The sequence below is a fragment of the Amycolatopsis sp. ATCC 39116 genome, assembly GCF_000231075.2.
Taxonomy (GTDB): Bacteria; Actinomycetota; Actinomycetes; order Mycobacteriales; family Pseudonocardiaceae; genus Amycolatopsis_E; species Amycolatopsis_E tucumanensis.
This window is the reverse complement of record NZ_AFWY03000032.1, coordinates 1-55,730: the sequence shown is the minus strand read 5'-3', so window position 1 is coordinate 55,730 and position 55,730 is coordinate 1. Positions and strand designations below refer to the sequence as shown.

The window sequence follows — 55,730 nt, the reverse complement described above, 5'->3', positions numbered from 1 at the left end:
CCGCGGGCGGGCGGCACGATCGGGTTCGTCGGCCGGTTCACCGAGCCGCGCAAGGGCATGGACGTCCTGCTGGAGGCCGCCCGACGCCTGCTGCCGGAGTTCCCGGAGCTGCGGCTGCTCGTGGTCGGGCGCGGCGAGGCCGACGCGCTGCGCCGGATGGCGGGCCCGGAGCTGGCGCCGCACCTGGAGCTGCTCGGGCAGGTCGACGACGCCACCAAGGCGCGGGCGCTGCGCAGCGTGGACGTGTACTGCGCGCCCAACACCGGCGGCGAGAGCTTCGGGATGATCCTCACCGAGGCGATGGCGGCCGGGACGGCGGTGGCGGCGAGCAACCTCGACTCGTTCCGCCGCGTGCTCGACGACGGCCGCGCCGGGGCGCTGTTCACCACCGGCGACAGCGCCGCGCTGGCCGATTGCCTGCGTGAGCTGCTCGGCGACCCGGCGCGGCGGACGTCGCTGGCCGCGGCGGCGGGGGAGCGGGTCGCGATCTACGACTGGCCGGTCGTGGTGACGCAGGTGCTGCGGGTCTACGAAACGGCGATCGCCGCCGACCCGCGGCGGGTCAGTGCGGAGGACGCGCCGCTGTGAACTGGTTCGTGCTGGTCGTCTCGATCGTCGCGGCGATCGTCGTGCTCGGCGGGTTGTTCCTGGTCGCGACCGCCAACCGGCTGGACCGGCTGCACGTCCGGCTGGACGCCGGGTGGGCGGCGCTGGACGCGGCGCTGGCGCGGCGGGCGGTGGTCGCGCGGGCCGTGGCGGCCGTCGACGGCGCGGCGCCGGGCCTGCGCGAGGCGGCGGACATCGCGGAGAAGGCCCCGCGCGCCGAGCGCGAGGTCGCGGAGAACGAGCTGACGCGGCTGCTGGAGACGGTCGACCGGGCCCGGCTGCCCGCGTCGCTGGCCGAGGAGCTGGCCGACGCCGAGCACCGGGTGGTGATCGCGCGGCGCGTGCACAACGACGCGGTGCGCGACACGCTGGCGCTGCGACGGCGGCGGAAGGTGCGGTACTTCAAGCTGGCGGGCACCGCCCGGCAGCCGGAGTACTTCGAGATCGCGGAACCGCCGGTGCCGGGCGCTTAGGATCCGCGTATGGCTACGGAAGACTCGGCGTGCGCGGTGGCGCACGGCGCGGACGATTCAGCGGTGGACACGCGGACGCTGGTCGCGGTGTTCGCCTCACCGGTCGCGGAGTTCCTGCTGCGCTACGGCGAGGACCTGGGCTACCGGACGCTGCTGTTCGAACCGGACCCCGCGCGAGCGGTCCCGGGCGCGACGGCCGAGTTGCCGGACCTCGATGGCGACACGGATGTCGTGGTGACCGACCACCACCGGCCCGAGCTGGGCACCGCGCTGCGGGACGTGCTGGCGCGGCCGGTGCGCTGGGCCGGGGTGATGGGCAACCCGCGACACGAGGGCCCGCACGTGGCGGCGCTGCGGTCGCTGGGCGTGGCGGAGGCCGACATCGCCCGGGTGCACCGCCCGATCGGCCTGGACATCGGCTCGCGCCGCCCGGCGGAAATCGCGATCGCGACCTTGGCTGGGCTGATCGCGGACCGCAACGGCCGGCCGGGTGGCTTCTTCGGCCGCTGAGCCGCGGGCGCCTGACCGCCGCGCTGAGCGGCCCCGCGCGAGTCGCAACGGCCGGTCCGGCGGTTCTTCACCCGCTGATCGCGCCCGGCGAGGTGGACCTCGGCCGCGGCCGCGTTGCGTGCCGACCCACGAACGGGTTGTGGCGCGCGTTGTGCGCGAACCCCGTTCACGGACGCGAGTTCCGCGGCCGGTGCCGCCCGCACGGCGCCGAGCGGCCCTGCGCAGGTCGCAACGGCCGGTCCGGCGGTGATTCGCCCGTTGAGCGCGCCCCGGCGGGGCGGACCTCGCCCACCGCGGGATTGATGCCTGCCCACGAACGCGCCCGTCGAGCGGGTCGTGCGGGAATCCTGTTCACGGGCGCGAGTTCCGCGTCCGGGAGCGGCCGAGTGCCGCCCCCGCCGCGGCTTCGCCGCGCGAGTTCCTCATGTGCGGGCGCGAGTTCCGCTCCGCCATGCACGCCGCCCTGCGCGAGTTCCGCTCTGCCGCGCGCCGCGCCGCCCTGCGCCAGTTCCGCGCCGCGCCGGCCGCTGCGCGAGTGCCGCCTCCGGCTCACTCCCGGGCGGCTCGCACCGCGGCGCCCGCCGCGGCCACATCCAGGTCCACCACCACGAAGTCCCCCTCGGCCCGGCCCCGCTCGGACACCGCGAGCCCGATCAGCGCCAGTTCGGCCGCCCGGTCCCGCAGCACCCACTGCTCCGGGCTCTCCGGCTCCACCGGCCCGGTCTCGTCGCGCTGCCAGGCGGCCACGGCGGCCTCGGCGAGCGCACGCGGCAGCCGGACGGTGATCCGGTGCTCCCCGATCGCCGTCCCGATCGCCGCCAGCAGCTCGGCGTCCTCGTGGTAGCGCATGCGGCGAGAATAGGCACCCCACCGCGGCCCGCGCCCGTGAATTTCAGGCGTGCGCCGCCACCAGGTTCTCCGGCATCGGGTCGTAGCGCGTGTGCCTGCGGGTGAACGTCGCCGTCCCGGAGCTCAGCGACCGCAGCTCCGTGGTGTACCGCAGCAGCTCGGTCGCGGGCACCTCTGCGCGCACGATGCTCCGCCCGCCGCTCACCGACTCCGTCCCCAGCACCCGGCCGCGCCGCGCGGACAGGTCGCCGAGCACCGCGCCCAGGTACTCGTCCGGCACCCGGACGTCGACCTCGTCCAGCGGTTCGAGCAGCACCACCCGCCCGTTCGCGGCGGCCTCCTTCAGCGCCAGCGCGCCCGCGGTCTGGAACGCCGCGTCCGAGGAGTCCACGCTGTGCGCCTTGCCGTCGACGAGCGTCACCCGCACGTCGACCACCGGGTAGCCGGCCACCAGCCCGCGCTGCAGCTGCGCCCGCACCCCCTTCTCCACGCTCGGGATGAACTGGTGCGGTACGGCCCCGCCGACGATCCGGTCCACGAACTCGAACCCGGCGCCCCGCGGCAGCGGTTCGACCTCGATGTCGCACACCGCGTACTGGCCGTGCCCGCCGGACTGCTTCACGTGCCGCCCGTGCCCCTTCGCCGGCCCGGCGAACGTCTCGCGCAGGCTCGTCTTCACCGGCTCGGTGTCCACTTCGGCCCCGCCGGCCCGCAGCCGGGACAGCACGACGTCCGCGTGCGCCTCGCCCATGCACCACAGGACCAGTTGCGCCGTCTCGGCGTTGCGCTCCAGCCGCAGCGTCGGGTCGCCGGCCACCAGGCGGGACAGGTTGCGCGCCAAGGCGTCCTCGTCGCTGCGGTTGCGCGCCACGACGGCCACCGGCAGCAGCGGCTCGGGCATCGGCCACGGGCGCATCAGCAGCGGGTGGTCGGGGGAGGAGACGGTGTCGCCGGTCTCGGCCGACCCGACCTTCGTCAGCGCGCACAGGTCCCCGGCGACGCAGTAGGGCACCTCGCGCAGGTTCGCGCCCAGCGGCGAGTACAGGTGCGCCACCCGCTCGTCGGTGTCGTGGTCCTCGTGACCGCGTTCGGCCATGCCGTGCCCGGACACGTGCACCGGCCGCTCCGGCCGCAGCGTCCCGGAGAACACCCGGACGAGCGACACCCGCCCGACGTAGGAGTCGACGGCGGTGCGCACCACCTCGGCGGCCAGCGGCCCGTCCGGGTCGGTGCTCAGCTCGGGGTGCGGGGCGCCCTCGGGCGTGGTGACCGGCGGCAGCTTGTGCTCCAGCGGCGACGGGAACGCGCGGACGATGCCATCGAGCACCTCGGCCAGCCCCACGCCGGTGGCCGCGCACACCGGGATCACCGGGTGGAAGGACCCGCGCGCCACCGCCGTCTCCAGGTCCGCGATCAGCGTGTCCTCGCTGATCTCCTCGCCCGCGAGGTAGCGGTCCATCAGGGTCTCGTCCTCGCTCTCGGCGATGATGCCCTCGATGAGCTCGTTGCGCGCCTCGGTCAGCCGCTCGAGGTCCGCCGGCGACGGTTCGCCCAGGCGCGGCGGGAAGCCGTCCGAGTAGTCGTACAGCCGCCGTGTGATCAGCCCGACCAGGCCCGGCTCCGGGCCGCTCGCCGGCAAGTACAGCGGCAGCACGCCGGCGCCGAAGGCGTCCTGGCACGCGGCGATCTCGCCCTCGGGGTCGGCGCGGTGGTGGTCCAGCCGGGAGACGATCACGGCGCGCGGCATGCCCACCGCGGCGCACTCCTCCCAGATGGCCACCGTCGCCGGGTCGACGCCCTCGGCCGAGCACACCACGAACAACGCGGCGTCGGCGGCGCGCAGCCCGGCCCGCAGCTCGCCCACGAAGTCGGCGTAACCGGGGGTGTCGATCAGGTTGATCTTGTGCCCGTCGTGCATCACCGGCGCGACGGAGAGCCCGACCGAGCGCTGCTGGCGCACGGCCGCCGGGTCGTGGTCGCAGACCGTGGTGCCCTCCACAACGGAACCGGCCCTGGTCACGGTGCCGGACACCGCGAGCAGGGCCTCGGTGAGGGTGGTCTTGCCGGAGCCGGACGGCCCGACCAGGACCACGTTGCGGACCTTGACCGGGTCGTCCACAGCGACCGCGGCTCCGGCATCGACGGTGCGGGCTTGTTTGTCGGCCATGACGGGCTCCCCGGGGGACGACGCTGTCGAAAGGTGTGTCCTCGATCACACACCCGGCGAGCATGGTCCGGCAACCCCGCGCGGGCAGGTTGCGCCTGCGGAGCGAAAGTGGACTGCTGAGATCGCGGCGAACTGGCCTGGGGGAGCGGTCCACCGAAACCTAGACTGGACCCCGAACCCCCTCTGTGTTTCGTGAAAGGCGTTCTGTCGTGTCCGAAGTTCAGTCCAGCAGTTCCGCCACGCCCGAACGGGGCACCGCCCGCGTCAAGCGGGGCATGGCCGAGATGCTCAAGGGCGGCGTGATCATGGACGTCGTCACCCCCGAGCAGGCCAAGATCGCCGAGGACGCCGGCGCGGTGGCCGTCATGGCGCTCGAGCGCGTGCCCGCCGACATCCGCGCGCAGGGCGGGGTGGCGCGGATGAGCGACCCGGACCTCATCGAGGGCATCATCGACACCGTCTCCATCCCGGTCATGGCCAAGGCGCGGATCGGCCACTTCGTCGAGGCGCAGGTGCTGCAGTCGCTCGGTGTCGACTACATCGACGAGTCCGAGGTGCTCACCCCCGCCGATTACGCCAACCACATCGACAAGTGGGCCTTCACCGTGCCGTTCGTGTGCGGGGCGACGAACCTGGGCGAGGCGCTGCGCCGCATCAACGAGGGCGCGGCGATGATCCGCTCCAAGGGCGAGGCGGGCACCGGCGACGTGTCCAACGCGACCACCCACATGCGCAAGATCCGCGCCGAGATCCGGCGGCTCACGTCGCTGCCGGAGGACGAGCTGTACGTCGCCGCCAAGGAGCTGCAGGCGCCCTACGAGCTGGTGCGCGAGGTGGCGGAGAAGGGCAAGCTGCCGGTCGTGCTGTTCACCGCGGGCGGCATCGCGACCCCGGCCGACGCGGCGATGATGATGCAGCTCGGCGCCGAGGGCGTGTTCGTCGGCTCCGGCATCTTCAAGTCCGGCGACCCCGCGAAGCGCGCCGAGGCGATCGTCAAGGCCACCACGTTCCACGACGACCCGGACGTGATCGCGAAGGTGTCCCGCGGCCTCGGCGAGGCGATGGTCGGCATCAACGTGGACGACGTGCCGGAGCCGCACCGGCTCGCCGAGCGCGGCTGGTAGTCCTCCGCCCGGGGGCCGGTCGCGGGCGCGGCCGGCCCCCGCCGCGTGGTCCCGCAGTGGTTTTCGACGTGTTCCAGGAGGTCAGGTGTCCGCGGTACCGGTGATCGGCGTTCTCGCGCTGCAGGGGGACGTGCGGGAGCACGCCGCCATGGTCGAGAGCGCGGGCGGGCGCGCCGTCGCCGTGCGGCGCGAGTCCGAGCTGGCCGCCGTCGACGGGCTCGTCCTGCCCGGCGGCGAGTCCACCACCATGTCGCGCCTGCTCGAAACCTTCGAGCTGCTCGGCCCGCTCCGCGAGCGGCTCGCGGCGGGGCTGCCCGCCTTCGGCTCGTGCGCGGGCATGATCCTGCTCGCGAAGCAGGCCCTGGACGGCCGCCCCGACCAGCACCAGCTCGGCGCGCTGGACGTGATCGTCCGGCGCAACGCCTTCGGCCGCCAGGTGGACTCCTTCGAGGAGGACCTGGCCTTCGCGGCGCTGCCCGGCGGTCCCCTGCACGCGGTCTTCATCCGCGCCCCGTGGGTGGAAAAAGCAGGCGACGGGGTCGAGGTGCTGGCCACGGTGCCCGGCGCCGAGGGCAGCGGCGCTAGGATCGTCGCGGTCCGGCAGGGGCCGGTGCTCGCCACGGCCTTCCACCCGGAGCTGACCGGTGACGATCGGGTCCATCGCCTGTTCGTGGAGATGGTGCGGGACGCGGCGACGACGAGCGAGACGGAGGAGAGATGAGCGGCCACTCCAAGTGGGCCACCACGAAGCACAAGAAGGCCGCCCTCGACGCCAAGCGTGGCAAGCTGTTCGCGAGACTCATCAAGAACATCGAGGTCGCCGCGCGGACCGGCGGGGGCGATCCCGAGGGCAACCCGACCCTCTACGACGCCATCCAGAAGGCGAAGAAGAACTCGGTCCCGCAGGACAACATCGAGCGCGCGCGCAAGCGCGGCGCCGGTGAGGAAGCGGGCGGCGCGGACTGGCAGACGATCAACTACGAGGGCTACGGCCCCAACGGCGTCGCCGTGCTGATCGAGTGCCTGACCGACAACCGCAACCGCGCGGCGGGCGAGGTGCGCACCGCGCTGACCCGCAACGGCGGTTCGCTCGCCGACCCGGGCTCGGTGTCGTACCTGTTCAACCGCAAGGGCGTGGTGATCATGCCCAAGAACGACCTGTCCGAGGACGACGTCCTGATGGCCGTCCTCGACGCGGGCGCGGAGGAGGTCAACGACCTCGGCGACAACTTCGAGATCGTCTCCGAGGCCACCGACCTGATCAACGTCCGCAAGGCGCTGCAGGACGCCGGTTACGACTACGAGTCGGCCGACCCGACGTTCCTGCCGTCGGTCAGCGTCCCGCTGGACGCCGAGGGCGCCAAGAAGGTCTTCCGGCTGATCGACGCGCTGGAGGACTGCGACGACGTCCAGAACGTGTACGCCAACTTCGATGTGAGCGACGAGGTGCTCGAAGAGGTCGGCGCGTAACGACCCGCGTTCTCCCAAGGGTCCTCCGGCGCGCAGCCGGAGGGCCCTTGGTGTGCAACGGGAATTTTCCACCACCGGGGGCTGTGCCGCCGCCACCCGCGTACGGCAGAATGCCGCCCGTGACCGAGACCCTCGCGCCCGAAGAATCCGACCTCCTCGAGTGGATCGTCAACCAGGCCGAGACCCGCGGCAACGCGGTGATCTCCGTGGCGGCCGACGATTCCGGCGCGGGGTACGCGTTCACGGCGTGCGTGTGGGCGCTGCACGAGGTCCCCGAGGCCGTCGTCGTCGGGCTGCCCGAGCAGATGGCGCCGGTCCTGCTCGACGCCTACGTGGACCGCGCCGCCAACGGCGAGGAGTTCGTGCCGGGCAAGGTCTACGAGGACTTCTTCGAGGGCGTGCCGGTCACCTTCGAGCGCGTCGCCAAGGGGCACTACCTCGAGTACCTCGGCAGCGCGTTCCTCGTCTACCCGGACGGCGACTTCCCCGCGCTGCAGATCATCGTCGCCACGCCGGACGGGCACTGGCCGTGGAGCGCGGACGCGCCGGAGGGGTTCGCCGACTGGCAGCCGGTGCTGACCGAGAGCGGCGCGCCGGAGAGCTGGACCCCGGGCGTCGACGGTCCATAAAGGACGATCATCGGCCCCCGGCGCGTCCTGCCGGGCCGGGGTGGCCGGGCGCGGTAGCCTCACCTCGAACGCGTGTTCGGCGGCAGGAGGGTGATCGGTGCGAGTGCTCGGCGTGGACCCCGGGCTGACCCGGTGCGGGCTCGGCGTGGTGGACGGGGGGACCGGCCGCACCGTCAGCTGCGTCGCGGTGGACGTCGTCCGCACCCCGGTCGACGACACGCTGGAACGCCGCCTGCTCGCGGTCTCCGACGCCGTCGAGCACTGGCTGGACACCTACCGCCCGGAGGCGGTCGCCGTGGAGCGCGTCTTCAGCCAGCACAACGTGCGCACCGCGATGGGCACCGCGCAGGCCGGGGGAGTGGTGGCGCTGGCCGCCGCCCGCCGCGGGCTGCCGGTCGTGTTCCACACGCCGAGCGAGGTCAAGGCCGCCGTCACCGGCAGCGGCCGCGCGGACAAGGCGCAGGTCACCGGCATGGTCACCCGGCTGCTCGGGCTCGCGCAGGCGCCGCGCCCCGCCGACGCGGCCGACGCGCTCGCGCTGGCCATCTGCCACCTGTGGCGCCAGCCGATGCGCGACCGGCTCGCCGAAGCCGAGGCGCGCGCGGCCGAACTCGCCCGCGCGCACAAGGCCCGGCTCGCCGCGGCGGCGAAGTCGGCGGGCGCCGTGCCGGCGGTGGTTCCCCGCCGGGCGAACACGCGGACACCAGGGAAGGGAGTGCGGGGATGATCTCCTCGGTCCGGGGCGAGGTGCTCTCGGTCGGGCTCGACCACGTCGTGGTGGAGGTCGGCGGGGTCGGCCTCGCGGTGCAGGCCACGCCGTCGACGCTGGCCACGCTGCGGCGCGGCGAAGAGGTCCGCCTCTACACGTCGCTCGTCGTGCGCGAGGACTCGCTGACGCTGTTCGGCTTCGCCGACGCCGAGGCCCGCGAGCTGTTCGGGCTGCTGCAGACCGTGTCCGGCATCGGGCCGCGCCTGGCGCTGGCCGCGCTGGCCGTGCTCGACCCGGACAAGCTGCGGACCGCGCTCGCCGAAGGCAACATCACGGTGCTCACCCAGGTGCCGGGCATCGGCCGCAAGGGCGCCGAGCGGCTCACCCTGGAACTGCGGGACAAGGTCACCGCGGCAGGCGGGACCGCGGAGACCACCGCTGCCCCGGCGGCGGGCGCGGTGCGCGCCGAGGTCGTCGAGGCGCTCACCGGCCTCGGCTTCCCCGCCAAGCAGGCCGAGCAGGCCGTGGAGAAGGTGCTGGCCGCGGGCGAGGCCGACACCACCCCGGCCGTGCTGCGCGCCGCGCTGAGCACCCTCGGGCGCAAGTGAGGCTGCTGACGCGTGCACGATGAAGAGGTGACCGAGCACCCGGCGGACGAGACCCTCTCCGCGCTGCCCCAGCTGGGCGAGCGCGAGATGGAGACGACGCTGCGCCCGAGCAGGCTGAGCGAGTTCATCGGCCAGCCCCGCGTGCGCGAGCAGCTGGAACTGGTGCTGGAGAGCGCCCGGCGGCGCGGCGTGCCGCCGGACCACGTCCTGCTGTCCGGCCCGCCCGGCCTCGGCAAGACGAGCCTGGCGATGATCGTCGCGGCCGAGCTGGACGCCTCGATCCGCATCACCTCCGGCCCGGCGCTGGAACGCGCCGGCGACCTCGCCGCGATGCTGTCCAACCTCGCCGAGGGCGACGTGCTGTTCATCGACGAGATCCACCGGATCGCCCGCCCCGCCGAGGAGATGCTCTACCTGGCGATGGAGGACTTCCGCGTCGACGTGGTCGTCGGCAAGGGGCCGGGCGCCACCAGCATCCCGCTGGAGATCGCGCCGTTCACCCTGGTCGGCGCCACCACCCGCTCCGGCGCGCTGACCGGCCCGCTGCGCGACCGGTTCGGCTTCACCGGCCAGATGGAGTTCTACGCCGACCACGAGCTCGACCAGGTGGTCCGCCGCTCGGCGAAGATCCTGGACATCGAGATCGACGCCGAGGGCAGCGCGGAGATCGCCCGCCGCTCGCGCGGCACGCCCCGGATCGCCAACCGGCTGCTGCGCCGCGTCCGCGACTACGCCGAGGTCCGCGAGGACGGCAAGGTCACCCTCGCCGTCGCGCGCGCCGCGCTGGCGGTCTACGACGTCGACGAGCTCGGCCTGGACCGGCTGGACCGCGCCGTGCTGTCGGCGCTGGTGCACTCCTTCGGCGGCGGCCCGGTCGGGGTGTCCACGCTCGCCGTGGCGGTGGGCGAGGAACCGACGACGGTCGAGGAAGTCTGCGAGCCCTACCTGGTGCGCGCGGGTATGCTCGCGCGCACCCCGCGTGGCCGGGTGGCGACGGCGAGTGCCTGGGAGCACCTGGGTTTGCGCCCGCCGCCCCGTCCGGACCAGGCAGGGCCTACCCTGTTCGACTAACCGGGTGCTGGCCTGGTCAGTGGTGCCTGGCACACTCGAAAGAGCACATCCGGACAAATTGGTGAGCGGCCGGGCGCCGCGCACCGAATGGAGAATCATGGAACAGCTTTTCCTGCCGTTGCTGCTCATGCTCGTCGTGGCGATCCCGCTGGTGATGGGCACCCGGAAGCAGAAGCGTGCCGTGCAGGAGCAGCAGAAGCTGCAGAGCAGCCTGTCCGAGGGCGACCGGGTGATGACCACCTCCGGCCTGTACGGCACGGTGGCGGACACCAGCAGCGACACCACGATCGACATCGAGATCGCGCCCGGCGTCGTGACGACGTGGCTGCGCCAGGCGGTGCGCGAGAAGGTCGCGCCCGAGGTGGCCGACGAGGTCGAGACCGACGACGACGAAGCCGTGGTCGAGACGGTGGAGACCGCCGAGGCGCCCAAGGCCGACGAGAAGGCCGCTGCTCCCTCGCTGGAGAGCGAGAAGAAGTAGCCCGACGAAGGGCCCAACCCCGGCGTCCGGTGGTGACGCCGGGGTCAACGCCGCGTTCACAACGCGGCGAGTAGTGTCTGCGTACCGCCGCGTAGGCGGCACGAACCCCGTGTAGCTGACCGTCGAGGAGAACGACCACCGTGGCACCACCGGCCGGGCGGATCCGCCCGGGACGCTATCTCGGCTTCTTCGTCCTGATCGTGGTCGTGCTCTACGCCCTGGTGTTCTTCACCGGCGGCGGGAAGCCCACGCCGAAGCTGGGCATCGACCTGCAGGGCGGCACCCGGGTGACGCTGAGCGCGCGCACCCCGGACGGCTCCGCGCCCTCGCGCGAGTCGCTCAACCAGGCGCGCCAGATCATCGAGACCCGCGTGAACGGCATCGGGGTCAGCGGCACCGAGGTGGTCCTCGACGGTGACAACATCGTGATCACCGTCCCCGGTGAGCAGGGCGACCAGGCCAAGAAGCTCGGCCAGACCGCCCAGCTCGGCTTCCGCAAGGTGATCGACGCGCAGACCGTGACCACCCCGCCGGTCGCGCCGCCGCCGGGGCAGGGCGACGACCCGGCCGCGATCCAGCAGGCCAAGGCCACCCGCCAGGCCGCCGATCTGGTCACCGGCACCGGCGACTCGCTCGCCGCCGGGCCGAACGCGTCCGCCGCGCTGACCGCGTTCACCTGCTCCACGCAGGACCCGCTGCGCGGCAACGACGACCCGAACCTGCCGCTGCTCACCTGCGACCAGACCGGCACCGAGAAGTACCTGCTCGGCCCGGTGTTCCTGAAGGGCACCGAGATCGACAACGCGGTGTCCTCGTCGCCGGCGCAGAACAAGCCGCAGTGGACCGTGGACCTCACCTTCAAGTCCGAGGGCCGCCAGGTCTGGGCCGACTTCACCACGGCCAACATCGGCCAGCGCGCCGCGTTCGTGCTCGACACGCAGGTCGTGTCCGCGCCGACCATCCAGAGCGCGATCCTCGACGGCAACACCCAGATCAGCGGCAACTTCACGCAGGCGCAGACCAAGGACCTCGCCGACGTCCTGAAGTACGGCTCGCTGCCGCTGTCGTTCACCTCGTCCGACGCCACCACCGTGTCGGCCACGCTCGGCCTGGCCTCGCTCAAGGCGGGCCTGATCGCCGGCGGCATCGGCCTGGCGCTGGTGTTCGTCTACTGCCTGGTCTACTACCGCCTGCTCGGGGTGCTCACGGTCGTCTCGCTGGCGCTGTCCGGCCTGATCGTCTACGCGGTGCTGGTCCTGCTCGGGCGGTGGATCAACTTCACGCTCGACCTGGCGGGCGTCGCCGGGTTCATCATCGCCATCGGTGTCACCGCGGACTCGTTCGTGGTGTTCTTCGAACGGCTCAAGGACGAGATCCGCGAGGGCGGGCGCAGCTTCCGCTCGGCGGTGCCGCGCGGCTGGGTGCGCGCCCGCCGCACGATCCTCGCCTCGGACGCGGTCATGTTCCTGGCCTCCGCGGTGCTCTACGCCATCGCGGTCGGCGACGTGCAGGGCTTCGCGTTCACCCTCGGCATGTCGACCGTGCTCGACCTGATCGTGGTGTTCCTCGTGACGCACCCGCTGGTCGCGCTGGCGTCGAAGTCGAAGTTCCTGTCCCAGCCGAAGCTCACCGGCCTCGGCGGCGTGCAGACGCTGGCCGCGGAGCGCCGGTCCGCGCGCAAGGTGCCCGCCGGCGCGGGCGCGAAGGAGTCCTGACGTGGCAGACGAGCTGAACACCGAGAGCACGCACGCCGCGCCGGCCACGAAGAAGGCCGGGCGGGAGAGCGTCTTCCACCGCCTCTACGTCGGCACCGGCGCCTTCGACATCGTCGGCAAGCGCAAGCGCTGGTACATCTTCTTCGCGGTCCTGGTGCTGGTGTGCATCGCCTCGATCGGCATCAAGGGCTTCAACCTCGGCATCGAGTTCGAGGGCGGCACCCAGATCCAGATGCCCGCGCGCGGCGCGAACGGCCCGATCACCGCCGACGCGGCCAAGCAGGCGTTCGCCGACGCGCTCGGCGAGCAGGCCGACTCGGCGCAGACGGTCGGTGTTGGCGACGCGGCCACCGTCGAGCTGCGATCGGACACCCTCGACGCCGACCAGGTCGCCAAGGTCAAGCAGACCCTGTTCGACCAGCTCAAGCCGATCGGCGGCAACGGCCAGCCGAGCGTGCAGGCCATCAGCGACAGCGCGGTCAGCGCGTCCTGGGGCCAGGAGATCTCCCAGCAGGCGCTGATCGCGCTCGCCGTGTTCATGGTCCTGGTGACCGTGTTCCTCGCGGTCTACTTCGAACGCTGGATGGCGGTCACCGCGCTCATCGCGCTGGTGCACGACATCCTGGTCACCGCGGGCGTCTACTCGCTCGTCGGGTTCGAGGTCACGCCGGCGACGGTGATCGGCCTGCTGACCATCCTCGGGTTCTCCCTCTACGACACGGTGGTGGTGTTCGACAAGGTCAAGGAGAACACCCGCGGCATCCTCGGCCTGACCCGCCGCACCTACGCCGAGACCGCGAACCTGGCGCTGAACCAGACGCTGATGCGCTCGATCAACACCTCGGTCATCGCGCTGCTGCCGGTGCTGGGCCTGCTGGTCGTCGGCTACATCCTGCTCGGGTCCGGCACGCTGCAGGACCTCGCGCTGGTGCAGCTGAGCGGCATGCTCGCCGGCGTGCTGTCGTCGCTGTTCCTGGCGACCCCGCTGCTGGTGGACTTCAAGATGCGCGACCCGAAGTACAAGCAGCAGGCCGAGCGGGTCCGCGCGCGCCGCGCCAACCAGGCCCGCAAGGCCGCCGAGCGCGAGGCCGACTTCGACGCGAGCGACGACGAGGCGCTGGACGCCGAGCTGCGCAAGGAGAAGGCGTACGCGGCGGCCGCGAGCGTCCCGGCCCGCACGCCGAAGTCGCAGCCGCGGCGCGGGCGGCCGTCGGGCAAGCGGAAGCGCTGACGTGGACCTGGAGCGTGCGCTCGGCCTGATCGCCGAGGTGCCGGACTTCCCGGAGCCCGGTGTGCTGTTCCGGGACCTGTCGCCGCTGTTCGCCGACGCGGACGGGTTCGCGGCGGTGATCGACGCGCTGGCGGCGACGGTCGATCCGGGCACCGATGTGCTGGCCGCGGTCGAGGCGCGCGGGTTCCTGCTCGCCGCGGCCGTCGGCTACGCCCGCGGCATGGGTGTGGTCCTGGTGCGCAAGCCCGGCAAGCTGCCCAGCGTGGCCGGCCGGGTGGACTACGCCCTGGAGTACGGCTCGGCGACCCTGGAACTGCCGTCCGGGGTGGTGCGGCCCGGGCAGCGGGCCGTGGTGGTCGACGACGTGCTCGCCACCGGCGGCACCGTCGCCGCGGCCTGTGAGCTGCTGGAGAAGGCGGGCGCGACGGTCACCGGCGTGTCCGTGGTGATGGAGCTGGCCGCCCTCGACGGGCGGTCGGCGCTGAGCGGCCGGAAGGTCAGCTCGCTCCTGGTCACCTGACCGTTCGGCGCGTCAGCGGGGCGGTCGGCGCGGCTGGGAACAACGAGGTGGCCCGCCGGGGTTACGCTTGGTGCTCTGAAGGCCGCGCGATCAGCAGGAGGTGGGCTTGAGCCAGGAGCTCGAAAGCCCGGCGCCCGCCCGGGAGACCGCCGACAACCGCGGCACGCAGCCGCAGGGCGTCACCAGGGCACCGTCCGCCACGCGGCGCGTCCGCGCCCGGCTCGCGCGGCGGATCACCGCCCAGCGCGCCGCGCCGGTCAAGCAGGTGCTGGAGCCGCTCGCCGCGATCCACCGCGACCTGCACCCGAACGCCGACCTGAGCCTCCTGCAGCGCGCCTACGACGTCGCCGAGGAACTGCACCGCCACCAGCGGCGCAAGTCCGGCGACCCGTACATCACGCACCCGCTCGCGGTGGCGACCATTCTCGCCGAGCTGGGCATGGACACCACCACGCTGGTCGCCGCCCTGCTGCACGACACGGTCGAGGACACCGGCTACTCGGTGGAGCAGCTGACCGCCGACTTCGGCGACAAGGTCGCCCAGCTCGTCGACGGCGTCACCAAGCTGGACAAGGTGAAGCTCGGCACGGCGGCCGAGGCCGAGACCATCCGCAAGATGGTCATCGCGATGGCCCGCGACCCGCGCGTGCTGGTGATCAAGCTCGCCGACCGGCTGCACAACATGCGCACCATGCGGTTCCTGCCGCCGGAGAAGCAGGTGCGCAAGGCCAAGGAGACCCTGGAGGTGCTGGCCCCGCTGGCGCACCGGCTGGGCATGGCCACGGTCAAGTGGGAGCTGGAGGACCTCGCGTTCGCGATCCTGCAGCCCAAGAAGTACGACGAGATCGTCCGCTTGGTCGCCGACCGGGCCCCGTCGCGGGACATCTACCTGCGCAAGGTGATCGACGAGCTGACCGGCGCGCTCGGCGGCTCCCGCATCACCGCGAAGGTCGAGGGGCGGCCCAAGCACTACTACTCGATCCACCAGAAGATGATCGTCCGCGGCCGGGACCTCGACGACATCCACGACCTGGTGGGCGTGCGCATCCTGGTCGAGGACGTGCGCGACTGCTACGCGGCCATGGGTGTAGTGCACGCGCTGTGGCAGCCGATGCCGGGCCGGTTCAAGGACTACATCGCCCAGCCTCGGTTCGGCGTGTACCAGTCGCTGCACACCACGGTGATCGGCCCCGACGGCAAGCCGCTCGAGGTGCAGATCCGCACCTACGAGATGCACCACACGGCCGAGTACGGCATCGCGGCGCACTGGCGGTACAAGGAAACCAAGGGCACCCACCACGGCACCGCCGTCGACATCGACGAGATGGCGTGGATGCGGCAGCTGCTCGACTGGCAGCGGGAGGCCGCGGACCCGGGCGAGTTCCTCGACTCGCTGCGCTACGAGCTCGCTGCCCGCGAGATCTTCGTGTTCACGCCCAAGGGCGACGTGGTGACGCTGCCCGTCGGCGGCACGCCGGTCGACTTCGCCTACGCGGTGCACACCGAGGTCGGGCACCGGTGCATCGGCGCGCGCGTCAACGGGCGTCTGGTGGCGCTGGAACGCAAGCTGGAGAACGGCGACGTCGTCGAGATCTTCACCTCGAAGGCGGAGAACTCCGGGCCGAGCCGCGACTGGCTGACGTTCGCCAAGTCGCCCAAGGCGCGCGCCAAGATCCGCCAGTGGTTCGCCAAGGAACGCCGCGACGAGGCGATCGACGCCGGTAAGGACGCGATCACCAAGGAGGTCCGCAAGGTCGGCCTCCCGTTGCAGCGCCTGGTGTCCGCGGAGGCGATGGGCGCGCTGGCCGCGGAGCTGCACCACCCGGACATCAGCTCGCTGTACGCGGCGGTCGGCGAGGGCCACGTCAGCGCGAAGCACGTCGTGCAGCGGCTGGTGGCGCTGATCGGTGGCGTCGAGGAGGCCGAGGACGAGCTCGCGGCCCGGTCGACGCCGTCCACGGTCACGCGGCGCCGCGCGGCCAACGACGTGGGTGTCGTGGTCAAGGACGCCACCGACGTGTGGACCAAGCTGGCGCGCTGCTGCACCCCGGTGCCCGGCGACGAGATCCTGGGTTTCGTCACCCGCGGTGGTGGCGTCAGCGTGCACCGCACGGACTGCACGAACGCCGAGGACCTGCGCGCCCAGCCCGAGCGGCTGGTCGAGGTGGAGTGGGCGCCGTCCGCGAACTCGGTCTTCCTGGTGTCCATCCAGGTCGAGGCGCTGGACCGGCACCGGCTGCTGTCCGACGTGACGAAGGTGCTGGCCGACGAGAAGGTGAACATCCTGTCCGCGTCGGTGCAGACGTCGCGCGACCGGGTGGCCGTCAGCCGGTTCACGTTCGAGATGGGCGACCCCAAGCACCTCGGGCACGTGCTCAAGGTGGTGCGCGGAGTGGAAGGCGTCTACGACGTGTACCGCGTGACGTCGGCGTCCTAGCCGGCCCGGGCGCTCAGCCGAGGGTGAGGACGAAACCGAGCGTCGACGCTTCCTCCTCGGTGGCCCAGGGAACGCGCAGCCGCCGCAGCTTGCGCTCGGTGGGTTGCGCCGACTCGATGAGGTGGCTGGTGGCGACTACGCGGGCTCCACTGTGGATGGCGCGGCCGCCCGCGCCGCCGTGGGTGGACGCGCTTGAGACTGCGCCGTTGTGCGTGCAGGTCCTGCTACCCCGATCTCGGATCGGAAGCCGGCTCACGTAGCGGTTGAACATTGTTAGCGGCGTCCCGCGGACTGCGCCGGCGGGGTGAGACCAATCGCCGGTCGCGGTGGTGTGGCTCACGGCGCTCGCCCCGGCGTGCCCTCTAGGGTCGGCTCATGGCAGCTGGGCTGGAGTTCGCGCGCGACGGGGAAGTGGCCACCCTCACCTTCGCGCGGCCGGAGAAGAAGAACGCGATTTCCCACGACATGTGGGCGGCCATCCCGGACATCGTCGCGGACGTGGAGGGGGATCCGGGGCTCAAGGTGCTCGTCCTGACCGGCGCCGGGCCGGACTTCTCCGCTGGGGCGGACATCTCCGAGTTCGGCAGCCTGCGCTCCACCGCCGACGGCGCCGCCGCCTACGACCGGGTCGTCGAGGGCGCGGTCACCGCGCTGGCCGGGATGACCAAGCCGACCGTGGCGAAGATCCGCGGCAACTGCATCGGCGGCGGCTGTCAGATCTCCGTCGCCTGCGACTTCCGCTTCGCCGACGCCACCGCGCGCTTCGGGATCACCCCGGCGAAACTCGGCATCGTCTACGACTTCCGCTCCACCCGCCAGCTGGTGTCCCTCATCGGGCCCGCCCACGCGCGGTACTTCCTGCTCTCCGGCCAGCTCATCGACGCCGCCCGCGCCCGCGAGATCGGCCTCCTCAACGACGTGTTCACCGACCTCGACGCCGGTGTCTCCGACTTCGCGGCCACCCTCTGCTCCCGCTCGCAGACCTCGGTCCGCGGCATGAACCGGATCATCGGCAAGATCCTCGACGGACAGTCCGAAAGCGACAGCGAGGTCGAGGACATCCGCTCGGCCGCCATCCACGGCGAGGACTACGCCGAGGGCGTGGCGGCCTTCCTCGACCGCCGCCCGCCGAAGTTCACCGCCTCCTGACAGCACAGCGGCCTCCGTCCGAACAGGACGGAGGCCGCTTCGGCGACCGAACTCAGCCGATCGTCACCGCGGTGAACTTGACCTCCATGTTCGGCTTGCCGCCACCCGGGCTCGGGTCGAAGCTGCCGTCGTGGCCCGCGCGCGCCACCTTGTCGAGCACCTCCAGGCCGGCGTCGCCGATCGACCCGAACACCGTGTAGTCCGGGCTCAGCTCCGCCGGGCCGTACACCATGAAGAACTGGCTGCCGTTGGTGTTCGGGCCGGCGTTGGCCATCGCCAGCAGGCCGCGGCCGTAGGTCAGCTCGGGGAACGTCTCGTCGGCGAACGAATAGCCCGGACCACCACTGCCGGTGCCGGTCGGGTCACCGCACTGCAACATCATCAGGCTCGCGTCGGTGCCCAGCCGCGCGCACGAAGTGTCGGTGTAGTACCCCTGCTGCGCCAGACTCAGGAAGCTGTTCACGGTGCACGGCGCGAGCGCGCGGTCCAGCGTCAGCGGGATGTCACCGGCGGTGGTCTTCAGCGTGACGTTCACCGTCCCGGTCGACGGGATGTCCTTGGTCTGCGGCGGGTTGTTCGGCTTCGCGGCGGGCTCGCTCGGCGTGGCCGGGTACTCGCACTGCACCGGGTTCGCCAGCGGCGTCGGCCGCTGCGGCACCGCGGCGCGCTGCGTCGGGATGTTCAGCTCGGACGAGGGCGAGGTCGTCGGGGAGGCCGCCGCGTCGCCGCCGTCGCCGCCGCGGGTAGCGAAGAACACCACCAGACCGGCGACCACCACCACCGCGCCGACGGTCGCGCCGACGCCGACGATCTTCCGGCGTTTCGCCTGCTCCGCCCGGCGGGCCATCTGCCGCTCGAGCTTGCGCTTCGCGGCCTCACGGCGCTGCTGGTTGGTCGCCACCTGCCCTCCAGAATCCACTCGACGTCACCGATCGGGTGGCGGCAGTCTATGGGCACAGCCTGTGAGGACCCTGTACAGCCCCGGTTAGGGTGGGTGCCGGGCATCCCGGGCACGGGTGGACGGGTCGACGCGGAGGTGGATTTTCGTGCTCGTCGTCGGGTTTCCGGCAGGCGCGCTGCGGGCCAACTGCTACCTGCTCGCGCCCGGCCCGGACACCGCCTGTGTGGTGGTCGACCCGGGTGAGGACTCCGCGGCCCGCGTCGCCGAGGCCCTCGCCGAGCACCGCCTCACCCCGGCGGCCGTGCTCGGCACCCACGGCCACTCCGACCATGTCGGAGGCGCGGCGGCGCTCACGGGGGCCCACGACGTTCCGATGTGGATCCACCCCGCCGACCGCGGCCTGCACGACGGCGACCAGCCCGCGGACGTCCGCGACCTCACCGGCGCGCCGCTGGAGCTGGCCGGCCTGGCGATCGACGTCGACCTCGTGCCCGGCCACACCGACGGCTCGGTGGTGTTCCGCGTGACCACACCGGAGGGCGGCCGGCTCGCCCTGACCGGCGACACGCTCTTCGCCGGCTCGGTCGGCCGCGGCGACCAGCGGCGGCTGGGGGAGTCGCTGCGCGACGCGCTACTGCCGCTGCCCGACGACACGGTGGTGCTGCCCGGGCACGGCCCGGCCACGACGATCGGCCGCGAACGGGCCGGCAATCCGTTCCTGAGCGGGGCGCGCAGCGTCGTCCCGGTGCGGTGATGGGGGGAGAAGTGACCGAGCCGAAGAAGCCGGTGGAACCGCAGCGGCTGCCGCTGCACGAGGAGGACCCGGGGCTGACGCGCCGCAGGCTGATCTCCGGCCTGGCGGGCGTGCTGATCATGGCCGCCGCGTTCGGCGGGATCGCGGGACTGATCGGCGGGCAGGTCGCGGGACTGGTCGCCGCGGCGATCGTCGGGCTGCCGCTGCTGTACGTGGTGCTGTGGAACGTGCGGCGCAAGCTGTGGCTGGAGGGCACGGCGGTACTGGTGCGCACGTGGCGCACCCGCCGGGTGGACCTGGCGCAGGCGGGGCGCATCGACCTGCTGGTGACCGACGTGCGCGGTGCGCGCACGGTCAGCCTGCTGTTCAACTCCGGGCAGCGCGGGCAGGTCGTCAAGATCGACCTGGCCGTCTACGCCGGCACCGGCGGGCGCGAGCTGCCCATCCTCACGCTGCGGCGGCTGGCCGACGCGGTGGCGAACAACATCGAGGCCAACGGGCTGGTGTTTTCCGAGCTGCTGGTCGCGCAGCTGCGTGCCGAAGCGCGGGGCGCGGGCGTGCCGGACCGGCCGCTCTACCAGCTGGCGTCCGCGGCGCCGTCGGGCAAGATCGCCCAGCGGTTCACGATGGAGGCCGTGAGCCGGTTCGTCGCGCAGCTGGGGTGATCTCGCCGTTGCGGCCGCCGAGCCGGTCCTCGATCCGGGACAGCTGCTCGCGGATGCCTTCCAGCTGGTAGACGATCTCCGGCAGCTCCTCCGCGGCGAAGGTGGCGAGCCGCTCCAGGTGCTTGGCCGCGTCGCGCAGTTCGGTGAGAGCGGTGGCGATCCGCGGCAGGCTCGTGACCGTGCGGGCCACGGCTTTCGTCAGGCGCCGCGGCAGTGCGTGAACGACCATGACCCCTCCCCGCCGGACGGGAACTGTGCCCGGCCTTCGTACCCCATCGCGGGGGTCGTGACCAGGGCGGGGTGCCGGGCTGTGGCTAGTGGTCGCTGGTGTGGCTGATGTGACTCGTGGGCTCGCGGCTGGCGATCAGCGCGGCGAGGACGGTGGTGACCGGCACCGCAGCGACGATGCCGACGCTGCCCGCCAGAGTCCGGACGATCTCCTGCGCGATGTCCTGCGAGCCGAGGATCGCGCCGAGCCCGACGCCGGAGATCGACGAGTACAGCATCACCGGCAGCGCGGCGCCCGCGTACGCCATCACCAGCGTGTTCACCGCGGAGCCGACGTGGTCGCGGCCGATGCGCAGCCCAGCGGAGTACAGCTCGCGCCAGCTCAGCGACGGGTTGGCGCGGCGCAGCTCCCACACGGCGCTGGTCTGGGTGACGGTGACGTCGTCGAGCACGCCGAGCGCGCCGATCACGATGCCGGCCAGCAGCAGGCCGCGCGCGTCGATGCCGTGACCGAGGGCGGCGATGAGCGTCGAGGTGCTGTCGTCCAGGCCGGTCAGGGACGCGGCCGCGGAGAAGATCGCCGACAGCGCGCCGATCAGCGCGAGGCTCACCAGCGTGCCCAGCACCGCGACCGACGTGCGGGCGGACAGGCCGTGGGTCAGGTACAGGGCGATGAACATGATCAGCCCGGCGCCCACGATCGCGACCAGCAGCGGGTTCTCCCCGGCCAGGATCGCGGGCAGCACGAACGCCACGAGCACGACGAAGCTGAGGACCAGCGCGCCGAGGGCGGCCACGCCGTGCCAGCGCCCGAGGACGACCACGGCGACCGCGAACAACGCGGCGAGCACCGCGAGCGGGAAGCCGCGCTGGAAGTCGACGAGCTGGTAGGAGGAGGGGTCGGCGGCGTCTGCGCCGTTGTAGGCCAGCACGACGTCGTCGCCGGCGGTGAAGCGCGGCGTGCTCGGCTCGATGGGCACGGTCAGCTCGACGCTGCGGCCGCTGCCAGGGCCGTCGGTGAGGGCGATGGTGGCGGTGAGGCAGGGCTTGGCGTCCGGCTGGTCGCCGACCTGCACCTGACCGGCGGCCAGGCACGGGCCGGAGGTGGCGGTGGTGATGGTGCCGTGGACCGGGGTGCCCTGGGAGATCGCCGAGGCGGGCTTGTCCTGGCCCCAGGGGTAGAGCAGGAGCAGCCCGGCGACGGTGAGGGCCGCGATGGGGGCGAGCAGCCAGATGAGGAGGAGCTTGACGCGCCGGGAGGCCGGGGGCGCGGGGGAGTGACCGTGCCCGTGGCCGTGCCCGGTGGGTGGAGTGGCGGGCGGCGCAGCGGCGCGGCGGCGGGTGGGGGCGGCGGTGCCGTCGGCCACGCCGGTGCGGGGGCGTTCGGCGTGGTCTGGTGCCGGTTCGGCGGTGGGGTGGTGCGCGTCCGCGCTCCGGGCGCGGTGCGCTGCGCGGGCGGATCGCTCTTCGGGAGGATCGGCTTGGCGGGCCGCTTCACTGGTGCGACGTGTCCCGCGGCGGGCGGCCGCCTCGGCGGCCAGGCGCCGGGACCGGCGAGTGGTGCCGTCGGGGTCCCCGCCGCTCGTCGCGGCGGGCTGCTGACGGTGCGCCGGGCGGCGTGCCCTTGGGGCGGAGGGGACGGCACCGTCCTGCGGCTCACCGGCTTTCGCCGGGTCAGCGGCGTGCCCACGCTGCGCGTCCGCACGCCCGCCGGTCCGCGGGGAATCCCCGGCGGGCCAGGCCGAGGCGCCGGGTTCGGTGTAGCCGCGCGTCCGGCGTGCGCGGCGGGGGTCGGCAGCAGGCGGCCCGGGGACGCGGCGGATCGGACCGGTCTCCGCCGCGGGGTCGTCGTCGTGCTGCACCGGTCCATCGTCCCGCCCGCCCGTGTCACTCCAGCGGGTGGGTCGTGAAATTCCTCCGCGAAACCGCGTAACGACGGCGGCGTGGCTCCGTCCTACTGGCGTAGAGCAGCAGGAGGACAGGAGGCCCATCGTGCACGCCGAAACGGTCGAAGAACACCAGTTCGTCAGCCTGGACGGCTACGACGTCCCGGTCTTCTCCCGGTGGAGCTACACCACCGCCGATCCCTACGCCGTCACGCTGTCCTTCCGCGCCGACCGCGGCCGCTGGGTCGAGTGGTGCTTCGCGCGCGACCTGCTCGTCGAGGGCCTGAACGGGCCGGCTGGCGAGGGCGACGTGCGGATCCGGCCCGACGTGACGGCAGGCCCGGACCAGCTGATGATGGAGCTGGAGTCGCCGGACGGGTACGCGATCGTCGAGTTCAGCCGCGAAGGCGCGGCCCGCTTCATCGCCTCCACCCACACGCTCGTGCCGCTCGGCGCGGAGGGCGCCCTGGTCGACGTGGACGGGTTCATCGCGGAGATCACCAAGGTCTGAGAGCCGTTCCCCGCGGCGGCCCGCGGCGTTCACCACGCCGTGATCGACTCCGCGGATGAGCCTGCTCACGCGCGCCACGGCGGCGGTGGCCGCCCTCCTGCTCCTCCTCGTCGCCGCTCCCGCGGCGGTCGCCGACACCGCGCTCGCCCGCGGCGTCGCCTACCGGACCCTGACCCTGTCCACCGCGCACGGACCGGTCGTCGCGCACCTCGTCACGGCCGACCTGACCGATCCGCGCGTGGACGTCGACCTGCTGCACCCGGCGTCGGTCGCCGAGCGGGCCACCGTCTCCGCCCTGGTCACCGCGCAGCACGCGGTCGCCGGGATCAACGGCGACTTCTTCAACATCAGCGAGACCCACGCCGGGATCACCCCCACCGGGTCCTCGGTCGGGCCGGAGATCGCCGGCGGCGACGACCTCAAGTACGCCGTGCCGGACGGGCAGCGGTTCGGTCCCGCGATGCCCTCCGGCGTCACAACCAGCGACGTGTTCGGCTTCGGCGCCGACCACCGGTTGCGCACCGCGCGGCTGGAGTTCGCGGGCACGCTGCGCTCCCGGGCGGGCGAGTTCGACCTGGAAGGGCTCAACCAGTACGCGCTGCCGGTGGACGGCATCGGCGTCTACACGCCGGAGTGGGGCTCGATGTCCCGGGCCCGCGCGGCCTGCGGCACCGACACCAGCCGCTCGGCGCCGTGCACCTCGCAGGTCGAGGAGGTCGTGGTGCGGCACGGGGTCGTGGTCGCCGAGTCCGCGGGCGCGGGCGCGGGGCCGATCGAACCCGGCAGCGTCGTGCTGCTCGGCCGCGAGCGCGGGGCGACCGAGCTGGCCGGGCTCCGGGTGGGCGACCGGGTGCTGGTGACCGACCGGCTCGTCGCGCGGGGCGTGCCGCCGTTCGAGTTCGCGGTCGGCGGGTTCCCCATCCTGGACGACGGGGCCGCGCTGCCCGGGCTGGACGCCTCGCTCGCGCCGCGCACGGCGGCCGGGGCGAGCGCGGACGGGCGGACGCTGTACCTGCTCGCGGTCGACGGCCGCAGCGCCGCCAGCACCGGGATGGGGGTCGGCGAGGTCGCCGCGCTGCTGGTGTCGCTGGGCGCGAGCGAGGCGGTGAACCTCGACGGTGGCGGGTCGACGACCCTGGTGACCGCCGGTCGCGGCGCCCCGGTGACGGTGCGCAACACGCCCTCGGACGGCGCGGAACGCGCGGTCGCCAACGGGATCGGCGTGTTCGTCCGTTAACCGGCGCGGCGGCGCAGCACCACGTGGGCGTGGTGCCCGGCGGCGACGAGGACCTGCGCCCCGCAGATGACGACGAGCACCCACCCGGCGCCGAGGTGGCGGACCAGGAACGCCCCGGCCACCGCACCCGCGACCAGGCCGGCCACCGACACCAGGCGCCGGGTGGTGGCGCCGCGGCCGGCGGAACGGTCCGCGAGGTCGCCGACGAGCGCGGCCAGCGTGCGGGTGACCACGGTGGTCGTCATGTCCGGCACCGCCAGGCGGTTCACCGTGCCGTTGCGGACGCCCATCGCCAGTGCCAGCGCGGCGGCGGCGAGGTAGCGGGCACCGGCGAACGCCCCGGCCGCCGCGACCGCGGTCAGGGCCGCCTCCACCGCGAGCGCGCCGAGGAACGCCGGGTGCGGCGCGGCGATCGAGGACGCCAGCCACGCGGCGCCCGCGGCGCCGGCCACGAACGCGGCGAGCGCGGTCACCGCCGCCGCGACGTCGAAACCGGGCTCCCCGGCCGCCGCGAAACCGAGGAACACCAGGTTGCCGGTCATGTTGGCGGTGAAGACCCTGCCCAGGGCCAGGAAGCTGACCGCGTCGATCAGGCCGCTGAGGACGGTCAGCGCCCCGAGCGCCACCGGCACCGGTTCGTGGTTCACCAGCCCGCGCACCACGTCTCCCCTCTCATCGTCCACACGGGACGGACAGCCACTCCTGCGGCGGCACGCCCAGCCGGATGCGGTCCAGCTGCTCCAGCAGCGTCTCCAGCCTGCCGGGGTCGTCGAGGTACTCCAGCGACGCCCGGTAGAAGGCGTTGGCCATGGTCGCCGGCATCAGATCCGACGCGTCGAAGCAGAGGGTACCGCCCGAGCGGAGCGCCTCGGCGACCTTGCGGGCCGCCGGGTTGCCGTCGTAGACGCGCAGGTCCACCGAGCGCGTCGCGGAGAACGCGCTCCCGCCGCCGACCCGCGGCCAGATCTCCTGCGCCGCCGGGGAGGCGAGGTACCGGATCAGCGCCCGCGACGCCGGCGTGTCGGTGAACATGCCCGCCAGGTCGGCCGACACCTCGTAGGTCCCCGGCGCCACGTCCGGGCCTGCCGGCGGGACGGCCACGAAGTCCAGGCCGCGCCCGGCGTCCGGGTACCGCGCGAGCATGAACGACCCGTTGTGCTCGTACGCGCAGCTCTGCGGCGACGCCAGCATTCCCTTTCCGGCGTCGGCGAAGTCGGTCAGCAGCACCCGTCCCGGGTTGTCCCCGACGGTGCCCGCCATCATCGCGCCCCACGTCTGCCACGCCCGCCGCACCGCGGGCGCCGTCCACGCCAGCTGCCCGGCCGCCCACTGCCGGTACACGTCCGGGCCGGCCTGGTGCAGCAGCACGTCCTCGACCCAGTCGGTGCCCGGCCACCCGGACACCGGCGGCGCGCTCAGCCCGAGGCACCAGGGTCGCGCGCCGGTCGCCGCGGCGAACTCGTCCCAAGTGGACGGCTGCGCCAGGCCGTGCAGGGCCGGGTTGAACCACACGATGCTCTTCAGGTCCACCTTCACCGCGATCCCGTACAGGTGCGCCTGCCCGGCCACCTGCAGCTGAAGCCACTGTGGACCGTAGATCTCCGCGGGCGGCGCACCGAGCACGTCGTCCAGCGAGTACAGGTTGTGCGAGCGCACGTAGGTGACGAGCTCGCCCGGGTTGGGCACGACCGCGATGTCCGGCGGGTTGCCGTTCTGCACGTCCGAGGCGAGCACCTGCGACACCGCGCGAGTGCCCTGGTAGCGCACCCGGATGCCGGTCTGCGCGGTGAACCCGGCCAGCACCTGCTCGAACGCCGCGCCCTCGGCGCCGGTCCACGACGCCAGCACGGTGAGCGTGCGCGTGCCCGCCCCGGCGCCGCAGCCGGTCAGGCACGCGGCGACCAGGAGCAGCACCCCGGCGAGGCCCCTCATGAGCGGAACCGGTACTCGTCGAGCCGGGCGTGCAGCCCCCACCCGGCGAGCACGGCGATCGCCAGCGTCACCGCGGGCACCACGAGCGGCAGCTGGTTGCTCGCGGCGGCCGCCTCCAGCCGGTCGTTGACGTCCCGGGTGCCCGCGGCGGTGGTCGCCTCGTCCGGGATGGCCCCCGCCACGCTCGTCGGCGCCGGGCCGGCGGCGGCCACCGTCAGGCCGCAGTCCCCGGCCCGGCAGTGCGCGGTGACCAGCCGGATCAGCTTGTCCTGGCCGTCGGCGTCGGTCAGCGCCATCCGCCGGTCCCACCCGGCCAGCACGCCGGTCAGCCGGTCCTGCGCGGTCGCCAGCCGGTGCGCCGCGACGAGCGTGAACATCATGCTGGCGCACAACCCGAGCAGCAGCAGCGTCGCCGCCAGCAACTGCGGGTTCAGCAGCCGCTGGAAGCGCTTCCCCAGGTACAGCTGCGTGACGCAGAGCAGCGCGAGCAGCAACGCGACCGGCACCGCCCACAGCGCGGGCGTCGCCGGGTGCAGCCAACCGGTCGTCAGCTGCCGCGCCAGCGCCTGCTCCTGCACCGACCGCAGGTCGTCGAGCTGTTTCAGCACGCCGTCGGGGGAGCGCAGCAGCTGCGACGAGGCGTCCCACAGGTCGGCCGTGCCGACGACCTCGCCGCCGCCCTGCCGGTAGTGCGCGTCGGCCTGCGCGACCGCCGCCCGGTAGGCGGCGAGCAGTCCCTCGACCAGCCGCAGGATCTGGCTGCCCGCGTCCCCGGCCTCGTTCAGCTCGGCGGCGCGGGTGAGGCTCTGGCTCGCCAGCGCGGTCTGCGTGGCGTACTCGGTGCCCGCTCCGGCGAGGCGGACCTCGCCGGAGGAGAAGCTGCGCACCGCCGCCCGGTCCGCGCGGATCAGCGCCGACTTCGCCGCCGCGACCTCGACGACCGCCTGCGCGGTCCGGTCCCGCACGGTCTCCGCCGCCGACTGCACGCCGCGCACCGTGGCGAACCCGGTGACCAGCACCGCCGCGGTGGTCACCAGCAGCGCCAGCCGCAGCCGGACCAGGGTGCGCCGGGTCGTGCTCACCACAGGGACCTCGCCCGCACGGCGTTGGCCCGGTCGATCAGCACGCCGTGCTCGCCGGCGGTGCGGGCCTGGCGCGACAGATCCCGGAAGGAGCGTTCGAGCCGGTCCCGCAAACCCTTCTCCGACACCGGATCGCCGAGCACCGGACCCGGCGGCAGCGACCCGTCGCCGTGGTCGAGCACGAACGAGAAAGCGCTCTCCAGCACGGCGGTGGCCAGCCGCAGCCACGACTCCTCGCTGTCCAGGGTCAGGGTGTGCACCCGGTCCGCGGCCGCGGCGAGGTCACCGGCCGACGGGCGCCCGCCGCCGGGCAGGTGACCGGCGAGGATCCGGACCGCGGCGACCGCGGCGCCGTGCCGGTGCAGCGAGATCTCCGGCACCTCGTCGAGGATCGCGACCGCGGCGCCGCGCTCCCCGGCCCGCAACCGGATGCGGGCGAGCCCGAACGCGGCGCCGGCGTGCGACCGGTCGCACGCCCACACCGCCTCGTAGAACCGGGCCGCGGTGTCCGGCCGCGACAGGTGCTCGGCGCAGAACCCGAGCGCCAGCTTCGGCGCCGGCTCACCAGGCACGGACCGGTAGACGTCGTCGAACAGCTCGGCAGCCGCGCCCACCCGGCCCTCGGCCAAGGCGAGGAGCCCGCGGTGCCAGCTCGCCCGCCAGTCGTGGTGCGCCCGCCAGCCCAGCTGCCGCTCCGCCGATCGCAGGCAGTGCCCGGCCGCGGCCAGGTCGCCCGCCTCCAGGTTCGCGCGGGCCCGGTGGAAGTCCACCTCGACCGACGCCGGGACGCTCGCGAGCTTGGTGAGCAACCGGCGCGGGTCCGGCGCCCGCACGCTGTGCAGCAGCGGGGTCCGCGGATCGGCCGGGTCGGGGAACGGCACGGGCAGGCCCGCCGCCACGTCGGCGGGGGAGGGCCGCCCGTCGGCCAGTGCGCCGCCGCCGTCGCCGGTCCACGCGGCCAGCGGCGGGGCCAGGCTGAGCCCGTCGTCCAGCAGCGCCGCGGATTCGGCGAACACCGCCGAGCGGGCGGGCCGCGGTCTGCCGTCGGCGAGGCAGCGCACCTCGCGCAGCACGCCGCGCACCTGGTTCAGCATCTCCGGCACGTCGGCGAAGCGCCGGTCGAAGTCCGCGGTCGCGCGGGCGACCAGGCGGCGGAAGGACTCCGCGCCCGGTTCGCCCGCGTCGCACTCGACGAGTTCGTCCAGCATGACGCCGACGGCGTGGATGTCGGCCCGCTCGGTCAGCCCGTGCTCGCGGATCTCGGTGTGGCCGACCAGGTACGGCGTGGTGCCCAGGACCGGGCTCTCCCGGTCGCCGGTGCGGCGGATCGCGCCGAAGTCGACCAGTTTGACCGACTCGCCGGCGCGGATCACGTTGTCCGGCTTCATGTCGCAGTACAGCAGGCCCTGCCGGTGCAGGTAGCCCAGCGCGCCCAGCACGTCGACGGCGCAGGCGAGCGCGTCGGCGATCGTCAGCCCGCCCGCGTCGCGCACGCTGCGCAGGGTCGGCCCGTCGACGTGGTCCATCACCAGGTAGCTGAGGCCGCGGTGGGTGACGACGTTGAAGATCCGCACGATGCTGGGGTGTTCGAGCGCGGTGAGGACGCGGCTCTCGTGCGCGGCGAGCTTGATCGCGGCCGTGTCGTGCGGGCGGGTCAGGCCCTTGAGCACCACCTGCTTGCCCTGCAGGTTGCGGTCGCGGGCGAGGTAGACGAAGCCGAACGCGCCGCGGGCGAAGCACCTGTCGACCTCGTACTGCCCGGCGACCAGCTCACCCGGCTCGAGCCCGCCGCCGGACGGCGCCTCCTCCGCGAAGCCCACTCACGCGAGGTTACGACACGGCCCCGGTGCGTGGCTAGGTTGTGTCCAGGCCTGACCGCCACGATGCGAAGGAGGTTGACCGGGGCCCGGCGGCCGGCGGCGGTCACCGGGCGGCTCGACACGATGCTGCTCGTCGGCGGACGGGGCACGGGAACCGCCATGGCCGACGACCGGTTGCCGAGCCAGGACCCCGCGGGCTGACCAGTGATCACGCTCGGCGGGGAAGCGGGAGGCCGGACGATCGGCCTCCCGCGCCGGCTACGAGCGGGCCTGCAGGTACGCCGGATCGGCGGCCGGGATCGGGATGTCCGGGCGGCTGCCCAGGATCTGGTTCATCGCGCGGAAGTACGGCGGCGCCGCCACCGTGCCGCCGAACGCGCCGTGTCCGCACGAGCCCAGGTGCACCGGCGTGCCGGGGCAGATCTCGGCCGGGTGCGGGCCGTCGGCGAAGACCATGGACGACACGGCGTAGTCGTCGACCCCGCCGACGAACGCGACCGACTCGCTCTGCTGCGTCGTGCCGGTCTTGCCGAAGTCCGCGTGGTGCCACCCGGCCGCCGAAGCCGCCGCCGCGGAGGTGCCCGACACCGTGTCCTGGCTCAGCCCGTTCAGCAGCGAGTCCGCCAGCCCCGGCGGCACCACCTGCTCGCACGCCTGCTGCCGCACCGGCACGTCGTGCCCGTACCGGTCGGTGACCGACAGGACCGGGTTGGGCGGGCACCACGTGCCGCCGCTCATCAGCGTCGCCGACACGTTCGCCATCTCCAGCGGGCTCACCGGGCTGTTGCCGAGCGTGAACGACAGCTTGTCCTGGAAGTACTGCGACTGCGGCTGGCTGTACTGCGGGTTCGACGACGACGGATCGGGCTTCGCGCCCGCGTCGTTCGTCGCCAGCGTGTTGCGCAGGCCCAGCCGCCGCGCCATGTCCAGCACGGCCGGCATGCCGACCTGCTGCTCCAGGTTGACGAAGGCGACGTTGGGCGAGGTGGCCAGCCCGTCCCGCAGCGAGATCGGGTCCGGGTAGCCCACCCCGTCGTTCTGCACGCAGTACGGCTGCGTGTACCGGTTCGCGCCGGGCTGGGTGAAGCACTGGCCGGCCTGGTTGGGCAGCGGGGTGTCCAGGCCCGCCTTCCCGCTCTCCAGCGCCGCGGCCGAGGTGAAGATCTTGAACGACGAGCCGGCGCCGAACACGTTGCTCGCCCCCGCCACGATGTTGGTCGACGTCTCGCCCCGCGCGGGGTCGGTGCCGTAGTTGCGGTTGGCGACCATCGCGAGCACCTCGTGGCCGGCCTGGCCGGGCCGGACGACCGCGAGCGTGTTCGCCACGCCGTCCTGCCTGGTCGGCACGTTGGCGTCCACGGCGTCCTTCGCGATCCGGCTCACCACCGGGTCCAGCGTCGTGCGGATCGTGTACCCGCCCGTCTCCAGCTGGTCGGCGGTGAACCCGGCCTGGATGAGGTAGCTCTCCGCGTACTGGCAGAAGAACCCGGCGTCCGGCGCCGCGCCGAAGCAGGTGCTCGACGGGATGTCCGGGCCGTCCGGCAGGACGCCGAGCGGCGCGGCCTTCGCGGTGGCGCCGTCGGCCGGGGTGAGGGTCTTCGTGCTGACCATCGCGTCGATCACCAGGTTGCGCCGCTTCAGGGCCTGGTCCGGGTGGGTGTAGGGGTTGTAGAGGTTGGGGTTGTTCACCATCCCGGCGAGCAGCGCGGCCTGCGGCACGGTCAGCTTGTCCGGCGTGGTGCCGAAGTAGGCGTGCGCGGCGGCCCCCACCCCGTAGACGTTGCCGGTGAACTCCACCACGTCCAGGTAGCCGGTGAGGATGTCCTCCTTGGACACCGTCTGTCCGAGCTGGACGGCGATCTTGGCCTCGCGCAGCTTGCGGGCGATCGTGTCGGCCTGGTCGGCCAGCTGCGCCGCCCGGTCGTTCCGGTCGACGACGTTGATGAGGTAGTTCTTGACGTACTGCTGGGTGATCGTCGACCCGCCCTGCGTGCTGCCGCCGGAGGAGTCGTGCAGCGCGGCGCGCACCATGCCCTTCACGTCGACGCCGCCCTCGTCGTAGAAGCGGCGGTCCTCGATCGACACGATCGCTGCCTTCATCGCCGGTGCGATCCCGTCCGCGGTGACCGGGAGCCGGTACTGGTCGAACAACGTCGCGATCGGGGTGCCGTCGCGGTCGGTCACCGTGGTCACCAGCGGCTGCTCGCTGTTCGCGAGCGTCGCGGAGATCCCGTCCACCGCGTCGGCGACCTGGTTGGAGAGCACACCCGCGCCCAGGGCGACGGGCGCGACGACCCCGGCGACGAGAACACCCGCGACGGCGCAGAAGGCGAGGAACCGGGGGAGGGCACGAGACGGGCGCACGGGAGGCGAGGGTAACCGGGCCGCCGTGAAGGCCCGGTTGCCGGAATCGTCTTTACCTTGTGTAGAAGGGGTCTTGGGTCAGCGCGCGGGCACGCAGTCGGTCGCGAGCGCGTCCCGGACCCCGGCGGGGCCGCGCGCGGCGAACGCCCACAGCGCGCTCGCGGTGCGCATTCCGGGTGCGCGGCTCAGCGGGGGCGGCGGCGGGTAGCGCACCTGGAGCCCGCGGTCCAGGAACGGGCGCTCCGACAGGTACTTCGCGCCGCCCGGCCCGCACAGGTAGGTGCTCGCGCCGACCGCGGCGGTCAGGTCGGCCAGCCGTTCGGACCGCCCGTCGCGTGCGGGCAGCTCGCTGCTGCGCAGCACGTCGCCCCGCCAGCCGAGGCGGTGCAGCATGGCGCGCACCGACACCTCGGCCACGACCGCCAGGTGCTCGTTCAGCGCCAGCGCGGCGAGCACCTCCTCGACGATCTCGCCGGTCTCCGCCCAGTGCGCGCAGCGGCCGTAGTACTGCCGCACCAGGCGGGACATCGTGCGGTGCGTCGCGGCCGGGTCGGCGAGGCGCAGCTCGCCGATCCGGCTGTCCCGGCCGCGTGGCCGGTGCACCGGCACGGTCAGCCAGCGCTGGGCCTCGGGGTCGGCGGCCGCGGCGAGGCGGGCGCGGTGCTGGTAGTCGCGGGCGTTGAACTGGACGTCGTCGAGCACGACCCACACGTCGGCGCGGGCCAGTTTGGCCAGTGTGGACAGTCGGGGGAAGAGATTCGGTTGATGGACGGCGCAGGAAAGCGTCTCGGGCACGGCCCGTATGGAATCACAGCATGCGGCTGCGGAATCCGGCGGCCACCAGTCGCCGATACGCCGAATACACGATCGGAGGAATTTTCTGCGGAATCGCGAAACCCTTTCGGGGATACTCGATCAGGCGCTGGAAATCGCCCACGATCATGTCGATGAGCTCGGTGCCGTGCTGGGTCCGCAGCGCGTACTCGGTCAGCGACACCGGGGCCGACGCGCACACCGGTTCCACCTCCGGCCACACCTTCCGCGTCGTCGCGAACGCCCGCCGCTCCATGTACGGCATCGAGACCAGCATCAACGACGACACCTCGACCCCGGCGGCGGCGAGGACCTCCCGCGACAGCGCGATGTTCTCGCCGGTGTTGGTCGCGTTCGGCTCCACCAGGATCGCCTCGTCGGGCACCCCGAGTTCCAGCGCGCGCTCCCGGTAGTGCACGCCCTCGCCGCGCGGGAACGCGCGCACGGTCTCGCGGCTGTTGCCACCGGTGAACACCACGACCGGGAACAGGCCGCGGTGGTACAGTTCGGCCGCGTGCGCGGCGACGCCGAGGTCGTTGCAGCCCAGCGCCACGGCGGCCGAGCACGGCTTCGGGCGGTGGCGCAGCCGGTGGAACTCCCAGACCAGTTCGGCGTCGGCCCACACCCGGTCGAGCAGCACTTTCCGCATCGGCTTCTTACCGGGACTCGAAACCGCGGCGAATGCCGTCGATGCTGCGCAATTGGTGCATGAGCCCGTAGCGGGTGGAAATGCGCGCGGTCCGCTCCAGAATGGCGAGCCCGGAATCCGCGGTGGCGGTGTCGGAGAGCAGGATGTGCGCGTGCGCAGTGTCCAGCCGCACCTGCTGCAGCGGCGTGTCGTCGACGCGGTTGGACAGGGCCACGTCGATGGCGCGGCCGGCGGCGGTGAGATCGCCCGCGCCGCGGTGGGCCAGCGCGAGCTTCTGGTGCGCGATCGACCAGTCCGCGGGCTCCTCCAGCGCTTCGAACTCGCGGATCGCGGGCACGATGTGCTCGGTCGCCGTCTCGTGCAGGCCGCCCTTGCTCAGCGCCGTGCCCACCCACAGCCGCGCGCGCGTGCGGTCGTGCGGGCTGAGCCGCTCGTCGTCGGTCAGGCTCTGGTAGCGGGCCGCGGCCGACTCCAGCTGACCGGACATCTCGTCGATCACGACCAGCTGCAGTTCCAGTTGCGCCACCCGGCGCGGCGACTCCAGCTCGGTGAACACCCGCAGCGCCTGCCGGTAGACGTGCTCGGCCGACAGCGGCCCGCGCAGCGCGCCCTGGTCCTGCCGCACCTCGCCGAGCAGCCGCAGCGACCGGCCGTAGAGGTACATGCCCTGCCGGTCCGAGCTGTTCGGCTCGAAGCGGCCCAGCCACCGGTCCAGCAGCGTGCGCGCGAGCCGGAACTCCTGGCGCCCCAGGCACGCCACCGTGCGGTCCAGGTCGTCGGTCCAGGCCTCGTAGTCGTAGCGGGGGGCCGGTTCCGGCCGGCGATCGGTTTCGCGCGCCTCGGTCACCAGCACTTCGAACCGGGTGCGGGCGCCGTCGTCGGCCCTGGCCAGCGCGGTGTCCAGGATCGCCTGGGTGTCCGGCCGCGGCACCGTGGAGGTCCCGCCGCTCTCCCACTTGGCGACGGTGCGCGCCGCGACGCCGAGGTAGGCCGCGAACCCCCGCACGGACAGGCGAAGGGCGTGCCGCAGCAGCCGCGCCTCCCGCCCCGTCCACTGGTGGGCGGTCGCGGCTCCCGGAGAGTTCGTCCCGGCGGCCACACGATCAGGGTAACCACATCGTGGCCCGGCAAGTACACCGAAAGTGCAACGGTGGTTCGTTTCCGTCACGAGTTCGCTCGTTCAGTCTAGAGCGAGGCACTCGTCGCCGGGATGACTCCTTTGTCCCGGGCCGATCCCCGGCGCCGGGTGCCGCTCCAACCCTCCCCCTCGCCGGGGCGGGCGCGCTCCACGTGCCCGCGGGACGTGCGCCCGCCCCGGCCTCCGGAGGCGGATCCCGCGCAGCCGCAGGGGAAACCGCACGCGCGGAGGTGTCGTCCCCCGGCGGGCGCACTACGATGGGGTGATGACCGGCATCTCCACGCCTGCCCGGAACACGTTCCGCGAGCAGCAGTGGCGGGAAGCGCACGACCGTTACCTCGAGTGCGCCCGCGAGGTCTTCGCCCGTCTCGGCTACCACGCCGCCACGGTCGCCGACATCGTGGCGGCCGCCAACGGCAGCCGGGCCACCTTCTACGCGCACTTCCGCGACAAGGCCGACATCGCGGCGGCGTTGTTCGAGCGGATCCTGCCGGACACCGCCGCGCTCTACCGCATGCTCGCCCGGTTCCCGGAACTGACGCGCGACCGCGTGCGTGCCTGGCTGGACGAGCACGTGCTGGCGTTCTGGGCGCGCTACGCGGTGGAGATCGACGTCCTGACGCAAGCGGTCGCCGACGACCCGCGCGTCGCGGCGCGGCACTACCAGTGGGGTGTGGACGCCGCCCGCGAGCTGTCGCCGTACCTGGCACAGTGGACCGGCGAGCACGAGCAGGCCGGGCTGACCCGCGCGCTGTTGCTGGTGCTGCAACTGGAACAGGCCTGCTACCACTGGCTGATCCGCGGGGTCGGGCACGACCGCGAACTGGCGCTGGACGTGCTCGCCGACGTGTGGTGGCGCGAGCTGACCTTCCTGCGCGCGGGCCCGTGACCGTCGTGCTCGACGGTGGCCTGGCCACCGAACTGGAGGCGCGCGGGCACGACCTGTCCGGCGAGCTGTGGTCCGCCCGGCTGCTCGCCGACGACCCGGCCGCGATCGTCGCCGCGCACCGGGCGTTCTTCCGCGCCGGGGCGACGGTCGCGACCACCGCGAGCTACCAGGCGAGCCTGGCCGGGTTCGCCGAACTGGGCCTGGACCGGGACGAAGCCGTGCGGCTGCTGCAGCTGAGCGTCGAGCTCGCCCGTGAGGCGAGGGTGACCGGCGACGAACTGGTCGCCGCCTCGATCGGGCCGTACGGCGCCACGCTCGCCGACGGGTCGGAGTACCGCGGCCACTACGGACTGAGCGTCGCGGAACTGGCCACGTTCCACCGGCCCCGCGCGGAGATCCTCGCCGCGGCCGGGCCGGACCTGCTCGCCTGCGAGACCGTGCCCGATGTGGACGAAGCCGAGGCGATGCTGCTCGCCATCGAAGGACTGGACGTCCCGGCGTGGCTGTCGTACACGGTGGAGGGCGAGAGCACGCGCGCAGGCCAGCCCCTGACCGAGGCCTTCGCCGTGGCGCGCGGCAACGACCAGATCGTGGCGGTGGGCGTGAACTGCTGCGACCCCCGCGACGTCGCGGCGGCGGCGGAAATCGCGCGCGAGGCGAGCGGGAAACCGGTGATCGCCTACCCCAACAGCGGCGAGACCTGGGACGCGCGGGCACGCGGCTGGACCGGCGATCCGCGGTTCTCGCCGGACCTGGTCCGGGACTGGCTCGCCGCCGGCGTCGCGTACGTGGGCGGCTGTTGCCGGGTGAGCCCGGACGACATCGCCGCGCTCGCCGCGGCCGTCAGGCCAGGAACGGGATCGCCACGAGGGTGAGGTCGCCGGCCAGCACGACCGGGGTGGCGACTTTCCGCATGCGCGACAACGAACCGCCCGGGCCGGTCAACGCGATCATCCCGCCGAGGAAAGCGCCTTCCGCGAGCACCCCGGCGACGGCCCAGCCCGGTCCGTACCGCCACCACAACCCCACGCCGAGCAGCGTGAGCCCGGCCACGACGACGCCGCACGAGACGGCCAGCGTCCGTCGTGGACCGTACCGCGCGCCCGGGGTGCGGACACCCGTCCGCGCGTCGGCGGCGTGATCCGGCGCGGAGAACCAGGCCGTGCGGCCGAACGCGAGCACGCACAGCCCCGCCAGCACCGGCACCATCGACCGCTCCAGCGCCGGCCGCACCGCGAAGTACGACGCCAGCCCGGGCACCGCGAGGAACCCGGCCCCGAACACGGCCGGGCCGGCGAACCCGCGCCGCTTCAGCCGCACCGGCTCCAGGTTGTACAGCAGGTGCGCGCACAACGCCGACGCCACCACCAGCAGCGCCGCCCAGCGGCCCAGCCACACCGCCACCGCCGCGGCCAGCGCGAGCGCCGCGGTCGCCTCGGCCGCCGCCCAGCCGAAGATCCGCCTGCTGCCCAGGCGCCGCGCCGCGCCCGCCAGGTCCGCCTTGTCCCGGTCCTGCTCGTCGGTGCGCAGATCGGCCGCGGTGTTCAGCGCCAGCGCGGCCAGCAGCACCAGCAGCGTCGCCGCCACGGTGACCAGCACCGGGCCGCTGAGCAGGTGCCGCGGATCGGCGAACGCCGCGCCCCAGCACGCGTAGGCCAGATAGCTCAACGGCAGCGGGAAGCGCAGGCGGTGCACGACGACCACGTCGCGCCACCCGGTCAGTCCCGGCACGCCACCACTTCCAGGCGCAGCCGGGCCGACGGCGCCATCGCGTGCCCGCGCAGCTTCGCCACCCCGGCCCGCGGGTTGACGCACCGCAGGACCCGGCGGCGCAGCACGGCCGCGGTGATCATGCGGATCTCCAGCTGCCCCAGCTGGCTGCCGAGGCAGAACCGGGTGCCGCCGCCGAAGGGCAGGTACCCCTCGGGCACGCCGCGGCGGCCCAGGAACCGGCCGGGGTCGAAGGCGTGCGGGGACGGGAAGTACTCGGACCGGTGGTGCGCCAGGTAGATCGCGGGGGTGAGCACCGTCCCGGCGGGCAGCGTGCGGCCGTGCAGGTCCACCGCTTCCGGCAGGGCCCGGTTGCCCGCGACCTCGACCGGCGGGTGCAGCCGCAGCGCCTCCGCGATCACCGCCTGCAGCACGGGGACCTCCGCCGGATCGGAGCCGTCGCCGGTGGTGGCGTCCAGTTCGGACAGCACGGCGTCCCGCAGGTCGGGTCGCGTGGTCAGCCAGTACAGGGTCCACGCGGTGGCCGACGCGGTGGTCTCGTGGCCGGCGAACAGCAGCGACACCACCTGGTCGCGCAGCTCGTCGTCCGGCACCGGGCCGAGCGGGCCGTTCCCGGTCAGCAGGGGCGAAACCAGGCTCCGCGGCTCCCGGCCCGACTTCGCGGCGGCGACCAGCCGCGCGTCCAGCTCCGCGCCCGACACGGGCAGCCCGCCGCGCAGGAGCCGGTAGGCGAGCGTGCGGTGGCGCGACCCCAGCGCGCGGTCCAGCCACACCGTGACGTCCCGCAGCAGCACCGGATCCGCGTCGCCGAGGACGATCCGCGCGACGATGTCCAGGGCCAGCCGCCGCGTCCACGCGGCCAGTCCGAACACCGCGCCCGTGCCCAGCGAGTCGATCGCCGACGCGGTGGCCTGGGTGATGAGGCTGTGGTAGGCCTCCAGCCGCCGCCCGCGCAGTGGAGGGCCGAGCAGCTTCCGGTATGCCGCGTGGCGTGCGCCGTCGGCCCACAGCATCGACTTCGGCCCGAGCAGCGGGCCGAGCGAGCGGCTGCCCGGGTGGCGCAGGCGCGAGTCCTGCCGGAACAGCGAAGCGAGCGTTTCGTGGTGCCACACCAGGATCTTCGGCGCCGGCCCGCCCCGCACGTCCAGCATCGCCGCCGGGTCGTCCGCGTGCGCGTCGAGGAAGGGCAGCGGGGCGACGGCGAGCGCCAGTTCGACCCGGTTCATTCAGCCCGTCCGCTCGGCGGGCGCCGGCTCCAGCCGCGTCAGCAGAGCCGCGACCCGCGGCCGGGCGGCGGCCAGGTGCAGCGCGGCGATGCCCTCCGCGCGCACGATCCGGCCAGGCGTGTACAGGTCCTTGTCGTGCCACAGCGGGGGGTGCGCGGCGTCCGCCCAGGACAGCAGGAACGCGCACCCGCGCGCGGCGGCTTCGTCCGCCCACGGTTCCCCGGCACGCACCAGTACCTGCACGGCGTAGGCGGTTTCCTCGAACGTGCCCTGCCAGCGGCCCCACGAGCCGTCCGGGTTCTGCGTCCGCGCGATCCACCGCAGCGCCCGCGCGCGGGCGGCGGCCCCGTGCCCGCTGCCGGCCAGCGCCAGGAAGCACCGCGCCGTCGCGTAGTACGGGGAGGCGTGCCACTTGTCGGTCCAGCTGCCGTCCGGGTGCTGCTGGGCCGCGATCCACGCGGCCACCCGTCCGGCCACTTCGGACTGTCCGTGCGCACAGAGCGCCTGCAGCACGTGGGCGTTGGTGGTGACCGACGGGGTGCGCTCCTCCGGGTACGTGCAGAAGTGACCGTCCACGTGGTACTCCCGCAGGCAGTCCAGCGGGTGCGGGCGGCCCTGCGTGGCCAGTGCGTAGAGCACGGTGGCGGTGTCGTCGGCGTCCGGCGGCAGCCCGGCGCCGCCGGGCGCGCCGTGCGGGCCGATCTCCGCGGCCAGCTCGTCCAGCACCTCGCCCGGGACGTCGACGGCCAGGCCGGCGTCGGCGAACGTGGAGACCACCCAGGACCGCTCGAACACCGTGAGCGGCGCGGCCACCGGCACCGCTCCACCGTGGCGCGCCTGGACGTTCTCCAGGTACCGCACGCCGGGGTGGGCGCGGGCGCCGTCCGTGCCGAACCACGCGGCGGTGGCGGCGGGGGAGCAGCCGAGCCCGTCGTCGCCGGGACGGGCGAAGCCGACGCCGCGCGCGGCCGGGCCCAGCGCCTCCAGCGAGTGCAGGACCTTGTCCGGCAGCGCCTGGCCGTCCTCGACCAGGCGGCGCATCCCGTGCAGCAGCGCCGGGTGAGTGCCTTCGGGGTGCGGCAGGCGGCTGCGGGCCGGCACGATCTCCTCGGCCTCGAGCGCGTCCAGGTGCCCGTTGAGCGCCGACACCAGCGACGGCACCAGGATCTCCACCGCGACCGTGTCCGGCAGTCCCACCCGCAGATCCCGGCCCCACCGCGTGGTCAGCGCCTGCAGCCCGTGTTCCGCGGCGGCCGCGATGGACGGCGCGCCGGTGCGGCGGAACTCCGTCAGCAGCGCCTCCGTGGCGCTGAGCGTGGGGAGCAGGCCGTAGCCGTCCGGCCCGCCCCAGCCGCCGTCGGCCGCCTGCTGGTCCAGCAGGAACGCGATGCGGTCGGCGTGCCCGGCCAGATCGGGCAGGAGCGCCACGACGCGGGCGGTTTCGTACACCGACGGGGAGAAATCCCCGAAGGGGTCGGTGACCATGGCGCGCAGCAGGTGGTGCGCGTGCTCTGCCAGGTCGGCGGTCATGGGCGGTCCTCGTGGTCCAGCGGCGACGTTGATCACGCTCGGTGTACCGGCCGTGACGGAGAGATCCAACCTAGCATTCCTGAACATTGTTCTTAACCGGTTTCGCCCGAGTGGCGCAGTAACCCGGTGGAAGTAAGCCCTTCGACGGGATGGATCGCAGCCCTCGCTACGTTGAGTGTCGAGGAGAGAGGTGCCCGGAACAGGCTGGAGGCTGTGGTGTTCGATCCGACGGATCTCTACGAGGTGGACTCGGAGCTCCCGGAGTTGAGCGGGGCGGTGCTGTTGCACCAGCTCGACGGCTTCATGGACGCCGGCCACGCCGGCGCGCTGGTGAGCGAGCACCTCAAGGCGAACTGGGACAACCGGGTGGTGGCCCGGTTCGATGTGGACCGGCTGATCGACTACCGGGCGCGGCGGCCGGTGATGACGTTCGACACCGACCACTGGGAGAGCTACGACACACCCGAGCTGGCGGTGCGGCTGTTCCACGACGAGGTCGGCACGCCCTTCCTGTTGCTGAGCGGGCCGGAGCCGGACGGGCTGTGGGAGCGCTACGCGGCCGCGGTGCGGACGCTCGTGGAGCGCTGGGACGTGCGGATGACCGTGTCGTTCCACGGGATCCCGATGGGCGCGCCGCACACGCGCCCCCTCGGGGTGACCGCGCACGCCACGCGGCGCGAGCTGATCGGTGACTACGACCCGGTGCTCAACCGGCTGGAGGTGCCGGGCAGCGCGCTGAACCTGACGGAGTTCCGCCTCGGCGAGGCCGGGCACGACGCCGTCGGGTTCGCCGCGCACGTGCCGCACTACCTCGCGCAGTCCCGCTACCCGGCGGCGGCGCTGACCGTGCTGGGCTCGATCACCCGGCTGGCGGGGCTGTCCCTGCCGGACGAGGCGCTGCGCGCGGCTTCCCGCCGCACCGACGCGGAGATCGCCCGGCAGGTGGCCGAATCCGACGAGGTGGCCGACGTGGTGCACGCGCTGGAGCGGCAGTACGACCTGTTCGTCGAGGCGATGGACGAGAAGAAGACGCTGCTGGCCGACGAGACCGCGATGCCGACCGCGGAGGAGCTGGGCGCGGAGTTCGAACGCTTCCTGGCGGAGCAGGACCGGCGGGACTGACCCCGGCTGCGCGGGTGGCCGGCGGCGCGCCGGCCACCCACCCGCGCAGCCTGTGGTGGATTTCCGCCGGATGTCCTCAGGGGAGCCGGTGCGGCGCCCGCTTCGGCGTGTGCCGCGGCCATCCCGGGGACGGCGTGCCGGTCTTGGCGAACGACAGCCACGCCGCGCGCAGTTCGCGGCCCAGTTCGGTCAGCGCGCTCCACTCGGCGCCGGCCAGCATGGGCGCGTTCCGCCACGCCGGCTCGTCGCCCAGCAGGAACGGCAGGTCCACACAGTGCCCGGCGCCGTAGGGCGAGGACGGCGCGCCCCAGTCGAACACGTAGCTGTACACCCGCCCGCCGCGCGCGGCGAGCTGGTCGGCGAACGCCCGCGACGGCGCCGCGAACATCCACCGCGTCACACCGGCCTTCAGCGCGGCCACCCCGCGCGCGCTGACCGGGGACCGTTCCAGCTGCGCGATTCCCGGTTTGCCGGTGAGGAACGAGTTCATCTCCGCCGCCGTGGTGCCGATCAGCACGTCGACGTCCGGGGCGAACCGCGCCCGCTGCGACATCCAGTGCGCGACGCTCGGCAGCGGCGGCGCGTCGGCGACCGGGCAGAACGGCGGCACCGAGTACAGCCCGCCCGGGCCGGCGGCCTTCACGATCGTCTCGTTCTGCGCGCGCAGAACCTCCGTCACCGGGGCGGTCCGCGGATCGGCGCCCAGCGCGGCGGTGAACAACCGCGCGGTGCGCGCCGCGGTGCGGGCGCCGGCCAGGCGGAGGCCCAGCGGCGCGCTCTGCAGGATCGCCCGCCGGAACAGGCCGCGCGATTCCGGCAGCGCCATCAGGCACGCGATCGAGTGCGCGCCCGCGGACTGCCCGAACACGGTGACGTCGTCCGGGTCCCCGCCGAAGGCCGCGGCGTTCTCCCGCACCCACCGCAGCGCGGCGAGCTGGTCCAGCAGGCCGAGGTTGCCCGGCGAGACCCCGGGCAGGCGCAGGTAGCCGAGCGCGCCGAGCCGGTAGTTGGGCGCCACGAACACGACGTCGCCCTCGGTGACGAGCCGGTGTCCGCCGTAGAACCCGAACGAGTTCGCGCCGGTCACGTAGGCGCCGCCGTGCAGCCACACCATGACCGGCCGCTTGCGGTCGTCGGCGGCGGGCGTGAGGACCGTCAGGTTGAGGCAGTCCTCGTCCTGGTCCGGCACGTCCGCCGGGACGCCCATCACGCCGTCCGGCCGCACCGGCGGCTGCGGGCTGACCGGGCCGTGGCGGGTGGCGTCGCGGATGCCGGTCCACGGCTCGACGGGCTCCGGCGGGGCGAACCGGGCCGCGCGCGCGAACGGGACGCCGCGGAACTCGGCAAGGCCGTCGGCCGTGACGAATCCGCGAAGCTTGCCGCCACCGGCGGCCACCACGGTGTCCACACCACAACTGTAACCGCGGGCCGCAGTGGATGATCGCGGAGCGGATTTCGCCGCGAGCGCCTCAGGAGGGGGTGTTCAGCCCGGCCGGGGACGGTCGCCTCGGACACTCGTCCGGGCGGCGCAGGCGACCAGGTTGGCCTGGTCGCCGCTGCTGCCGCTCGGCCGCGCTCCGCCGGTGTGCCCGCTCGGCTGCCGGTGCGAGAGCTCCGGCGGGCGGTGGCGGCGCGGGCCACTGGGCGGCGGATGGTCGCCTCTGGGCTGGCCGCTCGCTGGTGTCGCCCGTCTCGGGGGATTGGTGCGGCTTGGTTGCCGCTGCTGCCCCTCGCCTGTGCCGCCGTTGCGCGCGGTCGCGCGCCGCGTGGCTACGGTGCGCGGCCCTGGCGCCAGTCCACTGGGCCGGGAATGGTCGCTTCCGGAGGGGCCACCCGACGATGGCACCCGTCCGGGGCATCCGGCGGCGAGGTAGGGCAGTGCAGCTCGGCTGCCACCACGCACCGCCGTTCCGCCCGGCCGCCGGTGCGAGACCCCCGGCGCGAGCCCACCCACTGACCACGGAACGTGCCCGGCCGCTCCGGGGCCGCCGTTCGGCCCAGTGAGGTCCTACGACTCTCGCCGCGGGGCGGGGACGCCGCTACGGTCGCCGGAGAACTTCGCGGAGGAGGTGCTCCGATGCCGTTCACCGACCGGAGGGACGCCGGCCGTCGCCTCGGGGCGCGGCTGGTCCGGTGGCGAGGCAGCGACGCGGTGGTGCTGGGGCTGCCGCGCGGGGGCGTGCCGGTCGCGGCTGAGGTGGCGCGCGCGCTCGGCGCGCCGCTCGACGTGCTCCTGGTGCGCAAGCTCGGCCTGCCGTTCCAGCCGGAACTCGCGCTGGGCGCGATCGGCGAGGGCGGGCTGCGCCTGGTGAACCCCGTGCTGGTGCGGCGGTTCGGGATCAGCGAGGCGGAACTGGCCGCGGTGGAGGCCGCGGAACGGTCCGAACTGGACCGTCGCGCCGCGCGCTTCCGGTCCGGACGGACGCGGACGCCGCTGGCTGGCCGGACCGCGATCGTCGTCGACGACGGGGTGGCCACCGGCTCGAGCGCGCGCGTCGCGGTGGCGGCCGCGCGGGCGGCGGGCGCGGCGTGGGTCGTGGTCGCGGTGCCGGTCGGCGCTCGCCAGGCGGTGGAGGCCCTGCGCGAGGACGCCGACGACGTGGTGTGCCTGGAGTGCCCGGCGGCGTTCACCGCGGTGGGGCAGTGGTACGAGGACTTCATGCAGACCCCGGACGAGGAGGTCGCGCGGCTGCTGGCAGGCGAAACCGGGGACCCGGATCCGGTGACGGGCGACGAGGAGGTCACCGTCTTCGCCGGGGCGGTGCCGCTCGGTGGGCGGCTGACGGTGCCGGAGCGCGCGGCGGGGATCGTCGTGTTCGCGCACGGCAGCGGCAGCGGCCGGTACAGTCCGCGGGCGCGCTCGGCCGCGGAGCCCCTGCACCGCGCCGGCATCGCCACGCTGCTGGTCGACCTGCTGACCCCGAGCGAGGAGGCCGACCGGGCACGCGTGTTCGCCGTCGAGCTGCTGGCCAGCCGGCTGGTCGAGGTGACGCGGTGGGTGCGCGCGCGGACCGGGCTGCCGGTCGGCTACTTCGGCACGGGCACCGGGGCCGCGGCGGCGCTGCTGGCGGCCACCGACTACCGGGTCGAGGTGGCGGCGGTCGTGGCGCGCGGCGGGCGGCCCGACCTCGCCGCGAAGCGCCTCGGCTGGGTCCGGACCCCGACCATGTTCATCGCGGGCGCCTTCGACACCGGTGTGCTGGAGCTGAACCGGAAGGCGCGCGCCCAGCTCCGCGGCGAGGCGCACCTCGCGGTCGTGCCCGGGGCCACGCACCTGTTCGAGGAGCCCGGCGCACTGGACGAAGCCGCGTGCCTGGCCAGGGACTGGTTCCGGAGGCACCTGACGCCGGTGACCGTCGACGGCGGCTGACCGCCCGCGCGGCGTTTCCGGCCAGGCCTGCGGGGTAGTAACGCGCTGTTCCCGATTCCGCACGCTAGGTGGTGGCCGGTGGCGCTCGACCACACCGTCCTGCTCGGCTCGGTCCTCGAGTCCACGATCGCCCCGCAGGCCGACCAGGTGGACCGCGCCGGGCGGTTCCCGCGCTCCGCGGTGACCGCGCTCGGCGAGATCGGGCTGCTGGGACTGGCCAGCGCGACCGCGGTCGGCGGCGGGGGAGCGGGTCTCGCGGAGACCGCGCGCGTGATCGAGCGGCTGGCCGGCGTGTGCGGCTCGACCGCGATGGTCCTGCTGACGCACTACGCGGCCACGGCCGTGGTGGAGGCGCACGGCCCGCCGTCGCTGCGTGGCGCCATCGCCCGCGGCGAGCACCTGGCGACGCTCGCGCTCGGCGAGCCGGGCGACCGGTGCGCCGTGACGAGGACCGGCGGCGCCGTCGTGCTGGACGGCACCAAGACGTGGGTCACAGCGGCGGGCGAGGCGGACAGCTACGTGTGGTGCTACGGCTCGGCCGCCGCGCTGGTCGCTGCCGACACGCCGGGTCTGCGGGCCGGCGCTCCGTTCGACGGTCTCGGTCTGCGGGGCTGCGCGGCCACGTCGATGACCGCGGACCGCGTCGAGGTCCCCGCCGACGCCGTGGTGACCGAGGGCCTGGACCACGCGCTCCCGGTCTTCCTCGTGCTCGGCGCCGCGTTCTCGCTCGGCCTGACCGAGGCGATGCTCGCCGACACGGCCGGGCGCGTGCCGGAGAGCCGGGAGCTCGCCGCGCTGCGCGCCAGGGCCGACCTGTTGCGCGTGTTCTGCGACGACACCGTCGCGGCGGTCGCCGGAGGCCGGGCGGACGCCCGGGTGCGCGCCGCGCAGGCGAGGCTCGCCGGGGCGGAGACCGCGACCGAGGTGGGCGACCGGCTGCTCCGGCTGTGCGGCTTCGCGGCCGCGCGCAAGGAGCTGGCCGTCGAGCGGCACTACCGGGACGCCCTCACCGCCAGGGTGATGACCCCCACGGGTGAGACTCTCCAGGAGTTCGGCGGGCAGGATGCCGTTGGCCAGCCACTATTCCGCTGAACCGACCGTCCACAATAGACGATCGAATTTTCCGGCGCGTTCCCCGGCGTGTCGGCTTGCGTGCACTCGAACAGGTGTTCTAGTGTTCGACGCGGCCGGTCGGGGAGTGACGGGCCGCACCAGGACGACAGGGGCAGGGGAGTAGTGATGGCCTACAAGATCACGCACGTGTCACGCGCACAGGAGATCCGGTTCCCAACCCAGGCGGCGGCGGAGCACTACGCCGACCGGCTCGGCGGCGGGCTGGACAAGTGGCAGGTCCGCGAGGCCGGCGCCGAGGAGCCGGGCGCGGTGAGCATCGCGGAGCCCGCGAACCGGAACTGAGGCACATCCGGTGGGGGCCCGGCAGCCCCCACCGGACGCCGGTCAGCCCGGCGTCAGCGACCGGATCCGCTTGCCCAGCTCACGCTGGAAGAACTCCAGGAACCCGTCCGGGTCGGGCCCCGCGTTCTGCATCACCAGGTGGTCGAACCCGGCGTCGACGAACGGCTGCGCCACCTCCACGTACCGGTCGACGTCGTTGCCGCACGCGAACTTGCCCAGCACGTCCTCCTCGCGCACGGTCGCCGAGGCGGCCGCGAAGTTCACCGGGTTCGGCAGTTCGCTCATCACCTTCCACCCGGTCAGCGCCCACCGCGACGTCTCCAGCGCGGCTCGCGCGGCCGTGTGCGGGTCCTCCGCCCACGCCATCGGCACCTCCGCGTACCGCGGGCCGTCGCCGCCCGCCGCGGTGTAGTGCGAGACGACGTGCGCCTTCGGCTCGGTCGCGAACAGCCCGTCACCCAGCTCGCCCGCCAGTTCGGCCGACTCCTTGCCGCTCGCGGCGACCGCGATCGGCGGCAGCTCGTCGGGCAGGTCGAACACCCGCGCGTCGGCCAGGGTGAGGTGCTTGCCCTCGTAGGACTGGTAGCCGCCCCGCCACAGCAGCCGGATGATCTCCAGCGCCTCCCGCAGCCGCTCGTGGCGCCCGGGCACCGTCTCCGGGAAACCCGGCCCCACCACGTGCTCGTTGAGCCGCTCGCCCGCGCCGACACCGAGCGTGAACCGGCCGTCGGACACGAGTGCGAGAGTCGCCGCGGCCTGCGCGATGATCGCCGGGTGGTAACGCACCGTCGGGCAGGTCACCCCGGTCGCCAGCCCGATCCGTTCGGTCTTCGCCGCGATCGTGCCCAGCACGGTCCACGCGAACGGCGAGTGCCCCTGGTTGTCCAGCCACGGGTGGAAGTGGTCGCTGATCTCCACGAAGTCGAAGCCCGCCTGCTCCGCGGCCACCGCCTGCCGGACCAGCTCCTTCGGCCCGAACGCCTCGGCGGCCAGCTTGTACCCGATCCGCACGTCGCTCTCCCTCCGTCCCCCGCGGCGTACCCGGCCGCGGCGCGCGGAAACGGCACGTCACCGCCAGGCGAACACGGGTTGCTCGAAGTGGGCGACACGGGTGGCGCGGCCGTACAGCGCCGCCTCCCGGAACTGGTAGAGCACCGCGGCCGTCGGCGCGTGCACGAGGTGCCCGGCCAGCGGCAGCTGGATCACCGGCCGGTCCGACTCGGGGATCGTCAGGAACCGCGGCTCGACCGCGAGGTCCGGCACGGGGATCACGTGCACGTGCGCCACCTCGTCCGGGTTCGGCCGCAGCGGCACCTCGCCGGGCAGCCGCACGACCACCGGCGTGATCACGTAACCCGAGCGGGTCGGGTAGTCGTCGAGCAGGCCGACGCAGTCCGCGCGGGTCGCGGTGACGCCGAGTTCCTCCTCCAGCTCCCGCAGCGCCGCGCCGACCGCGTCCTCGCCCGGATCGACCCGGCCGCCGGGCAGCGCGAACTGCCCGGGGTGGGCGCGCATCCCGGTCGCGCGCCGCGTCAGCCAGATCACCGGTTCGCCGCCCGACACCACGATCGCGACCGCCGCCGCGCGCCGCCCGTCCAGCGGCACGGCCACCCGCGGGAAGGTCTCGATCACGTCGGTCCGCATCCTGCCGACCCTAGCCGGAGCCGGGAACGGCCATGGGTAACCTCGGTCTCGCCCGGGACGCCGAGTGAGGAAAGGTGCCGATGACCCCGCCCCACCCGCGCACCCGGTCCATCCCCGAAAAGCGGTATCGCCCCGAGATCGAAGGCCTGCGCGCGCTCGCCTGCGTCCTGGTGGTCGTCTACCACGTGTGGCTGGGCCGGATCTCCGGCGGCGTCGACGTGTTCTTCTTCCTGACCGGCTTCCTGATCACCGGCCAGCTGTTCCGCGCCGGGCAGCGCGGCCGCATCGACGTCCGCGCGCTGTGGGGCCGCACGATCACGCGGCTGTTCCCGGCCGCGCTCACCGTGCTGCTCGTGGTGGTCGTGGCCGCCGCAATGGTGCTGCCGCAGGCCCGCTGGTTCGCCACCATCCGCGAGGTCGTCGCCGCCACGCTGTACCTGGAGAACTGGCAGCTCGCCGCGAACTCGGCGGACTACTTCGCCCGGCACAGCGACGCCAGCGTGGTGCAGCACTTCTGGTCGCTGTCCATCCAGGGCCAGTTCTACCTGGTGTGGCCGCTGCTGGTGGCCGCGCTCGCCTACGCCGCGCGCGGACGCCTGCGCGCCGCACTGACCGGCACGCTGCTGGTCCTGACCGCCGTGTCGCTGGCGTACTCGGTGTGGCTGACCGCGGCGAACCAGCCGCTGGCGTACTTCTCCGCGCTCACCAGGATCTGGGAGTTCGCGCTCGGCGGGCTGCTCGCGCTGGTCGTCGACGCGGTCACGCTGCCCCGCGCGCTGCGGATCGCGCTCGGCTGGCTGGGCGTCGCCGGGCTCGTCGCCTGCGGGCTCGTGTTGCAGGTCGGCACCGTGTTCCCGGGCTTCGCCGCGCTGTGGCCGGTCGCCTCGGCGGCGTTCGTGCTGCTCGCCGGCGCCACCGGCAGTCCCGCCGGCGCGGACCGGCTGCTGACCGCGCGGCCGCTGACCTGGCTCGGCAAGCTCAGCTTCCCGCTCTACCTGTGGCACTGGCCGGTGCTGGTGCTCTACCTGGTGCACCGCGGGCGGACCGAGGTCGGCCTGCTCGGCGGCGCGTTCGTCATCGGTCTGTCGCTCGCGCTCGCGGTGGCGACCCACCACCTGGTCGAGGCGCCGGTGCGCCGGTCCCAGCTGGCCGTGCGCGGCGCCTACCGGTTCGCCGTGCTGGCGATGATCCCCGTGCTGGCCGCCGCGGGCGCCTGGCAGATCGCCGGCCTCGCCCGGTCCGGGACGCCCGCCGCCGGTGGTCTCGACCACCCGGGCGCGCTGGCCCGCACGCCCGGTTTCGTCTACCGCGGCGCCGCCGACGTGGCGCCCGTGCCGTCGCCGGTCGAGCTGCCCGGCGACTGGGCCTGGATCGACGACTGCACCGAATCGCCGCGCGGCAGCGAACTGCTGGTGTGCGCCACGACGCCGGACGGCCCGCCGGAGAAGACCCTGGTCATCGTCGGCGACTCGCACCCCACCCAGTTCATCGCGGCGCTGGAACCGGTGGCGCAGCGGCGGAACTGGCAGCTGGTGGTGATGTCGCGGGGCGGGTGCCCGTTCTCCACCGAGTCCGAGATCGAGCCGGACGACCAGGCCTGCCGGGACTGGAACGCCGCGGCCGCCGACGAGATCCTGGACCTGCGGCCGGACGCGGTGTTCACCACCGCCACCCGGGACGTGCGGGCCGGCCTGACCGAGCGGACGCCGCCGGGGTTCGTCGCGCAGTGGCGGAAGATCGAGGCGGCCGGGATCCCGGTGCTCGCCGTGCGCGACAACCCCCGCTACGACTACGCGCCGTCGGAGTGCGTGGAGCTGCGCGGCGCGGACGCCCCCGAGTGCAACCCGCCGCGCGCCGACTTCTACGCCGACGAGCCGCCCTGGCTGTTCCTCGACGACGTTCCCCCGAACGTGTCGTTCCTGGACTTCAGCGACTACTACTGCGACGAGGCCGTCTGCCCGCCGGTGATCGGCAACGTGCTGGTCTACCTCGACGACAACCACGTCGGCGCGACCTACCTCGGCACCATGGACACGATCGTGGAACAGGCCATCGACGACGCCCTCGGGCCGCCGGAGCCGGAGCCGCCCGCGCCGGCCTGACACCCACGGTTCGTAGAGCCGCGATCCGCCGTCCGGGTGGCCGAGTGCGCCCGTCCGTGTGGTGCGCGCGGCCCGGCCGCGTGATTTCATTCGGTCCAAGGTTTGATGAATCCGCGCGTGGGTAGCGACGGCGGCCGTTGACGAGACAGCGGAGGTGTCCGGGTCCTTGACCGACTCACTGGACGAGCGCACGCCGGCCACGGCCGTGCGGCTCGACGGCCCGGAAGGGCTGGCGCCGCTGCGCAGGCGGGTGCGCGCGATGCTCGCCGACTGCCCGTCGACGGTCGTGATCGACGTGGTGCTCCTCGTGGACGAGCTGGCCGCGTCGGCGTGCGCCACCGGGTTCCCGCCGTTCGAAGTCCGGCTGAGCCGCACCGGGGACGTGCTGCGGGTGGAGGTCGACGGGGTGGGCGGGGCGCCGGAGCCGGGCATCGGCACCGGCGTGCTCGACGCGATCAGCACCCGGTGGGGCACCGGACCGCGCGGGGTGCTGTGGGCCGAGCGCGAGCTGCGGGCCCGCACGCGGTTCAGCAGCCGGTGAGCGCCTCGTCGCGGGTGGTGTAGACCGGCAGCCGCTGGTCCAGACCGGTGATCGCCAGCGGCCGGGCGGTCTGCCGCGTCGGGGCGACCACCCGGATCTCGGCGTGTTCACCCGCCTGGGCGAGCGCGGCCAGGCCGGCGGAGCCGAGGAAGTCCACCCCGCCGAGGTCGACCACCACGACGCGTGGCCGGTGCGCGGTCAGTTCCTCCAGCGCGCGGTTGAGCGGAGCCGCGGTGGCCACGTCGATGTCGCCGGCGACCTTCAGCACGGCGATCCCCGGCAGGGGCCAGAACACCTGCAGCCGCAGGGCTCCGGGCGCGGCCCGTTGCGCGGGGACCCGGGCCCCGCGGCGAACGGCCGTGCTCACGGCACCGGTGGAGTTGCGCGCCGGGTGGCTCATGACTCTCCTCCCCGTCAGCCCTGTCTGGCCTGGCTTCTTCTCGTAGGGTAATCATCCCCGCACGACGAGCACCAGTTCAGAGACGGTCACGCGGCTGGGCGAAATGTCGCGTCCCGGGCGCCAGCGCGGCCGCCGCGGGCGCGAGCAGGCACACCAGCGCGCACACGCTGAGCACCGGCCCGGCGCCGAATTCCGCCATCGCAGGCGCGATGAGCGCGAGACCGACCGGCGCCAGACCGTAGGACAGCAGGAAGTCCAAAGCGGACACCCGGGCGAGCTTGCCGGGCTCGACCTCGCGCTGGATCGCGGTGAACCACGGGACGTTGAACAGTTCGATGCCCACACCGGCGACCGCGTAGGCCGCGACGACCACCGCCGGGTGCACCGGCAGCAGCAGGCTCAGCGGGGCGACGGCGTAAGCGGCCAGTCCGGCCAGCGCCGTGCGGCCCGCCGCCCGGGGCGTCCACCGCGCGAGCAGCAGCGCGCCGCCCAGCGCGCCGAGCGTGTAGGCGGTCGTGGCGGCGGCGAGCACGGCTTCCGAGCCGTACCGGTCGCGGCTGACCAGCGGCAGTGCGACCCCGGTCGCCGAGTAGCCGGTGGCGATCACCGCGGTGAGCGCGAACAGCCCGGCGACGAACCACGGGTGGCGGCGGGCTTCGCGGATCCCGTCGGCGAACTCGGTGACGAACGAGGCGCGGGCGGTGGGGGCCGCCGTGAGCGGGCGCCCGGCGGGCGGGACAAGCGCGGCGGCCAGCCACAGCAGCCCGGTGCCCCACAGCAGGGCCGGCACGGGCAGCACGGTCGCCAGCAGCGCGGTCAGGCTCGGCGCGACCAGGGTGGTCACGCGCACGGACAGCGTGATCGCGGCGTTGGCGCGCTGCCGTCCCGCCTCGGCGACCACTTCGGCGGTCAGCGCCTGGAACGCCGGGCGGCACGCGCCCTGCCCGGCCCCGGCGACCGCGGCCGCCACGACGGCCACGGCGAGGGATCCGTGCAGCCCGGCCCCGATGACCGGGCTCGCCACGGCCGCCGCGGCTCCGGCGACGGCGACCACCCGCCGTCGCGGGAACCGGTCCGCCAGCACACCGCCGACCGGCACGGCCGCGAGGAACCCGATCGTGCGCGCGGCGAGGAGCACGCCCAGTCCGGCCGGGGTGAGCGAGGAGTCCAGGACGGCCAGGCCCAGGACGAACGGCAGCGCCCAGGTCGCCAGCCCGGAGGCCGTGGTGCCGCACCACAGGCGCAGGAACGCGGGGTCACGCAGGACGGGAGTGGTCACGGCGGGGGAGTTCCTCCTCGGTCGCGCTGGATGTCCGGCATCGAACTCTAGACGAAAATGATTATCGTTTGTAATATCGGGTCCGGTTCACGGAGAGTCAGCTGCTCGGGCCTCCGTCCTCCGCCGGTGGTAACGACAAGGGGGGTACTCGTGACGGTCGCCGTGACCGGTTCGCCGCCGGCCCGTGCCGTGACGGGTGCGCTCGCGGTGCCCGTGCTGGTCGTCGTGCTCGTGGTGTCCGTCGTGGCCGGAGTCGCGTTCGGACCGACCGTGGTGCCGCTACCGGACACCCTGCGGTACCTCGCGGCGGCGTTGACCGGCGGCGAAATCGGCGCGGACGAGGTGACCGGCTACTCGATCGTGTGGCAGGTCCGCACGCCGCGCGTGCTGCTGGCCGCCGTCGTCGGCGCCGGGCTGTCCGTGATCGGGGTGGCGGTGCAGGCGATGGTCCGCAACGCGCTCGCCGACCCGTTCGTGCTGGGCGTCTCCTCCGGCGCGTCGGTCGGCGCCAGCGCGGTGGTGTCCTTCGGGTTGTTCGGCGCGCTCGGCGTGTACGCGTTGTCGGCGGCGGCGTTCCTCGGCGCGCTCGCCGCGTCGGTGCTGGTGTACGTCGCCGCCCGTGGCCGCGCCGGGCTCACCCCGCTGCGGCTCGTGCTCACCGGTGTCGCGCTCGCCTACGGGTTCCAGGCGGTGATGAGCGTGATCGTGTTCTTCGCGCCGTTCGGCGAGGCCGCCCGCTCGGTGCTGTTCTGGCTGCTCGGCAGCCTCGGTGGCGCCACCTGGGGCGCGCTGCCGGTCGCGGTGGCCGCGGTCGCGCTGGCCGTGGTGGTGCTGCTGCGGCGCAGCCGGGCGCTGGACGTGCTGGCGCTGGGCGACGAGTCCGCCGCGAGCCTCGGTCTCGACGCCGATGCCCTGCGGCGGGAGCTGTTCCTGCTCACCGCGGTCGTGACCGGCGCGCTGGTCGCGGTCAGCGGCGCGGTCGGGTTCGTCGGTCTGGTCCTGCCGCACCTGGTGCGGATGGTGGCCGGACCGGGGCACCGGCGGGTGCTCGTGCTCGCGCCACTGGCCGGGGCGATCTTCCTGATCTGGGTCGACCTCGCCTCCCGCACCCTGTTCGCGCCGCGTGAGCTGCCGCTCGGGGTGATCACCGCGCTCATCGGGGTGCCCGTGTTCGTCGCCCTGCTGCGCGGCCGCGGCTACCTGTTCGGGGGCCGCTGATGGACCTCGCCCTCGATGCGGTCACCGTCGAGGCCGCCGGACGCAGACTGGTCGACGCGCTCAGCGTCAAGGCGGGCGACGGCGAGGTGGTCGGGCTGGTCGGCCCGAACGGCAGCGGCAAGTCCACCGCGCTGCGGTGCGTCTACCGGGCGCTGACGCCCAGCGCCGGCGCCGTCCTCGTGGGTGGCACAGACCTGAGTGGACTGTCCAACCGGGACAGCGCCCGGCTGGTCGCCGCGGTCACCCAGGAGGCGGGCACCGACCTGGACTTCACCGTCGCCGACGTGGTCGCGATGGGCCGGTTCCCGCACCACCCCGGCAACCGGGCGCTGAGCGAGCGCGAACGCGACCTCGTCCACCGCTGCCTGGAGCGGACCGGCGTCGCGCACCTGGCCGGGCGCGGCATCCTGTCGCTGTCCGGCGGCGAACGCCAGCGCGTGCTCATCGCCCGCGCCCTCGCGCAGGAACCGCGCATCCTGGTCCTCGACGAGCCGACCAACCACCTCGACGTGCGGCACCAGGTCGAACTGCTGTCGTTCCTGCGTTCCTGCGGTCTGACCGTGCTGGTCGCCCTGCACGACCTCAACCTCGCCGCGGCCACCTGCGACCGCGTGGCGGTGCTGCACGACGGGCGGCTCGCGGCCGCGGGCCCGCCCGGCGAGGTGCTCACCCCGGACCTCGTGCGCCGGGTCTTCGGCGTGACCCCGGTCCTGGTGACCCACCCGGTCACCGGGGCCCCGCAACTGCTCTGGACGTTCACCGATCGAGGAGGAAACCCGTGAGAGGGCGTTGGACAGCCGTGCTCGTGACGGTCGCGCTGGGTCTCACCGCGTGCGGCGCCGAGGTGCGGCCCGGCGGTGACACCGGCCCGGCGCCGGTGACCGTCGAGAACTGCGGGCACGCGATCACCTACCCGCTGCCGCAGCGCGCGGTCGCCTACGACATGAGCAGCACCGAGAAGATGTTCGCGCTCGGGCTGGCCGGCCGGATGCGCGGCATCGTCATGCCGCGCACCGCCGAACCCGCCGTGGCGCGCTCGCCGTACGTCGACGACTACCGCGCGGTGGAGACGCTGAGCACCGACGTGCTCAGCTTCGAAACCGTGGTCGGCGCGCAGGCCGACTGGGTCCTGGCGGGCTGGAACTCCGGCTTCAGCGAGGCCCGCGGCATCACACCGGCCAAACTGGACGGTGTCGGCATCCGCAGCTACCAGCACACCGAGAGCTGCTTCAACTACGGCGACCGGCCGGTCAAGGTGCCGCCGCTGGAGGCGCTCTACACCGACCTGCGCCAGATCGGGCAGATCTTCCACGTCCCCGACCGGGCCGAAGCGCTCGTCGCGGACCTGCAGGCCCGCGCCGCGGCGCTGCGGGCGAACGCGCCGGCGGGGGAGCCCGCGCGGGTGTTCATCTACGACTCCGGCACCGATCAGCCGTTCACCTCCGGCAATCAGGCCGCGCCGGACACCATCGTGTCGCTGGCGGGCGGCCGCAACATCGCCGGGAACCTGGACGCCCGCTGGACCACGATCGGCTGGGAACCGGTCGTGCGGGCCCAGCCCGAGGTGATCGCCGTCGTCGACTACGGCGACCGGCCGGTCGCCGACAAGATCGCCTTCCTGAAGTCCTTCCCACCGCTCGCGGACAGCCCCGCCGTGCGGGAGAACCGCTTCCACGTGCTGGACTACGGCGAGGCCGTGAGCGGCCCGCGCAACCTCGACGCCGCCGAGAAACTGGCCGGCTACCTGCGATCGCTCGGACGCTGACGAAAGACCGGAACGGACAGCGAAATGGACACTGTGGACACCGCACTGATCGACCGGCTCCCGCCGCCCCTGCCCGCCGAGCGGATCATCGCGCTCAACCAGCCGAAGGGCGACCTGCGCACCACCCGCCCCTACACCTGGCGCGGGTGGGAGTTCACCGCGCCGCCGGGCGTGTTCCTGCCCGGCGCGACCAGCCGGATGATCCACGAACGGGTCCTGGACGGCACCATCGAGGTCCGCGGCCGCGTCTACGCCGCGATGGGCAGCGGGCTCGGCGTCGAAGCCGTCGCCGCCGGCGTGCGCGGGGCACGCGAGGTCTACGCGATCGACGTGCACCCGGACAGCGTCGAAACCACGCGGCGGCACTACGAACGCATCGTGGGCACCCGGCCGGGCACCCGGTTCGTGCCGGTGGTCGCCGACCTCTTCGACGGGTTCCCGGACGGCGTGCGGCTGGACGTGATCACCTTCAACCCGCCCGCGGTGAGCCAGACGGTGAGCGACGACCCGGACGTCGTGCGCAACGTGTGCGTGGGCGCCCCGCTGCTGGAGCGGTTCTTCGCGCAGCTGGCCGGACGGCACCTGCTCGCGCCCGGCGGGCAGGTGTTCCTCATCGTGTCCAACACCGCGGACCTGCGCACGATCGTGCGGGACGCCGCCGGGCACGGGTTCGCCACCGAGGTCGCGCACCGCCACGACTGGGGGGACGGCGTGCTCACCTACCTGTTCCGGCTGGAGGCGGCGTGACCACCGTCGCCGCGCTGACCGCCGGAGTCCTCGCCGGGAAGCACGGCCCGGACCCGGCGGAGCTGACCGCCACCAGCGTCTTCTGGCTGCACCACGGCACCCGGCTGGCCGGCGGGGACGTGACCTACCGCAACTCCTACGTCCTGGTGCGGCTGGGCGCCGCGTTCGGCGCGTGCGCCTTCGAGACCGGGCAGCTGACACCGGAGGTGTGCGCCGAGTACTCCGGGGCGCCGCTGGCGGAGTTGCTGCGCCAGGAGTCCGTGCCGCTGCGGATCGCCGCGCTGGACGCCCACCTGTCGGCGGCCGCGCCGCACGAGGCGCAGACCGCGGCGGAGCCGGTCGTCCTGCCCGCCGGCACCCCCGAGGTCCGGGCACACGCCAGGGACGCGGCGATCGCCGGGCTGCTGGACATCGCTCCCGGCGCGCGGGTCGCCCTCATCGGCGTGGTGAACCCGCTCGTCGCGGCGATCCGCGAGCGCGGCGGGACCTGCCTGCCGTGCGACCTCAACCTGCGCCGCACCCAGTGGGGTGATCCGGTGACGCCGGAAATGGGGGAGGTGCTCGGCGTGGCGGACGCGGTCGTGGCGACCGGCATGACCCTGGGCAACGGGACGTTCGACGAGATCGTCCGCCGGTGCCGGGAGCGGTCCGTGCCGCTGGTCGTCTACGCGCAGACCGGCAGCGCGGTGGCCCGCGCGTTCCTCGGCGACGGGGTCAGCGCGCTGTCCGCGGAGCCGTTCCCGTTCTCGCAGTTCAGCGCGGCGCCCACCACGCTGTACCGGTACCGGGCGGCGGCGTGAGCGGTGTGGGGCACGCGCCCGGGCACCACGGCGAGATCCTGCAGGGCGTCTTCCGCGACCGCGGCCGCCGCTGCCGCGGGCTGGTCACGCTGCCGGTGCCCGGCGCGGTGACGCGCGCCGAGTTCGTGCCGGGGCCGGGTCCGCTGACGGTGAGCCCGCCGGACCGGCCAAGGCGCGGCGCGCCGCCGAACTGGCCGCCGCCGCGTGTGGCCGCCCGGCGG

56 protein-coding genes and 1 pseudogene (1 of these 57 running past the window's edge) are annotated in these 55,730 nt (G+C 73.8%); 35 read left to right on the top strand and 22 right to left on the bottom strand.

Annotated features, from left to right (window positions below):
* The 3 genes in view from AMY39116_RS0326895 to AMY39116_RS0326885 are tightly spaced (at most 9 nt apart) and all read left to right on the top strand, a layout consistent with a single transcriptional unit that may run on beyond the window.
* Window positions 1-588: the 3' portion of a glycosyltransferase family 4 protein gene (locus AMY39116_RS0326895; protein WP_020420717.1), read on the top strand. 552 nt of this gene lie to the left of the window's left edge; only the last 588 of its 1,140 coding nucleotides appear in the window; the start codon falls outside the window, past its left edge; the stop codon is at window positions 586-588.
* The gene (locus tag AMY39116_RS0326890) at window positions 585-1,079 is read left to right on the top strand and encodes a hypothetical protein (RefSeq protein WP_020420716.1); all 495 of its coding nucleotides are present in this window, start codon (window positions 585-587) and stop codon (window positions 1,077-1,079) included. Before AMY39116_RS0326895 ends, AMY39116_RS0326890 begins: the two co-directional genes overlap by 4 nt.
* A 9-nt stretch (window positions 1,080-1,088) precedes the next feature.
* Window positions 1,089-1,589 carry an XdhC family protein gene (locus tag AMY39116_RS0326885; RefSeq protein ID WP_020420715.1) on the top strand — a complete coding sequence of 167 codons (501 nt, stop codon included), beginning with the start codon at window positions 1,089-1,091 and terminating at the stop codon, window positions 1,587-1,589.
* A gap of 549 nt (window positions 1,590-2,138) precedes the next feature.
* Here the strand turns inward: AMY39116_RS0326885 and AMY39116_RS0326880 are convergent.
* Window positions 2,139-2,438, bottom strand: coding sequence for a hypothetical protein (locus AMY39116_RS0326880; protein ID WP_020420714.1), 300 nt, complete (start codon window positions 2,436-2,438; stop codon window positions 2,139-2,141).
* Between the two features lie 43 nt (window positions 2,439-2,481).
* On the bottom strand, window positions 2,482-4,605 hold the full coding sequence (locus AMY39116_RS0326875) for an elongation factor G-like protein EF-G2 (RefSeq protein ID WP_020420713.1): 2,124 nt from the start codon (window positions 4,603-4,605) through the stop codon (window positions 2,482-2,484).
* Between the two features lie 209 nt (window positions 4,606-4,814).
* On the opposite strand from AMY39116_RS0326875, the gene pdxS reads away from it, so the two are divergent.
* The 12 genes from pdxS (at window position 4,815) to AMY39116_RS0326815 (ending at window position 16,600) form a co-directional block, all read left to right on the top strand.
* Window positions 4,815-5,729, top strand: coding sequence for a pyridoxal 5'-phosphate synthase lyase subunit PdxS (pdxS, locus tag AMY39116_RS0326870; RefSeq protein ID WP_027936254.1), 915 nt, complete (start codon window positions 4,815-4,817; stop codon window positions 5,727-5,729).
* A gap of 85 nt (window positions 5,730-5,814) precedes the next feature.
* A complete protein-coding gene (gene pdxT, locus AMY39116_RS0326865; protein WP_020420711.1) occupies window positions 5,815-6,450 on the top strand; it encodes a pyridoxal 5'-phosphate synthase glutaminase subunit PdxT in 636 nt (211 codons plus the stop codon).
* The gene (locus AMY39116_RS0326860; RefSeq protein ID WP_020420710.1) at window positions 6,447-7,199 is read left to right on the top strand and encodes a YebC/PmpR family DNA-binding transcriptional regulator; all 753 of its coding nucleotides are present in this window, start codon (window positions 6,447-6,449) and stop codon (window positions 7,197-7,199) included. Before pdxT ends, AMY39116_RS0326860 begins: the two co-directional genes overlap by 4 nt.
* Window positions 7,200-7,309: 110 nt before the next feature.
* Window positions 7,310-7,828, top strand: coding sequence for a DUF4262 domain-containing protein (locus tag AMY39116_RS0326855; protein WP_020420709.1), 519 nt, complete (start codon window positions 7,310-7,312; stop codon window positions 7,826-7,828).
* Between the two features lie 97 nt (window positions 7,829-7,925).
* Window positions 7,926-8,555, top strand: a complete 630-nt coding sequence (gene ruvC / locus AMY39116_RS0326850; RefSeq protein WP_193354394.1) for a crossover junction endodeoxyribonuclease RuvC — start codon at window positions 7,926-7,928, stop codon at window positions 8,553-8,555.
* Entirely contained in the window at window positions 8,552-9,145 is a 594-nt protein-coding gene (gene ruvA / locus AMY39116_RS0326845; protein WP_020420707.1) for a Holliday junction branch migration protein RuvA, read from the top strand. The genes ruvC and ruvA overlap by 4 nt, the downstream gene beginning before the upstream one ends.
* Before the next feature lie 12 nt (window positions 9,146-9,157).
* Entirely contained in the window at window positions 9,158-10,216 is a 1,059-nt protein-coding gene (gene ruvB / locus AMY39116_RS0326840; protein ID WP_369794346.1) for a Holliday junction branch migration DNA helicase RuvB, read from the top strand.
* A gap of 97 nt (window positions 10,217-10,313) precedes the next feature.
* Entirely contained in the window at window positions 10,314-10,697 is a 384-nt protein-coding gene (gene yajC / locus AMY39116_RS0326835; RefSeq protein WP_020420705.1) for a preprotein translocase subunit YajC, read from the top strand.
* Between the two features lie 140 nt (window positions 10,698-10,837).
* Window positions 10,838-12,412: a protein translocase subunit SecD gene (secD, locus tag AMY39116_RS0326830; RefSeq protein ID WP_020420704.1), complete on the top strand. Its 1,575-nt coding sequence runs from the start codon at window positions 10,838-10,840 to the stop codon at window positions 12,410-12,412.
* A gap of 1 nt (window position 12,413) precedes the next feature.
* On the top strand, window positions 12,414-13,643 hold the full coding sequence (gene secF / locus AMY39116_RS0326825) for a protein translocase subunit SecF (RefSeq protein ID WP_020420703.1): 1,230 nt from the start codon (window positions 12,414-12,416) through the stop codon (window positions 13,641-13,643).
* 1 nt (window position 13,644) lies between these two features.
* Window positions 13,645-14,163, top strand: coding sequence for an adenine phosphoribosyltransferase (locus AMY39116_RS0326820; RefSeq protein WP_020420702.1), 519 nt, complete (start codon window positions 13,645-13,647; stop codon window positions 14,161-14,163).
* A 106-nt stretch (window positions 14,164-14,269) separates the two neighbouring features.
* On the top strand, window positions 14,270-16,600 hold the full coding sequence (locus tag AMY39116_RS0326815) for a bifunctional (p)ppGpp synthetase/guanosine-3',5'-bis(diphosphate) 3'-pyrophosphohydrolase (protein WP_020420701.1): 2,331 nt from the start codon (window positions 14,270-14,272) through the stop codon (window positions 16,598-16,600).
* Window positions 16,601-16,613: 13 nt separating this feature from the next.
* On the opposite strand, the gene AMY39116_RS0326810 is transcribed toward AMY39116_RS0326815, so the two are convergent.
* On the bottom strand, window positions 16,614-16,871 hold the full coding sequence (locus AMY39116_RS0326810; RefSeq protein ID WP_027936253.1) for a hypothetical protein: 258 nt from the start codon (window positions 16,869-16,871) through the stop codon (window positions 16,614-16,616).
* Between the two features lie 104 nt (window positions 16,872-16,975).
* On the opposite strand from AMY39116_RS0326810, the gene AMY39116_RS0326805 reads away from it, so the two are divergent.
* On the top strand, window positions 16,976-17,749 hold the full coding sequence (locus AMY39116_RS0326805) for an enoyl-CoA hydratase-related protein (protein ID WP_020420699.1): 774 nt from the start codon (window positions 16,976-16,978) through the stop codon (window positions 17,747-17,749).
* A gap of 52 nt (window positions 17,750-17,801) precedes the next feature.
* Here the strand turns inward: AMY39116_RS0326805 and AMY39116_RS0326800 are convergent, their stop codons facing one another.
* The gene (locus AMY39116_RS0326800; RefSeq protein ID WP_020420698.1) at window positions 17,802-18,650 is read right to left on the bottom strand and encodes a peptidylprolyl isomerase; all 849 of its coding nucleotides are present in this window, start codon (window positions 18,648-18,650) and stop codon (window positions 17,802-17,804) included.
* A gap of 145 nt (window positions 18,651-18,795) precedes the next feature.
* Between AMY39116_RS0326800 and AMY39116_RS0326795 the strand changes: the two genes are divergently transcribed.
* Complete coding sequence (locus AMY39116_RS0326795) at window positions 18,796-19,404, top strand: MBL fold metallo-hydrolase (protein WP_020420697.1); 609 nt, start codon at window positions 18,796-18,798, stop codon at window positions 19,402-19,404.
* Window positions 19,404-20,069 (top strand): hypothetical protein, encoded by a 666-nt coding sequence (locus tag AMY39116_RS0326790; RefSeq protein ID WP_193354393.1) that lies wholly within the window; start codon window positions 19,404-19,406, stop codon window positions 20,067-20,069. The genes AMY39116_RS0326795 and AMY39116_RS0326790 overlap by 1 nt, the downstream gene beginning before the upstream one ends.
* Here AMY39116_RS0326790 and AMY39116_RS0326785 read toward each other — a convergent pair.
* Together AMY39116_RS0326785 and AMY39116_RS43625 are read right to left on the bottom strand one after the other, a co-directional pair.
* The gene (locus AMY39116_RS0326785) at window positions 20,026-20,298 is read right to left on the bottom strand and encodes a hypothetical protein (protein ID WP_020420695.1); all 273 of its coding nucleotides are present in this window, start codon (window positions 20,296-20,298) and stop codon (window positions 20,026-20,028) included. The two genes, AMY39116_RS0326790 and AMY39116_RS0326785, sit on opposite strands and share 44 nt — an antisense overlap.
* Before the next feature lie 85 nt (window positions 20,299-20,383).
* Window positions 20,384-22,159 carry a YibE/F family protein gene (locus AMY39116_RS43625; protein WP_235716229.1) on the bottom strand — a complete coding sequence of 592 codons (1,776 nt, stop codon included), beginning with the start codon at window positions 22,157-22,159 and terminating at the stop codon, window positions 20,384-20,386.
* A 130-nt stretch (window positions 22,160-22,289) separates the two neighbouring features.
* Here AMY39116_RS43625 and AMY39116_RS0326775 point away from each other — a divergent pair, with 130 nt between their 5' ends.
* Together AMY39116_RS0326775 and AMY39116_RS0326770 are read left to right on the top strand one after the other, a co-directional pair.
* Window positions 22,290-22,694 (top strand): SsgA family sporulation/cell division regulator, encoded by a 405-nt coding sequence (locus AMY39116_RS0326775; protein WP_020420693.1) that lies wholly within the window; start codon window positions 22,290-22,292, stop codon window positions 22,692-22,694.
* A gap of 55 nt (window positions 22,695-22,749) precedes the next feature.
* Window positions 22,750-23,931 carry a phosphodiester glycosidase family protein gene (locus AMY39116_RS0326770; RefSeq protein ID WP_020420692.1) on the top strand — a complete coding sequence of 394 codons (1,182 nt, stop codon included), beginning with the start codon at window positions 22,750-22,752 and terminating at the stop codon, window positions 23,929-23,931.
* On the opposite strand, the gene AMY39116_RS43620 is transcribed toward AMY39116_RS0326770, so the two are convergent.
* Genes AMY39116_RS43620 through AMY39116_RS43615 form a run of 4 tightly spaced genes read right to left on the bottom strand, consistent with a single transcriptional unit; the run spans window position 23,928 to window position 28,765 of the window.
* Complete coding sequence (locus AMY39116_RS43620; RefSeq protein ID WP_202961465.1) at window positions 23,928-24,590, bottom strand: YoaK family protein; 663 nt, start codon at window positions 24,588-24,590, stop codon at window positions 23,928-23,930. The two genes, AMY39116_RS0326770 and AMY39116_RS43620, sit on opposite strands and share 4 nt — an antisense overlap.
* 13 nt (window positions 24,591-24,603) lie before the next feature.
* Window positions 24,604-25,863, bottom strand: a complete 1,260-nt coding sequence (locus AMY39116_RS0326760; protein WP_020420690.1) for an ABC transporter substrate-binding protein — start codon at window positions 25,861-25,863, stop codon at window positions 24,604-24,606.
* Window positions 25,860-26,945 carry a hypothetical protein gene (locus tag AMY39116_RS0326755; RefSeq protein ID WP_027936252.1) on the bottom strand — a complete coding sequence of 362 codons (1,086 nt, stop codon included), beginning with the start codon at window positions 26,943-26,945 and terminating at the stop codon, window positions 25,860-25,862. Before AMY39116_RS0326755 ends, AMY39116_RS0326760 begins: the two co-directional genes overlap by 4 nt.
* Window positions 26,942-28,765 (bottom strand): serine/threonine protein kinase, encoded by a 1,824-nt coding sequence (locus tag AMY39116_RS43615; protein ID WP_020420688.1) that lies wholly within the window; start codon window positions 28,763-28,765, stop codon window positions 26,942-26,944. The genes AMY39116_RS0326755 and AMY39116_RS43615 overlap by 4 nt, the downstream gene beginning before the upstream one ends.
* A 75-nt stretch (window positions 28,766-28,840) precedes the next feature.
* On the opposite strand from AMY39116_RS43615, the gene AMY39116_RS47915 reads away from it, so the two are divergent.
* Complete coding sequence (locus AMY39116_RS47915; RefSeq protein ID WP_020420687.1) at window positions 28,841-28,966, top strand: hypothetical protein; 126 nt, start codon at window positions 28,841-28,843, stop codon at window positions 28,964-28,966.
* Window positions 28,967-29,023: 57 nt separating this feature from the next.
* On the opposite strand, the gene AMY39116_RS0326740 is transcribed toward AMY39116_RS47915, so the two are convergent.
* From AMY39116_RS0326740 to AMY39116_RS0326725, 4 genes are all read right to left on the bottom strand, one after another.
* Complete coding sequence (locus AMY39116_RS0326740; protein WP_020420686.1) at window positions 29,024-31,129, bottom strand: transglycosylase domain-containing protein; 2,106 nt, start codon at window positions 31,127-31,129, stop codon at window positions 29,024-29,026.
* 78 nt (window positions 31,130-31,207) lie between these two features.
* A complete protein-coding gene (locus AMY39116_RS0326735) occupies window positions 31,208-31,924 on the bottom strand; it encodes a WbqC family protein (protein ID WP_084506165.1) in 717 nt (238 codons plus the stop codon).
* Between the two features lie 13 nt (window positions 31,925-31,937).
* Window positions 31,938-32,591 carry a YdcF family protein gene (locus AMY39116_RS0326730; RefSeq protein ID WP_020420684.1) on the bottom strand — a complete coding sequence of 218 codons (654 nt, stop codon included), beginning with the start codon at window positions 32,589-32,591 and terminating at the stop codon, window positions 31,938-31,940.
* Window positions 32,592-32,598: 7 nt separating this feature from the next.
* Window positions 32,599-33,690, bottom strand: a complete 1,092-nt coding sequence (locus tag AMY39116_RS0326725) for a DNA-binding transcriptional regulator (protein WP_020420683.1) — start codon at window positions 33,688-33,690, stop codon at window positions 32,599-32,601.
* Window positions 33,691-33,994: 304 nt separating this feature from the next.
* Between AMY39116_RS0326725 and AMY39116_RS0326720 the strand changes: the two genes are divergently transcribed.
* Together AMY39116_RS0326720 and mmuM are read left to right on the top strand one after the other, a co-directional pair.
* Window positions 33,995-34,618, top strand: coding sequence for a TetR/AcrR family transcriptional regulator (locus tag AMY39116_RS0326720; RefSeq protein WP_020420682.1), 624 nt, complete (start codon window positions 33,995-33,997; stop codon window positions 34,616-34,618).
* Window positions 34,615-35,493 (top strand): homocysteine S-methyltransferase, encoded by an 879-nt coding sequence (mmuM, locus tag AMY39116_RS0326715; protein ID WP_020420681.1) that lies wholly within the window; start codon window positions 34,615-34,617, stop codon window positions 35,491-35,493. Before AMY39116_RS0326720 ends, mmuM begins: the two co-directional genes overlap by 4 nt.
* Here mmuM and AMY39116_RS0326710 read toward each other — a convergent pair.
* From AMY39116_RS0326710 to AMY39116_RS43610, 3 genes are read right to left on the bottom strand one after another with little or no spacing between them, the layout of a single operon-like run.
* Window positions 35,462-36,349, bottom strand: a complete 888-nt coding sequence (locus AMY39116_RS0326710; protein ID WP_020420680.1) for a UbiA family prenyltransferase — start codon at window positions 36,347-36,349, stop codon at window positions 35,462-35,464. The two genes, mmuM and AMY39116_RS0326710, sit on opposite strands and share 32 nt — an antisense overlap.
* Window positions 36,337-37,575: a cytochrome P450 gene (locus AMY39116_RS0326705; RefSeq protein WP_020420679.1), complete on the bottom strand. Its 1,239-nt coding sequence runs from the start codon at window positions 37,573-37,575 to the stop codon at window positions 36,337-36,339. The genes AMY39116_RS0326710 and AMY39116_RS0326705 overlap by 13 nt, the downstream gene beginning before the upstream one ends.
* The gene (locus AMY39116_RS43610; protein WP_020420678.1) at window positions 37,576-39,105 is read right to left on the bottom strand and encodes a prenyltransferase/squalene oxidase repeat-containing protein; all 1,530 of its coding nucleotides are present in this window, start codon (window positions 39,103-39,105) and stop codon (window positions 37,576-37,578) included.
* Between the two features lie 213 nt (window positions 39,106-39,318).
* On the opposite strand from AMY39116_RS43610, the gene AMY39116_RS0326695 reads away from it, so the two are divergent.
* Entirely contained in the window at window positions 39,319-40,227 is a 909-nt protein-coding gene (locus AMY39116_RS0326695) for a proteasome assembly chaperone family protein (RefSeq protein WP_020420677.1), read from the top strand.
* 76 nt (window positions 40,228-40,303) lie between these two features.
* Here the strand turns inward: AMY39116_RS0326695 and AMY39116_RS0326690 are convergent, their stop codons facing one another.
* Complete coding sequence (locus AMY39116_RS0326690) at window positions 40,304-41,635, bottom strand: carboxylesterase/lipase family protein (RefSeq protein ID WP_020420676.1); 1,332 nt, start codon at window positions 41,633-41,635, stop codon at window positions 40,304-40,306.
* Between the two features lie 669 nt (window positions 41,636-42,304).
* Here AMY39116_RS0326690 and AMY39116_RS0326685 point away from each other — a divergent pair.
* The 3 genes from AMY39116_RS0326685 to AMY39116_RS46855 all read left to right on the top strand — a co-directional run bounded on the left by AMY39116_RS0326685 (window position 42,305) and on the right by AMY39116_RS46855 (window position 45,013).
* Window positions 42,305-43,597, top strand: a complete 1,293-nt coding sequence (locus AMY39116_RS0326685) for a phosphoribosyltransferase family protein (protein ID WP_020420675.1) — start codon at window positions 42,305-42,307, stop codon at window positions 43,595-43,597.
* Window positions 43,598-43,675: 78 nt separating this feature from the next.
* Window positions 43,676-44,689 (top strand): acyl-CoA dehydrogenase family protein, encoded by a 1,014-nt coding sequence (locus tag AMY39116_RS0326680; protein ID WP_020420674.1) that lies wholly within the window; start codon window positions 43,676-43,678, stop codon window positions 44,687-44,689.
* Window positions 44,690-44,836: 147 nt separating this feature from the next.
* A complete protein-coding gene (locus AMY39116_RS46855; RefSeq protein ID WP_020420673.1) occupies window positions 44,837-45,013 on the top strand; it encodes a hypothetical protein in 177 nt (58 codons plus the stop codon).
* A 42-nt stretch (window positions 45,014-45,055) separates the two neighbouring features.
* Here AMY39116_RS46855 and AMY39116_RS0326670 read toward each other — a convergent pair whose 3' ends face one another.
* Window positions 45,056-46,024: a TIGR03557 family F420-dependent LLM class oxidoreductase gene (locus AMY39116_RS0326670; RefSeq protein ID WP_020420672.1), complete on the bottom strand. Its 969-nt coding sequence runs from the start codon at window positions 46,022-46,024 to the stop codon at window positions 45,056-45,058.
* Window positions 46,025-46,081: 57 nt separating this feature from the next.
* On the bottom strand, window positions 46,082-46,657 hold the full coding sequence (locus tag AMY39116_RS0326665; RefSeq protein WP_039791774.1) for a CoA pyrophosphatase: 576 nt from the start codon (window positions 46,655-46,657) through the stop codon (window positions 46,082-46,084).
* Window positions 46,658-46,737: 80 nt separating this feature from the next.
* Between AMY39116_RS0326665 and AMY39116_RS0326660 the strand changes: the two genes are divergently transcribed.
* Window positions 46,738-48,759, top strand: a complete 2,022-nt coding sequence (locus AMY39116_RS0326660) for an acyltransferase family protein (protein ID WP_020420670.1) — start codon at window positions 46,738-46,740, stop codon at window positions 48,757-48,759.
* Window positions 48,760-48,925: 166 nt separating this feature from the next.
* On the top strand, window positions 48,926-49,300 hold the full coding sequence (locus tag AMY39116_RS0326655) for a hypothetical protein (RefSeq protein WP_235716228.1): 375 nt from the start codon (window positions 48,926-48,928) through the stop codon (window positions 49,298-49,300).
* Here AMY39116_RS0326655 and AMY39116_RS0326650 read toward each other — a convergent pair.
* On the bottom strand, window positions 49,287-49,700 hold the full coding sequence (locus AMY39116_RS0326650) for an anti-sigma factor antagonist (protein WP_020420668.1): 414 nt from the start codon (window positions 49,698-49,700) through the stop codon (window positions 49,287-49,289). The genes AMY39116_RS0326655 and AMY39116_RS0326650 overlap by 14 nt on opposite strands.
* Before the next feature lie 76 nt (window positions 49,701-49,776).
* The gene (locus tag AMY39116_RS0326645) at window positions 49,777-50,979 is read right to left on the bottom strand and encodes an MFS transporter (protein ID WP_020420667.1); all 1,203 of its coding nucleotides are present in this window, start codon (window positions 50,977-50,979) and stop codon (window positions 49,777-49,779) included.
* Window positions 50,980-51,129: 150 nt separating this feature from the next.
* Here AMY39116_RS0326645 and AMY39116_RS0326640 point away from each other — a divergent pair, with 150 nt between their 5' ends.
* From AMY39116_RS0326640 to AMY39116_RS43605, 6 genes and pseudogenes are all read left to right on the top strand, one after another.
* A complete protein-coding gene (locus tag AMY39116_RS0326640; RefSeq protein ID WP_020420666.1) occupies window positions 51,130-52,197 on the top strand; it encodes an iron ABC transporter permease in 1,068 nt (355 codons plus the stop codon).
* Window positions 52,197-52,979 carry an ABC transporter ATP-binding protein gene (locus AMY39116_RS0326635; RefSeq protein WP_020420665.1) on the top strand — a complete coding sequence of 261 codons (783 nt, stop codon included), beginning with the start codon at window positions 52,197-52,199 and terminating at the stop codon, window positions 52,977-52,979. Before AMY39116_RS0326640 ends, AMY39116_RS0326635 begins: the two co-directional genes overlap by 1 nt.
* A gap of 17 nt (window positions 52,980-52,996) precedes the next feature.
* Window positions 52,997-53,962 carry an ABC transporter substrate-binding protein gene (locus AMY39116_RS0326630; protein WP_020420664.1) on the top strand — a complete coding sequence of 322 codons (966 nt, stop codon included), beginning with the start codon at window positions 52,997-52,999 and terminating at the stop codon, window positions 53,960-53,962.
* A 24-nt stretch (window positions 53,963-53,986) separates the two neighbouring features.
* Entirely contained in the window at window positions 53,987-54,709 is a 723-nt protein-coding gene (locus tag AMY39116_RS0326625; protein WP_020420663.1) for a methyltransferase, read from the top strand.
* Window positions 54,706-55,509: a Rossmann-like domain-containing protein gene (locus AMY39116_RS0326620; RefSeq protein ID WP_020420662.1), complete on the top strand. Its 804-nt coding sequence runs from the start codon at window positions 54,706-54,708 to the stop codon at window positions 55,507-55,509. Before AMY39116_RS0326625 ends, AMY39116_RS0326620 begins: the two co-directional genes overlap by 4 nt.
* Window positions 55,506-55,730: pseudogene (locus AMY39116_RS43605) on the top strand (hypothetical protein); the annotation flags it as partial. The gene AMY39116_RS0326620 and the pseudogene AMY39116_RS43605, both read left to right, overlap by 4 nt.

What these genes read in the sequence shown, in the direction of transcription:
- AMY39116_RS0326885 (WP_020420715.1), top strand. Translation starts at nt 1,089, where the DNA reads ATGGCTACGGAAGACTCGGCGTGCGCGGTGGCGCACGGCGCGGACGAT.
- AMY39116_RS0326880 (WP_020420714.1), bottom strand. Translation starts at nt 2,438, where the DNA reads ATGCGCTACCACGAGGACGCCGAGCTGCTGGCGGCGATCGGGACGGCG.
- AMY39116_RS0326875 (WP_020420713.1), bottom strand. Translation starts at nt 4,605, where the DNA reads ATGGCCGACAAACAAGCCCGCACCGTCGATGCCGGAGCCGCGGTCGCT.
- AMY39116_RS0326860 (WP_020420710.1), top strand. Translation starts at nt 6,447, where the DNA reads ATGAGCGGCCACTCCAAGTGGGCCACCACGAAGCACAAGAAGGCCGCC.
- AMY39116_RS0326855 (WP_020420709.1), top strand. Translation starts at nt 7,310, where the DNA reads ATGCCGCCCGTGACCGAGACCCTCGCGCCCGAAGAATCCGACCTCCTC.
- ruvA (WP_020420707.1), top strand. Translation starts at nt 8,552, where the DNA reads ATGATCTCCTCGGTCCGGGGCGAGGTGCTCTCGGTCGGGCTCGACCAC.
- yajC (WP_020420705.1), top strand. Translation starts at nt 10,314, where the DNA reads ATGGAACAGCTTTTCCTGCCGTTGCTGCTCATGCTCGTCGTGGCGATC.
- AMY39116_RS0326810 (WP_027936253.1), bottom strand. Translation starts at nt 16,871, where the DNA reads ATGTTCAACCGCTACGTGAGCCGGCTTCCGATCCGAGATCGGGGTAGC.
- AMY39116_RS0326805 (WP_020420699.1), top strand. Translation starts at nt 16,976, where the DNA reads ATGGCAGCTGGGCTGGAGTTCGCGCGCGACGGGGAAGTGGCCACCCTC.
- AMY39116_RS0326790 (WP_193354393.1), top strand. Translation starts at nt 19,404, where the DNA reads ATGGGGGGAGAAGTGACCGAGCCGAAGAAGCCGGTGGAACCGCAGCGG.
- AMY39116_RS0326785 (WP_020420695.1), bottom strand. Translation starts at nt 20,298, where the DNA reads ATGGTCGTTCACGCACTGCCGCGGCGCCTGACGAAAGCCGTGGCCCGC.
- AMY39116_RS0326770 (WP_020420692.1), top strand. Translation starts at nt 22,750, where the DNA reads ATGAGCCTGCTCACGCGCGCCACGGCGGCGGTGGCCGCCCTCCTGCTC.
- AMY39116_RS0326760 (WP_020420690.1), bottom strand. Translation starts at nt 25,863, where the DNA reads ATGAGGGGCCTCGCCGGGGTGCTGCTCCTGGTCGCCGCGTGCCTGACC.
- AMY39116_RS0326730 (WP_020420684.1), bottom strand. Translation starts at nt 32,591, where the DNA reads ATGCGGAAAGTGCTGCTCGACCGGGTGTGGGCCGACGCCGAACTGGTC.
- AMY39116_RS0326720 (WP_020420682.1), top strand. Translation starts at nt 33,995, where the DNA reads ATGACCGGCATCTCCACGCCTGCCCGGAACACGTTCCGCGAGCAGCAG.
- AMY39116_RS0326705 (WP_020420679.1), bottom strand. Translation starts at nt 37,575, where the DNA reads ATGAACCGGGTCGAACTGGCGCTCGCCGTCGCCCCGCTGCCCTTCCTC.
- AMY39116_RS43610 (WP_020420678.1), bottom strand. Translation starts at nt 39,105, where the DNA reads ATGACCGCCGACCTGGCAGAGCACGCGCACCACCTGCTGCGCGCCATG.
- AMY39116_RS0326685 (WP_020420675.1), top strand. Translation starts at nt 42,305, where the DNA reads ATGCCGTTCACCGACCGGAGGGACGCCGGCCGTCGCCTCGGGGCGCGG.
- AMY39116_RS46855 (WP_020420673.1), top strand. Translation starts at nt 44,837, where the DNA reads ATGGCCTACAAGATCACGCACGTGTCACGCGCACAGGAGATCCGGTTC.
- AMY39116_RS0326665 (WP_039791774.1), bottom strand. Translation starts at nt 46,657, where the DNA reads ATGCGGACCGACGTGATCGAGACCTTCCCGCGGGTGGCCGTGCCGCTG.
- AMY39116_RS0326660 (WP_020420670.1), top strand. Translation starts at nt 46,738, where the DNA reads ATGACCCCGCCCCACCCGCGCACCCGGTCCATCCCCGAAAAGCGGTAT.
- AMY39116_RS0326650 (WP_020420668.1), bottom strand. Translation starts at nt 49,700, where the DNA reads ATGAGCCACCCGGCGCGCAACTCCACCGGTGCCGTGAGCACGGCCGTT.
- AMY39116_RS0326635 (WP_020420665.1), top strand. Translation starts at nt 52,197, where the DNA reads ATGGACCTCGCCCTCGATGCGGTCACCGTCGAGGCCGCCGGACGCAGA.
- AMY39116_RS0326625 (WP_020420663.1), top strand. Translation starts at nt 53,987, where the DNA reads ATGGACACTGTGGACACCGCACTGATCGACCGGCTCCCGCCGCCCCTG.